This is a genomic window from Roseomonas sp. BN140053 (assembly GCF_047690175.1).
Classification (GTDB): domain Bacteria; phylum Pseudomonadota; class Alphaproteobacteria; order Acetobacterales; family Acetobacteraceae; genus Roseomonas.
Genome location: NZ_JBLLEB010000007.1, coordinates 1 through 57,198 on the forward strand (window position 1 = coordinate 1; position 57,198 = coordinate 57,198).

The 57,198-nt window shown below is 72.7% G+C and carries 46 protein-coding genes and 1 pseudogene; 28 read left to right on the forward strand and 19 right to left on the reverse strand.

All coding sequences use genetic code 11. From position 1 onward, the window contains the following. Positions 1–213: 213 nt before the first annotated feature. The 3 genes from ACLIBK_RS08960 to pdxH all read right to left on the reverse strand — a co-directional run bounded on the left by ACLIBK_RS08960 (position 214) and on the right by pdxH (position 3,343). On the reverse strand, positions 214–1,089 hold the full coding sequence (locus ACLIBK_RS08960; protein ID WP_415386904.1) for a universal stress protein: 876 nt from the start codon (positions 1,087–1,089) through the stop codon (positions 214–216). 38 nt (positions 1,090–1,127) lie between these two features. Beyond that, complete coding sequence (locus ACLIBK_RS08965) at positions 1,128–2,603, reverse strand: AAA family ATPase (RefSeq protein ID WP_415386905.1); 1,476 nt, start codon at positions 2,601–2,603, stop codon at positions 1,128–1,130. Between the two features lie 125 nt (positions 2,604–2,728). After that, positions 2,729–3,343 (reverse strand): pyridoxamine 5'-phosphate oxidase, encoded by a 615-nt coding sequence (gene pdxH / locus ACLIBK_RS08970; RefSeq protein WP_415386906.1) that lies wholly within the window; start codon positions 3,341–3,343, stop codon positions 2,729–2,731. 321 nt (positions 3,344–3,664) lie between these two features. Here pdxH and fabI point away from each other — a divergent pair, with 321 nt between their 5' ends. The 5 genes from fabI to ACLIBK_RS08995 all read left to right on the forward strand — a co-directional run bounded on the left by fabI (position 3,665) and on the right by ACLIBK_RS08995 (position 7,982). Beyond that, complete coding sequence (gene fabI, locus ACLIBK_RS08975) at positions 3,665–4,507, forward strand: enoyl-ACP reductase FabI (RefSeq protein WP_415386907.1); 843 nt, start codon at positions 3,665–3,667, stop codon at positions 4,505–4,507. A gap of 69 nt (positions 4,508–4,576) precedes the next feature. Beyond that, positions 4,577–5,260 (forward strand): hypothetical protein, encoded by a 684-nt coding sequence (locus tag ACLIBK_RS08980; RefSeq protein WP_415386908.1) that lies wholly within the window; start codon positions 4,577–4,579, stop codon positions 5,258–5,260. A 7-nt stretch (positions 5,261–5,267) separates the two neighbouring features. Then, positions 5,268–6,374 carry a chorismate synthase gene (gene aroC / locus ACLIBK_RS08985; protein ID WP_415386909.1) on the forward strand — a complete coding sequence of 369 codons (1,107 nt, stop codon included), beginning with the start codon at positions 5,268–5,270 and terminating at the stop codon, positions 6,372–6,374. Positions 6,375–6,473: 99 nt separating this feature from the next. Next, a complete protein-coding gene (locus tag ACLIBK_RS08990; protein ID WP_415386910.1) occupies positions 6,474–7,667 on the forward strand; it encodes a hypothetical protein in 1,194 nt (397 codons plus the stop codon). A gap of 117 nt (positions 7,668–7,784) precedes the next feature. Next, a complete protein-coding gene (locus ACLIBK_RS08995; protein ID WP_415386911.1) occupies positions 7,785–7,982 on the forward strand; it encodes a peptide chain release factor 1 in 198 nt (65 codons plus the stop codon). Positions 7,983–8,220: 238 nt separating this feature from the next. On the opposite strand, the pseudogene ACLIBK_RS09000 reads toward ACLIBK_RS08995, so the two are convergent. The 6 genes and pseudogenes from ACLIBK_RS09000 to ACLIBK_RS09025 all read right to left on the reverse strand — a co-directional run. Further along, a pseudogene (locus ACLIBK_RS09000) lies at positions 8,221–8,955 on the reverse strand (TlyA family RNA methyltransferase); the annotation flags it as partial. Positions 8,956–9,164: 209 nt separating this feature from the next. After that, the gene (gene dxs, locus ACLIBK_RS09005) at positions 9,165–11,084 is read right to left on the reverse strand and encodes a 1-deoxy-D-xylulose-5-phosphate synthase (RefSeq protein WP_415386912.1); all 1,920 of its coding nucleotides are present in this window, start codon (positions 11,082–11,084) and stop codon (positions 9,165–9,167) included. A 116-nt stretch (positions 11,085–11,200) separates the two neighbouring features. Next, positions 11,201–12,106 (reverse strand): polyprenyl synthetase family protein, encoded by a 906-nt coding sequence (locus ACLIBK_RS09010; protein ID WP_415386913.1) that lies wholly within the window; start codon positions 12,104–12,106, stop codon positions 11,201–11,203. After that, complete coding sequence (locus tag ACLIBK_RS09015; RefSeq protein ID WP_415386914.1) at positions 12,103–12,351, reverse strand: exodeoxyribonuclease VII small subunit; 249 nt, start codon at positions 12,349–12,351, stop codon at positions 12,103–12,105. The genes ACLIBK_RS09010 and ACLIBK_RS09015 overlap by 4 nt, the downstream gene beginning before the upstream one ends. A gap of 410 nt (positions 12,352–12,761) precedes the next feature. After that, on the reverse strand, positions 12,762–14,459 hold the full coding sequence (locus ACLIBK_RS09020; protein ID WP_415386915.1) for an MDR family MFS transporter: 1,698 nt from the start codon (positions 14,457–14,459) through the stop codon (positions 12,762–12,764). 266 nt (positions 14,460–14,725) lie between these two features. After that, positions 14,726–15,940: an NAD(P)/FAD-dependent oxidoreductase gene (locus ACLIBK_RS09025; RefSeq protein ID WP_415386916.1), complete on the reverse strand. Its 1,215-nt coding sequence runs from the start codon at positions 15,938–15,940 to the stop codon at positions 14,726–14,728. 223 nt (positions 15,941–16,163) lie between these two features. Here ACLIBK_RS09025 and ACLIBK_RS09030 point away from each other — a divergent pair, with 223 nt between their 5' ends. Continuing rightward, positions 16,164–18,653 carry a helicase-related protein gene (locus ACLIBK_RS09030; RefSeq protein WP_415386917.1) on the forward strand — a complete coding sequence of 830 codons (2,490 nt, stop codon included), beginning with the start codon at positions 16,164–16,166 and terminating at the stop codon, positions 18,651–18,653. Between the two features lie 38 nt (positions 18,654–18,691). Here the strand turns inward: ACLIBK_RS09030 and ACLIBK_RS09035 are convergent, their stop codons facing one another. From ACLIBK_RS09035 to ACLIBK_RS09055, 5 genes are all read right to left on the reverse strand, one after another. After that, positions 18,692–19,168: a BLUF domain-containing protein gene (locus tag ACLIBK_RS09035; protein ID WP_415386918.1), complete on the reverse strand. Its 477-nt coding sequence runs from the start codon at positions 19,166–19,168 to the stop codon at positions 18,692–18,694. Between the two features lie 209 nt (positions 19,169–19,377). Next, the gene (locus ACLIBK_RS09040) at positions 19,378–20,358 is read right to left on the reverse strand and encodes an esterase-like activity of phytase family protein (protein ID WP_415386919.1); all 981 of its coding nucleotides are present in this window, start codon (positions 20,356–20,358) and stop codon (positions 19,378–19,380) included. 222 nt (positions 20,359–20,580) lie between these two features. Then, positions 20,581–22,455, reverse strand: coding sequence for a cobaltochelatase subunit CobT (gene cobT / locus ACLIBK_RS09045; protein WP_415386920.1), 1,875 nt, complete (start codon positions 22,453–22,455; stop codon positions 20,581–20,583). An 89-nt stretch (positions 22,456–22,544) separates the two neighbouring features. After that, on the reverse strand, positions 22,545–23,531 hold the full coding sequence (gene cobS / locus ACLIBK_RS09050) for a cobaltochelatase subunit CobS (RefSeq protein ID WP_415386921.1): 987 nt from the start codon (positions 23,529–23,531) through the stop codon (positions 22,545–22,547). A gap of 49 nt (positions 23,532–23,580) precedes the next feature. Next, complete coding sequence (locus ACLIBK_RS09055) at positions 23,581–24,174, reverse strand: DnaJ domain-containing protein (protein ID WP_415386922.1); 594 nt, start codon at positions 24,172–24,174, stop codon at positions 23,581–23,583. 91 nt (positions 24,175–24,265) lie between these two features. Here ACLIBK_RS09055 and ACLIBK_RS09060 point away from each other — a divergent pair, with 91 nt between their 5' ends. Beyond that, positions 24,266–24,547 (forward strand): BolA family protein, encoded by a 282-nt coding sequence (locus ACLIBK_RS09060; RefSeq protein ID WP_415386923.1) that lies wholly within the window; start codon positions 24,266–24,268, stop codon positions 24,545–24,547. Positions 24,548–24,593: 46 nt separating this feature from the next. Here the strand turns inward: ACLIBK_RS09060 and ACLIBK_RS09065 are convergent, their stop codons facing one another. Together ACLIBK_RS09065 and aroB are read right to left on the reverse strand one after the other, a co-directional pair. Beyond that, entirely contained in the window at positions 24,594–25,142 is a 549-nt protein-coding gene (locus ACLIBK_RS09065; protein WP_415386924.1) for a DUF2889 domain-containing protein, read from the reverse strand. 277 nt (positions 25,143–25,419) lie between these two features. Continuing rightward, positions 25,420–27,342 carry a 3-dehydroquinate synthase gene (gene aroB, locus ACLIBK_RS09070; protein ID WP_415386925.1) on the reverse strand — a complete coding sequence of 641 codons (1,923 nt, stop codon included), beginning with the start codon at positions 27,340–27,342 and terminating at the stop codon, positions 25,420–25,422. 36 nt (positions 27,343–27,378) lie between these two features. Between aroB and ACLIBK_RS09075 the strand changes: the two genes are divergently transcribed. The 7 genes from ACLIBK_RS09075 (at position 27,379) to ACLIBK_RS09105 (ending at position 32,627) form a co-directional block, all read left to right on the forward strand. Further along, positions 27,379–27,525: a hypothetical protein gene (locus tag ACLIBK_RS09075; protein ID WP_415386926.1), complete on the forward strand. Its 147-nt coding sequence runs from the start codon at positions 27,379–27,381 to the stop codon at positions 27,523–27,525. 14 nt (positions 27,526–27,539) lie between these two features. Beyond that, the gene (locus ACLIBK_RS09080) at positions 27,540–28,451 is read left to right on the forward strand and encodes a tyrosine recombinase (protein WP_415386927.1); all 912 of its coding nucleotides are present in this window, start codon (positions 27,540–27,542) and stop codon (positions 28,449–28,451) included. A 67-nt stretch (positions 28,452–28,518) separates the two neighbouring features. Further along, positions 28,519–29,208 carry an SIS domain-containing protein gene (locus ACLIBK_RS09085; protein WP_415386928.1) on the forward strand — a complete coding sequence of 230 codons (690 nt, stop codon included), beginning with the start codon at positions 28,519–28,521 and terminating at the stop codon, positions 29,206–29,208. Between the two features lie 31 nt (positions 29,209–29,239). Beyond that, the gene (locus tag ACLIBK_RS09090; protein ID WP_415386929.1) at positions 29,240–29,698 is read left to right on the forward strand and encodes an SRPBCC domain-containing protein; all 459 of its coding nucleotides are present in this window, start codon (positions 29,240–29,242) and stop codon (positions 29,696–29,698) included. A gap of 123 nt (positions 29,699–29,821) precedes the next feature. Further along, the gene (locus ACLIBK_RS09095) at positions 29,822–30,892 is read left to right on the forward strand and encodes an alpha/beta hydrolase (RefSeq protein WP_415386930.1); all 1,071 of its coding nucleotides are present in this window, start codon (positions 29,822–29,824) and stop codon (positions 30,890–30,892) included. A gap of 149 nt (positions 30,893–31,041) precedes the next feature. Then, the gene (locus ACLIBK_RS09100) at positions 31,042–31,674 is read left to right on the forward strand and encodes a LysE family translocator (RefSeq protein WP_415386931.1); all 633 of its coding nucleotides are present in this window, start codon (positions 31,042–31,044) and stop codon (positions 31,672–31,674) included. A gap of 152 nt (positions 31,675–31,826) precedes the next feature. After that, positions 31,827–32,627 (forward strand): SDR family NAD(P)-dependent oxidoreductase, encoded by an 801-nt coding sequence (locus ACLIBK_RS09105; protein WP_415386932.1) that lies wholly within the window; start codon positions 31,827–31,829, stop codon positions 32,625–32,627. 219 nt (positions 32,628–32,846) lie between these two features. Here the strand turns inward: ACLIBK_RS09105 and ACLIBK_RS09110 are convergent, their stop codons facing one another. The 3 genes from ACLIBK_RS09110 to ACLIBK_RS09120 all read right to left on the reverse strand — a co-directional run bounded on the left by ACLIBK_RS09110 (position 32,847) and on the right by ACLIBK_RS09120 (position 35,878). Beyond that, positions 32,847–33,134 carry a hypothetical protein gene (locus ACLIBK_RS09110; protein WP_415386933.1) on the reverse strand — a complete coding sequence of 96 codons (288 nt, stop codon included), beginning with the start codon at positions 33,132–33,134 and terminating at the stop codon, positions 32,847–32,849. 98 nt (positions 33,135–33,232) lie between these two features. Then, positions 33,233–35,455 (reverse strand): catalase/peroxidase HPI, encoded by a 2,223-nt coding sequence (gene katG, locus ACLIBK_RS09115; protein ID WP_415386934.1) that lies wholly within the window; start codon positions 35,453–35,455, stop codon positions 33,233–33,235. 228 nt (positions 35,456–35,683) lie between these two features. Beyond that, entirely contained in the window at positions 35,684–35,878 is a 195-nt protein-coding gene (locus ACLIBK_RS09120) for a hypothetical protein (protein ID WP_415386935.1), read from the reverse strand. Positions 35,879–36,210: 332 nt separating this feature from the next. On the opposite strand from ACLIBK_RS09120, the gene ACLIBK_RS09125 reads away from it, so the two are divergent. The 14 genes from ACLIBK_RS09125 to ACLIBK_RS09190 all read left to right on the forward strand — a co-directional run bounded on the left by ACLIBK_RS09125 (position 36,211) and on the right by ACLIBK_RS09190 (position 57,122). Beyond that, entirely contained in the window at positions 36,211–37,167 is a 957-nt protein-coding gene (locus ACLIBK_RS09125) for an acetyl-CoA carboxylase carboxyltransferase subunit alpha (RefSeq protein WP_415386936.1), read from the forward strand. Positions 37,168–37,548: 381 nt separating this feature from the next. Further along, positions 37,549–39,780: a glycosyltransferase gene (locus tag ACLIBK_RS09130; RefSeq protein ID WP_415386937.1), complete on the forward strand. Its 2,232-nt coding sequence runs from the start codon at positions 37,549–37,551 to the stop codon at positions 39,778–39,780. Positions 39,781–39,796: 16 nt separating this feature from the next. Next, entirely contained in the window at positions 39,797–41,593 is a 1,797-nt protein-coding gene (locus ACLIBK_RS09135; RefSeq protein WP_415386938.1) for a DUF4214 domain-containing protein, read from the forward strand. Between the two features lie 139 nt (positions 41,594–41,732). After that, positions 41,733–42,560, forward strand: coding sequence for an alpha/beta fold hydrolase (locus ACLIBK_RS09140; protein WP_415386939.1), 828 nt, complete (start codon positions 41,733–41,735; stop codon positions 42,558–42,560). 29 nt (positions 42,561–42,589) lie between these two features. Continuing rightward, positions 42,590–44,083, forward strand: a complete 1,494-nt coding sequence (locus ACLIBK_RS09145; RefSeq protein WP_415386940.1) for an amidase — start codon at positions 42,590–42,592, stop codon at positions 44,081–44,083. Between the two features lie 260 nt (positions 44,084–44,343). Beyond that, positions 44,344–44,832 carry a formate dehydrogenase subunit gamma gene (locus ACLIBK_RS09150; RefSeq protein WP_415386941.1) on the forward strand — a complete coding sequence of 163 codons (489 nt, stop codon included), beginning with the start codon at positions 44,344–44,346 and terminating at the stop codon, positions 44,830–44,832. Next, complete coding sequence (locus ACLIBK_RS09155) at positions 44,829–46,388, forward strand: formate dehydrogenase beta subunit (RefSeq protein WP_415386942.1); 1,560 nt, start codon at positions 44,829–44,831, stop codon at positions 46,386–46,388. The genes ACLIBK_RS09150 and ACLIBK_RS09155 overlap by 4 nt, the downstream gene beginning before the upstream one ends. Before the next feature lie 13 nt (positions 46,389–46,401). After that, positions 46,402–49,245, forward strand: coding sequence for a formate dehydrogenase subunit alpha (gene fdhF, locus ACLIBK_RS09160; RefSeq protein WP_415386943.1), 2,844 nt, complete (start codon positions 46,402–46,404; stop codon positions 49,243–49,245). Next, a complete protein-coding gene (fdhD, locus tag ACLIBK_RS09165) occupies positions 49,232–50,053 on the forward strand; it encodes a formate dehydrogenase accessory sulfurtransferase FdhD (protein ID WP_415386944.1) in 822 nt (273 codons plus the stop codon). The genes fdhF and fdhD overlap by 14 nt, the downstream gene beginning before the upstream one ends. Further along, positions 50,050–50,358: a formate dehydrogenase subunit delta gene (locus ACLIBK_RS09170; RefSeq protein ID WP_415386945.1), complete on the forward strand. Its 309-nt coding sequence runs from the start codon at positions 50,050–50,052 to the stop codon at positions 50,356–50,358. The genes fdhD and ACLIBK_RS09170 overlap by 4 nt, the downstream gene beginning before the upstream one ends. A 5-nt stretch (positions 50,359–50,363) precedes the next feature. Further along, the gene (gene glp / locus ACLIBK_RS09175; RefSeq protein WP_415386946.1) at positions 50,364–51,683 is read left to right on the forward strand and encodes a gephyrin-like molybdotransferase Glp; all 1,320 of its coding nucleotides are present in this window, start codon (positions 50,364–50,366) and stop codon (positions 51,681–51,683) included. Between the two features lie 84 nt (positions 51,684–51,767). Next, the gene (locus ACLIBK_RS09180; protein WP_415386947.1) at positions 51,768–53,447 is read left to right on the forward strand and encodes a M3 family oligoendopeptidase; all 1,680 of its coding nucleotides are present in this window, start codon (positions 51,768–51,770) and stop codon (positions 53,445–53,447) included. 107 nt (positions 53,448–53,554) lie between these two features. Further along, entirely contained in the window at positions 53,555–55,444 is a 1,890-nt protein-coding gene (locus ACLIBK_RS09185) for a glycoside hydrolase family 15 protein (protein WP_415386948.1), read from the forward strand. A 64-nt stretch (positions 55,445–55,508) separates the two neighbouring features. Next, complete coding sequence (locus ACLIBK_RS09190) at positions 55,509–57,122, forward strand: ABC transporter substrate-binding protein (RefSeq protein WP_415386949.1); 1,614 nt, start codon at positions 55,509–55,511, stop codon at positions 57,120–57,122. Positions 57,123–57,198: the final 76 nt, after the last annotated feature.

Below are 57,198 nucleotides of genomic sequence, written 5' to 3' on the forward strand. Positions count from 1 at the left end.
CGCCGCCTCGTCCGTGACTACGAGCGCCTCCCCGAAACCCTCGCGGGCCTGCATCTCGTCGCCTTCGCCTGCCTCATGCTCAAGAACCTCCTCAACCTGGAGCAGGTCCACAACAGCCTCTAGAGCCAACCCGCGTCCATCACGACCCGAACCCGGTTCCGCACGAAGGAACCCGGGCGGTAACCGATCGCCGGGCCGGCGCGCGGCGGGGCGTCAGCGGCACATCAGGACGGGGATGTCGGCGTTCTCCAGCACGTGGCGGGTGACGCCGCCCAGGATCAGCTGGCGCAGGCGGGAATGGCTATACGCGCCCATGCACAGCAGGTCGGCGCTGAAATCGCGCGCAGCGCCCAGCAGCCCGGCGCCGACTTCCTTGGTTTGCGGCCGGAACTCCTTGGCCTCCGCCTCGATGCTGTGCCAGCGCAGGTAGGACAGGATGCCCGTCACCTCCGGCCCGCGCCGCTGGTAGTCGGGGGAATACAGCACCTGCACGGCGCTCGCCTGGTGCAGCCAGGGCAGGGCGGCGGCGATGGCGGCGGCACTCTCGGCCGAGCCGTTCCAGGCGCAGCACACGCGCGTGCCGATGCTGGCCGGCACGGCGCGCGGCGCGATCAGCACGGGGCGGCCGCTGTCGAACAGCACGGCGTGCAGCGCGTCGCTGCTGGACACGTCCTCGCCGCCCTCGGGGTGCGGCACGATGGCGAGGTCGTAGAGGCGCGAGCGCTGCGCCACCAGGTCCTCCTCGCGCCCGGCCACGCTCTCGAAGCTCAGCGTCGCGCCGTCGGCCTTGTTGGCCGTCTCGGCGGTTTCCGCGATGGTGACGTCCTTGCCTTCCACGAAGCGGTCGAACAGCTGGCGCACGCGGCCGGCGCGGTCGCCGCTCTCGCGCTCGGTGGCGGCCATCATCTCCTCGATCATGGCGCCCGACAGGCCTTCGCCCGCCAGCGGCGCCACGTCGCGCGCATCGACGCGGACATGCAGGCAGTGGACGTGGCTGTGCCAGATCCGCGCCACCATCAGCGCGGTGTTGAGCGCCGCTTCCCCGGCAGCGGTGCCGGTCAGCGGCAGGAGCAGGCGTCGGTAGGCCATGGCAGAATCCCCTCTGGGCCCGGCAAGTGCGTCCCAGTCTAGCACATGGGAGGGGGAAGGAGCGCAAGCGCCCCCGGAACGGGGTCGGAGGCGGCATCCAGCCGGTGCCAGCGCAGCGGCCCGGGGTCGCGCCGCAGCGTCGCCTCCAGCACCGCGGCATCGGCGTCGGAGGCGTCGCGCTGTCGCCCGGCGACCCGCGCGTGCAGCACCGCCGGCGGCGCTTCCAGCCAGAAGCCCTGGAACGGCACGCCCGCCTCCCGCGCCACCGCTGCCATCCCGTCGCGCAGCGCGGGGTCGAGAAACACCGCATCCGCCACCACCGAATGCCCGGCCCGCAGCGCCGCCCGTGCTTCCTCCAGGAAAGCGGCGTAAACGGCGGCACTGCGCTCGGGCGTGTAGCTGTCCGGCAACAGGCGCTGTTCCGGCGGCACGCCGGCCAGCCGCTTGCGGATCTCGTCGCTGCGCAGCACCAGCGCGCCCGGCGCGGCGCCGAGCCCCGGCGCCAGGGTGCGCGCCAGCCGCGTCTTGCCTGTGCCCTGCACCCCGCCGACCGCCACCAGCCGCGGCGGCACCGGCCGCAGGTAATCCTCCGCGGCGGTCAGGTAAGGCAGCCCGTCGCCGCCCAGCCGGGTGCGGATATGCGCCCGCACCAGCGCCCGCAGCGCCAGCCACAGCGGCAGCCCCGCCAACAGCCCGAGGTCGCCGCTGCGCGCCACGGTGCGGCCCAGCACGCGGTTGGCCGCGGCGCGCCCGACGCGCTGGTCCAGCTCCATCAGCAGAAAGGCGAGGTCGTAGCCCACGTCGATCGTGGCCATCGCCTCGTCGAATTCCAGCGCGTCGAAGGCCACCGGGGCGCCGCGCCACAGCACGATGTTGCCGGGATGCAGGTCGCCGTGGCAGCGCCGCACGAATCCTGCCTCGCCGCGCGCCTGCAGGGCGGGCGCCAGCCGCGCGATGGTGGTGTCCAGCGCCGCGCCCAGCTGCTCCAGCTGCGCCTCGGGCATCCGCACCGCGCGGGCCGAGCGCAGATCCGCCGCCACGCGCGCCCGCAGGCTGGCCGGCACGTCCGGCGCCGGCGCCACCGGCGCCGCGGCGTGCAGCGCGGCGGCGAGGTCGCCCAGCCCGTCCAGCAGCGCCGGCTCCGGCGCACCGCGCGCCAGCACCGCTTCCAGGAAGGCTTCCGGCGGCAGCGGCGCCATTTCCAGCACCCAGTCTTCCGCCGGGCCGTCGCCGCCCAGCACCAGCGCCCCGGCCGCGTCGCGCGCGATCGGGTGCACGGCGCGGTACAGTTCCGGTGCGGCGGGGGCGTTGATCTCCAGTTCCCGCCGGCAGAAGCGTTCGCGCGCCGCGACCGTGGAAAAGTCGAGGAAGCCGAGATCCACCGCCTTCTTCAGTTTCAGCGCCCGCTCGCGCCCGACGAACACGGCGGAGATATGCGTCTCGATCGGCGCGGCGCCGTCGCACAGCCGGGCGCACAGGGCCGCAGCCTCCCGCTGCCCGGCGGGAACGGTCATCGAACAGGGCTCATGCGGCAAGGCTCACGGAAAAGGGGCGCGCCGGCCGTCGGGAAACGGAGCAGCGCAGCCGACGAGGCAGGTAGTGGGGAAGGGGGCCGGGAACCGTCCCGGCACCGCCGGCTTCAGGGAAACAGCCGGTGCGTGGTCCAGGCCGCGTCCGTGCGGGTGAACACCAGACGGTCGTGCAGGCGGAACGGCATGTCGCGCCAGAACTCGATTGCCTCGGGCACCACGCGGAAGCCGCCCCAGTGCGGCGGGCGCGGCACCTCCTCCCCGGGAAAGCGGGCTTCCATCTCGGCCAGCCCGGTTTCCAGCTCGGACCGCTCGCCCAGCCGGCGCGACTGCCGCGACGCCCAGGCGCCCAGCTTCGAGATGCGCGGGCGCGACGCGAAGTAGCGGTCGGATTCCTCGGCCGAGACCGGCTGCACCGTGCCTTCCACCCGCACCTGGCGCTGCAGCGTCTTCCAATGGAAGCACAGCGCGGCATAGGGATGCGCCGCCAGTTCCGTGCCCTTGCGGCCGTCGTAATGCGAGTGGAACACGAAGCCCCGCTCGTCCAGGTCCTTGAGCAGCACGATGCGCGCCGCCGGCCGGCCCTCCGGCGTGACGGTGGCCAGGCACATGGCATTGGGATCATTGGGCTCGGACAGCTTCGCCTCGGCCATCCAGCTCGCGAACAGGGCGATGGGATCGGTGGCGTCGGCGGCGGGGGCGCCGTTGCCCGGGGAAATATCCATGCTGCTGATCCTCATCCTGCATCGCCGGCGGTGGCCGCACCGGGCGGCATCGGTCAAGGCTGCGTCAGGAAGCCCGGCCGTCGTTTCGCACAGTTCGGTGGTCCCGGCCCGCCCGCCAAGCCCCGCGGCCCGGCATTGCTCCACCGTCCCGGGCGCGCTTCGGGCCGGGCGCCGGGCAGCACGGCGCCGGGACCGGCGCCCAGACCGGCCCGGTTCCGCCGGCGGCCGCCCCCTTGCCGGGCGCGGGGGCATGTGCCACCCCTCCCAACCCGCCGCAACACGCGCCATTCGGCCCGTTCTCCCGTTTCCTGGGACTCCTGCATGACCGACGCCACGCCGACCCGCGACCCCGTTTCCGGCACGCTGATGGCCGGCAAGCGCGGGCTCATCATGGGTGTGGCCAATGACCGCTCCATCGCTTGGGCCATCGCCCGGGCCGTAGCGGCGCAGGGGGCGGAGCTGGCCTTCACCTATCAGGGGGAAGCGCTGGAACGCCGGGTCCGCCCGCTGGCCGCCAGCGTCGGCAGCGACCTCGTGATGCCCTGCGACGTGGCCGAGGATGCCACGGTGGACGCGGCCTTCGACACGCTGCGCGAGAAATGGGGCCGGCTGGACTTCCTGGTTCACGCCATCGGCTTCGCCGACAAGCAGTTCCTGCGCGGCCGCTACCTCGACACCCCGCGCGAAGCCTTCCTGCAGGCGCTGGACATCTCGGCCTATTCCTTCGTGTCCGTGTCGCGCCGGGCCGCGGCGATGATGGACAAGGGCGGCTCGCTCCTCACCCTCAGCTACCTGGGCGCCGAGCGGGTGATGCCGCACTACAACGTCATGGGCGTGGCCAAGGCGGCGCTGGAAGCCTCCGTCCGCTACATGGCCGCCGACCTCGGCACCGATGCGGTGCGGGTCAACGCCATTTCGGCGGGACCGATCAAGACGCTGGCCGCCTCCGGCATCGGCGACTTCCGCTACATCCTGCGCTGGAACCAGTACAACGCACCGATGCGCCGCAACGTCGGGCTGGAGGAGGTGGGCAATGCCGGCCTCTACCTGCTGTCCGACCTCAGCACCGGCGTGACGGGCGAGGTCCACCACGTCGATTGCGGCTACCACGTCGTCGGCATGAAGCACCCCGAGGCGCCGGACATCGGCGTCGACAAGGGGTGAATTTTTCGGCCCCCTTTTTAACACAGTGTGGTGACTTAGATCAAACTGCAGTAAAGGGGAGAAGAAAGCTTGCATCCGGAAATCGATACAATTTTTGTAGAAGCCGGTGAGAGGCTGGTCAGTGCTCAACATGGATTGCGCGATATGCGTGGGCCGCCGGATAAGAGAAGAATAGGCTACTATAATGCCATAGTTTTTGGTAGAATGATGACTCTGGCTCTTCAAAATCTTAGAGGAAAGATCAGTGGTTTTGATGCTTGGTATGAACCGATAAGGAAAGAGCTTGCCAGCGATAAATTATTTAAGTTCTTCTACGAAGAGCGGACAGTAATCGAGAAAACCGCGTTCTCAAACTTGGTGAGTGGTTTTCATGCAGGCGAGATCAGTAATTCTGAGATCCTGCGCATGGCTGAGAAGTTCCGACCCCGCGGAGCAAAATACTTCGTTATCGGTGATCGAACTGGTGGTTCTGGTTGGGTAGTTCCGAATTCTGATGGTACTGAAACAACGCATTACATTGATCTAGAAGTCGAGGGTGCTTACGACGGCCTTTATCTTCCGGCAAATTTGAACTGGAAAAATCGAGTAATTCCAGGATCAACCGAAGAATATGTGCCTGCAGAGCCTCTTGTAAAAGAATATATCGAGAAGATGCAGGAAATTTACGAGGGGGCGAAAAAGCAATTTGGCTGGAAGCCGTTTAGCTTATCGGACATAGAGATGAGGCTGCAAACTATCCGGACGCGAGAATAAGAATTCCGTGTCCCACAACACCTTCGGCCACCTGTTCCGCGTCACCACCTGGGGCGAGAGCCACGGCCCCGCCATCGGCTGCGTGGTGGATGGCTGCCCGCCCGGCCTGCGGCTGAGCGAAGCCGACATCCAGCCCTTCCTGGACCGCCGCCGCCCCGGGCAGTCGAAGCTGGTCACCCAGCGCCAGGAACCCGACGAGGTCCGCATCCTGTCGGGCGTCTTCGAGGGGCTGACCACCGGCACCCCCATCGCGCTGGAAATCACCAACCAGGACCAGCGCTCCCGCGACTACGGCGAGATCGCGGAAGCCTTCCGCCCCGGCCATGCCGACCTCGCCTATCACCTGAAATACGGTGTGCGCGATTACCGCGGCGGCGGCCGCTCCTCCGCGCGCGAGACCGCCATGCGGGTGGCCGCCGGCGCCGTGGCCCGGGTGGTGCTGGGGCCGGAGGTGCGGGTGCGCGGCGCCATGGTGGCGCTGGGCGCCGACCCCGTGGATCGCGCCAACTGGGACTGGGAGGAGGTGGCGCGCAACGACGCCTTCTGCCCCGACCCCGTGGCCGCCGCGCGCTGGACCGAATCCCTGCTGGCGGTGCGCAAGAACGGCTCCAGCCTGGGCGCGGTGATCGAGGTGGTGGCCGAGGGCCTCCCCCCCGGCCTCGGCGCCCCGATCTACGGCAAGCTGGATGCCGAGATCGCCGCCGCCCTGATGAGCATCAACGCCGTCAAGGGCGTGGAGATCGGGGACGGCTTCGCCGCCGCCGCCCTGTCGGGCGAGGCCAATGCCGACGAGATGCGGGTGGATCCCGACGGGACGCTCCGCTTCGAGAGCAACCATGCCGGCGGCGTTCTGGGCGGCATCTCCACCGGCCAGCCGGTGGTGGCCCGCTTCGCGGTGAAGCCGACCTCCTCCATCCTGACCCCGCGCCGCACCGTGGACCGCCACGGCCGCGAGGTGGAACTGGTCACCAAGGGCCGCCACGACCCCTGCGTCGGCCTGCGCGCCGTGCCCGTGGGGGAAGCCATGCTGGCCTGCGTGCTGGCCGACCACCTGCTGCGTCACCGCGCCCAGAACCCGCAGGCCCCGGACCGAGCACGCCTGCCGCGCAATTGAAACGTCACGCGGCCGAGAGGTCTCCTCACCGCGACGTGTAATGACCAACTACAGCAGTCGGGATTAACCAGGGGGCAACCTCCCACGGAAATCCCTCGCATGCCGTTCGCGGACCAACAGCCCGACCCGGCCACGCTCTCGGAGTTCGTCGCCCTGGCCGGCCGCGATGCCTGGGACCGCCGCCTGGCGGAACTGCTGGAAAGCAGCCGCACCCGCAGCCTGGGGGCCCGCGCAGTGCAGCAACGGCACATGCTGGAACTCACCCTGGGCCGGCTCTGCGACCCCGCCGCCCTGGCTGCTGCCGGCCGGATGGAGCGCCTGGCCCTGGGCTTCGCCGCCGAGGCCCTGCGCGTCGCCGCCGAACTGCCCACCCCGGCGCGCGAGAAGCTGCGCGACCGCCTCGCCGCCGGGCTGGCGGGCGAGAGCAGCCTGTGCTCCCTGTTCCACCTTCTCCGCGTCGCGGCCCTGCAGCGCTCCCGCGGCTTCGCGGTGCAGTTCGCTGGCCTGTGCGACGGCGCCGATTTCGACCTGCTGATCGAGCGCGAGGGCGTCAGCGCCGAGGTCGCCTGCGAAACCGTCTCGGCCGAGGAAGGCCGCCACGTCCACCGCCAGGGCTGGTGCGCCCTGGTGGACCGGGTGAACCCCGAGTTGCAAACCTGGCTGTCCGCCCATCCCGGCCGCTACGTGCTGAAGATGACCCTGCCGGAAGGGCTGCGCGAACCGGCCCAGGTGGCCGAGCTGCACCGCCGCATCGCCGCCCTGCTGGCCACCCGCGGCCGCCAGGATGCCGGGCCGGACGCCGTGCTGAAGCTGGACCCGCTGCTGCTGGCCGGTGCCCAGGCCACCCTGCCGGCCAGCCTGCGGGCGCAGTTCGGGCCGGACGCGCACCTCGCCGTGGCCGGCCAGCCCGGCGGCGGCAGCGTGTTCGTGATCGCGGCGCAGTCCGGGCGCGAGAACGACATCTCTGCCGCGGCGTGTCGTCGCCTGTCCCTGGCCGCGACGGCGCGGCTGAGCGGCAGCCGCCCCGGCCTGCTGGCGATGTTCCTGGACGACATCGACCGCGCGGAATGGCGCGGCCTGCGCGACCGGCTGGAGCTGGAAGGCACGGTGCGCCGCTTCCTGACCCGCCCCGAGGCCAAGCGCGTGGTGGCCGTGTCCTGCGCGTCCCGCATGGAGCTGTTCGACGTTCCCGCCCCGGACGGGGTGGCGGAGGGCGAGCTGCGCTTCCGCAACCCGTCGCACCCGCAGGCCAAGCTGGCCGCGCTGCTGCCGGCCGTCGCCTCCTCGATCTGAGGCCTGCCGGCCCCGCCTTCACGAATCGGTAACCATTGCCTGTTCGCTAGGCTGCCGCGCTTGGCAGCCTTCCGGCCGCTCACCAATTGTCTCGCGCTGTAACCAGGGGTGTCCATCGTGACGGAAGCGGAGCTCGACCGGATCACCGCGGAACTCGACCGCCTCATCAACGACCCCGAGGTCCGCATGGACCCGGAGCTGGTGTGGAGCCTGCTGGAAGACGTGTCCTCGCGCGGTGCGGACACCGCCTCCGTCGCGCTGATCGCGCAGTCCGCGTCACAGCGGCCGCCGTCGCCGACGGCTCCCCGCGCCTGACCGGATCCCAAAGGACCCCCGAGCAGCAGTCGCTTACCGGAAGCTTTTGACCGGTCGCCTGAACGGGCAAGGTCGGGGGAGTGAACTCCCCCGAACCCCCTCCTTTTCTCGGGAGTTAAGGAGCTTTCGGTGGCCACCGGCGCACCCCCAAAACGCCCGAAAATAGAAGGGGGTCCGGGGGGATACTTCCCCCCGGCTTGCTGTTTTCTCCGCTGATCCACGCAAAGCCCGCCGGCGTTCAGCCGTCCCGCCGCGCCCCGATCAGGAACTCCCGGTTGCCTTCCGGCCCGGTGATCGGGCTTTCCGTTACCCCCAGCACGCGCCAGCCCGGCAGGGCCGACCACCAGTCCCGGATCGTGTCGCAGACCTCCCGGTGCACTGCGGGGTCGCGCACCACGCCGCCCTTGCCGACCTGGGACGGCCCGGCCTCGAATTGCGGCTTGATCAGCGCCGCCGCCCAGGCCCTCGGCGCCGCCAGGGCCAGCGCCGCCGGCAGCACCGTCCGCAGCCCGATGAAGGAGGCGTCGCATACCACCGCCCCCGGCGCGTCCGGGATCAGCGCGGCGTCCAGCCGCCGGGCATTGGTGCGTTCCAGCACCACCACCCGCGGGTCCTGCCGCAGTTTCCAGGCCAGCTGCCCGTGGCCGACATCCACCGCGTAGACCCGCGCCGCGCCGCCTTGCAGGAGCACGTCGGTGAAGCCGCCGGTGGACGCGCCCACGTCCACGCAGACCCGCCCGGCCGGGTCCAGCCCGAACGCCGCGAGTGCATGCGCCAGCTTCAACCCGCCGCGCGACACCCAAGGGTGGTCCTGCCCGCGCACCTCCAGCGGCGTGCCGGGTTTCAGCGTTTCGCCGGGCTTGTTGATGCGGCTCTCGCTGGAAAACACCACCCCGGCCAGGATCAGCGCCTGGGCGCGGGTGCGGCTCTCGGCCAGGCCGCGGTCCACCAGCGCCTGGTCGGCCCGTTCCTTGCCGCCGCGCGGCGCGGTCCCCGCGGCGCCCGTCCCTGGCGTTCCACCGGCGGCATGTCCCTGCGGCGCTGCGCCAGGGGTATCGGACCGGGATGCCGCACCCGCGGCATCCGTCTCGGGCGTCGCAGCGTCCACCCGCGATGCCGCGGCCCCCGGCTCCCCGGCCGCCGTGCCGGACCCGTCCGGGCCGGACCGCCCGGCGCGGCGCTTCACGCCCGGGCGGGGGCCGTGGCCCGGTCGGTGCCCAGCGCTGCCAGCGCCGCGGCGACGATCTGGGCGCAGTTCAGCCCGGCCTCGTCGTACTGCTTGCGCGGTGCCTCGTGGTCGATGAAGCGGTCGGGCAGGCACATCGGCCGGAAGCGCAGCCCGCCGTCCAGCAGCCCCTTCCAGGCCAAGTGCTGCGCCACCAGCGACCCGAAGCCGCCCACAGAGCCTTCCTCCAGCGTGATCAGCACCGCGTGGTGCCGCGCCAGCTGCTCCACCATCGCGGTGTCCAGCGGCTTGGCGAAGCGGGCATCGGCCACGGTGCAGGAGAGACCGCGCGCGCCTAGCTCGTCGGCGGCGCGCATCGCCTCGCCCAGCCGGGTGCCGTAGCTGAGCAGCGCCACCGCCGTGCCCTCGCGCAGGATGCGCCCCTTGCCGATCGGCAGCACCCCGCCGCGGGACGGCAGCACCAGCCCGGTGCCCTCGCCGCGCGGGTAGCGGAAGGCGATCGGCCCGTCGTCGTAGGCCGCCGCCGTGGCGGTCATGTGCATCAGCTCCAGCTCATCGGCCGGGGCCATCAGCACCATGTTGGGCAGGCAGCCGAGATAGGCGATGTCGAAGGACCCGGCATGGGTGGCGCCGTCCGCCCCCACCAGACCGGCGCGGTCCATGGCGAAGCGCACCGGCAGGTTCTGCAGCGCCACGTCGTGCATCACCTGGTCGTAGGCGCGCTGCAGAAAGGTCGAGTAGATCGCGCAGAAGGGCTTCATCCCTTCCGTCGCCATGCCGGCGGCAAAAGTCACCGCGTGCTGCTCGGCGATGCCCACGTCGAACAGCCGGTTGGGGAAGCGCTTCTGGAACCCGTCCAGCCCGGTGCCCGAAGGCATGGCGGCGGTGATCGCCACGATGCGGTCATCGGCCTCGGCCTCGGCGATCAGCGCCTGGGAGAAGACCTTGGTGTAGGCCGGCGGCCCCGGCGGCGCCTTCACCTGCTCGCCGGTGACGACGTTGAATTTCACCACGCCGTGGTACTTGTCGGCCGAAGCTTCGGCGGGCGCGTAGCCCTTGCCCTTCTGCGTCACCACGTGCAGCAGCACGGGGTGCGGCTCCTCCGCGTCGCGCAGGTTGCGCAGCACGGGCAGCAGGTGGTCCAACTCGTGCCCGTCGATCGGGCCGACATAGTAGAAGCCCAGCTCCTCGAACAGCGTGCCGCCGGTCAGCAGCCCGCGGGCATATTCGTCCGCCCGCTCCGCCGCCTTGGCCAGGGGGGCAGGAAAGCGCCGCGCCAGCTTGGCCATCACCTCCCGCACGCTCAGGAAGGGCCGCGAGGAAATGGTGCGCGACAGGTAGGCCGAGAGCGCGCCCACGGGGGGCGCGATGGACATGTCGTTGTCGTTCAGCACCACGATCAGCCGCGACTTCAGCGACCCCGCGTTGTTCATGGCCTCGTAGGCCATGCCCGCGCTCATGGCGCCGTCGCCGATCACCGCGATCACCTGGCGGTCGTCGCCCTTCAGATCGCGCGCCACCGCCATGCCCAAGCCGGCCGAGATGGAGGTGGAGGAATGCGCCGCCCCGAAGGGGTCGTACTCGCTCTCGCTGCGCCGGGTGAAGCCCGACAACCCGCCGGGCTGCCGCAGGGTACGGATGCGGTCGCGCCGCCCGGTCAGGATCTTGTGCGGATAGGCCTGGTGGCCGACGTCCCAGATCAGCCGGTCCTTCGGCGTGTCGAACACGGCGTGGATGGCCACCGTCAGCTCCACCACGCCCAGGCTGGCGCCGAGATGCCCGCCCGTGGTGGACACGGCGTCGATGGTTTCTGCGCGCAGTTCGGCGGCCAGCTGCTTCAGCTGCTCGGCCGACAGGTTGCGCAGGTCGGCCGGGATCCGGACGCGGTCGAGCAGGGGTGTCTGGGGGCGCGACATGGTGTTCCTCCGGCCGCCTTCAATCTCGGTGCACCGCGGGGCCGCGTTGGGGCACCCGCGGGTGGTCGCATCGCCCGCCAGGGCGCGGGCTCACGGGTCCCGGGGGGCGCGGCAGTTCAGGCCCGGCGGGCAATGGTGAAATCTGCCATCTCCCGCAGAAGATCGGCGCTGCCGTCGAAGCTGTCGAGATGCACCCGTGCCTGGGCCACCAGCCGCTCGGCCTGCGCCCGCGCCCGCTCGGCGCCCAGCAGCCCCACCAGCGTGGCCTTGCCGGCCTCGGCATCCTTGCCGGCGCGCTTGCCGATCTGTTCCACCGTGGCGGTGGCGTCCAGCAGGTCGTCGGCGATCTGGAAGGCGGCGCCCAGGTCGTGGCCGTAGCCGATCAGCGCCAGGCGCTGCGGGTGCGGCGCCCGGCCCAGGATCGCCCCGGCCTCGGCGGAGAACTCGATCAGCTTGCCGGTCTTGAGCAGCTGCAGCCGCCCCACCTGCACCTCGCTCAGCGGCGCCTCCGCTTCCTCGGCCAGGATGTCCAGCATCTGCCCGCCCACCATGCCCCGCGCGCCCGAGGCCAGGGCGAGCCGCAGGCACAGCTCGGCCCGCACGGCGCCGTCGGAATGGGTGTCCTCGGCCGCCAGCACGGCGAAGGCTTGGGCTTGCAGCGCGTCGCCGGCCAGGATGGCGGTGGCCTCGTCCCAGGCCTTGTGCACGGTGGGCTTGCCGCGACGCAGGTCGTCGTCGTCCATCGCCGGCAGGTCGTCATGCACCAGCGAATAGGCGTGCAGCATTTCCACCGCCGCCGCCACCCGCAGCGCCGAGGCACGGGACACCGCGAATTGCCGCGCCCCTTCCAGCACCAGGAAGCCGCGCATCCGCTTGCCCCCGCCCATGGCGGCGTAGCGCATGGCGGCGAAGAGCGGCGCCTCGTCGCCCTCGGCGGGCGGCAGCAGCGTGTCCAGCGCCACCTCGATCTCCGCCTGGGCTTCGGCCAGGGCCTGGGCGAGGCTGGGAGAGGCGCCGCTCAAGCGTCGGCCTCGCGTAGCGTCGGGCCGCCGGGGCCGGGCACGATGGCCTGCACGCGCTGCTCGGCCTCGGCCAGCTTGCGCTCGCAATGGCCGCGCAGGGCATTGCCGCGGGTGTAGGAGGTGATCGCCGCTTCCAGCGAGGCATCGCCCTTTTCCAGCCGGCGGACGATCTCCTCCAGCTCGCGCAGGGCTTCCTCGAAGCTCAGGGTTTCCACGGCGGGTTGGGATGGATCATCGGGCGCCATGGCCCGGACCATACAGCCGCCCGCCACACGGTCCAGGGGCTGCCCGCCGAATGCCCGCCCGCCGCGTCCCTGCCGCCGCGCCGTGGTCCGGTTTCCGGGTCCGGGTGGGTTCGGTTGGTCCTGGAGTGTTCGGGCGTTGGCCAGGGGCGCTGCCCCTGGACCCCGCCGGGGAGGCACGGCCTCCCCGGACCCCGCGTTGAGTGCCTCCGGCGGGGGCGGGATGGCCGCCGGCGGTCATCGGGGACAGCGCGTGCCAACCCGCCCCCGCCGGAGGCACTCATGAGGTCGAGGAGCTTAAGCTCCTCGCGGGGGTTCCGAGGGGGCAGAGCCCCCTTGGCCTCGGCCAGTTAACCCAGGCGCAACCGCTTCACCCAGCCCCGAGGAGCCCAGGCCAGCAACACGCCGGGCGGTCAGCGCTGCGGGGCGGAAACGGGGCTGGGGGCGGGGGTACTGGCGGCGTGGGGCAGGGGGGTGGTGGCCGGGGTGCCCTCGGGGATGGCGCCCACGTCGGCGGACTCTGCGGCCAGCATGGCGTTGCCGCCGGTGACCACGCCCGAACCGTCCGGCGGCGAGACGGCCGTGGTGCGCCGCCGCGGCCCGCCGCGCAGCGGCACCGCTGGCAGGGTCGCGGCCAGCAGGAAGGCCAGGGTCATCACGATCCCGCTCATGGTGAAGCTCACGCTGATCGCCTGGCTGTAGGCGCCCACCACCGCCGCGTGCTCGGGTCCCGACAGGCGCTCGACCTCCTGGATGCCGTGTTCCAGCAGGGCGGGCACGTTCACCCCGACATTCTGCGCCGCCAGGATGGAATTCAGCCAGGCCGCCATCAGCGCGCCGGAAATGGTCACCCCCAGCGCCCCGCCCAGCGAGCGGATAAACGCCATGGAGGAGGTCGCCACCCCCAGCTCGCGCGGGTTGGTGGCGTTCTGCACGGCGGTGGTGACGTTGGGCATGCCCACCCCCATGCCCAGCCCCAGGGCCAGCATGGCGATCTCGATCACCACCACGTCGGGATGCCAGCGGGCCAGCACCGCCAGTGCCACCAGCGCCGCCGCTTCCAGCCCCAGCCCGGCCAGCAGGATCGCCTTGTAGCGCCCGGTGGACGACACCAGCCGTCCCCCCACCACGGAGGAGAACAGCATCCCCGCCACCTGCGGCAGCATCATCATGCCCGCCCGCGCTGGCGACATGCCCAGCACCAGCTGGAAATACAGCGGCAGGAACACCGTGGTGCCCATCATCGCGTAGGCCATCATGCCGGAGGTCACGACGCCCGAGCTGTAGATGCGGTTGCGGAACAGGTGCAGCCCGATCAGCGGCTCCGGCGCCACGCGTTCCCAGAACAGGAACAGCGCGAACAGCACCGCCACCGCCGCCCCCAGGCCGCCGATCACGACGGAGGCCCAGGCATAGGTCGTCCCGCCCCAGCTCAGCAGCAGCATCAGCGCCGTGGTGCCGCCGGTCAGCAGCACGGCGCCGAGGTAGTCGATGCGCCGGCTCTGGGTCATCGGCGCCTGCCGCAGCCCGGCCCAGATCAGCGCCAGCGCCAGCGCGCCCACCGGCAGGTTCACGTAGAACACCCAGCGCCAGCTCAGCGCCGAGGTCAGCACCCCGCCGATCAGCGGCCCGGCCACGCTGGACAGGGCGAAGACCCCGGTGAACAGCCCCTGGTACTTCCCGCGGTCGCGCGGCGACACCACGTCGCCCACCGCCGTTTGCGCCAGGGTCAGCAAACCGCCGGCGCCCAGCCCCTGGATCGCCCGGAAGGCGATCAGTTGCCCCATGGTCTGCGCCACCCCGCACAGCGCCGAGCCCAGCAGGAACACCACGATCGCCACGGTGAACAGCGGCCGCCGCCCGTACATGTCGCTGAGCTTGCCGTAGAGCGGCGTGGTGGAGGTGGAGGTCAGCAGAAAGGCCGTCACCACCCAGGAGATGTGCGCCATGCCGCCGAGGTCGGCGACGATCCGGGGCAGGGCGGTGTTGACGATGTTCTGGTCCAGCGCCGCCAGCACCATGGCCAGCATCAGCCCGGCGAACACGGTCCGCAGCTGCCGCGGCGGCAGCGGGGCGCGCTCCGGCGCGGCCGGTTGGATGCTGTCGGGCATGGCGGTTTTCCTCCCAGTTTCGGCCGGCGCGGAAACGGCGGTGCTCCTCCGGGCGCTGCAACTGTGCTTCCCGGTTCCGCCCCGCGACCGCCCCCGTCAAGCCCCGGCCCGCACAAAGCCGCGGGAGTTCCCGGCCAGCCATGCCGCGCCGGCATCGCCGGGCAGGGCCGTGCCGCCCCGGCCACGGCGTGAAGGCCCCTGGAAGCGCCGGAGCATCTGGGCCTGGAAAACTCCTGGCGCTCTCCGCGGGCCGAGTCCGCGCGGTGTCAGCCCGCCTCGTCCAGCCAGTCCAGGACACCGCCGGCGGCGGCCCAGCCGGTGCTGAAGCAGGCCTGCAGCAGGTAGCCGCCGGTGGGTGCTTCCCAGTCCAGCATCTCGCCCGCCAGGAACAGGCCGGGGCGGCGGCGCAGCATGAAACCCGGACACAGCTCCGCCAGCGCCACCCCGCCGGCCGAGGAGATCGCCCGCTCGATCCCCTCCAGCCCCGTCACCCGCAGCGGCAGCGCCTTGACCAGCCCGGCCAGCGCGGCGGCATCTTCCAGCGCGCCGGGCGGCGCGGCCTCCCGCAGCAGCCCCACCGCCACGGGCGGCAGCGCCGCCGCCTTGCGCAGGAAGTTGGACAGCGACTGCCCGCGCCGCGGTTCCGCCAGGCGCCGGCGCAGCGCCGCCGCGTCCAGGTCCGGCCGCAGGTCCAGGGTGGCCACGGCGTCCCCCCGCGCGGCGACGGCCTCGCGCAGCGGCCCGGACAGGGCGTAGACCGGCCCGCCTTCCAGCCCCGTGCGCGTCACCACGCACTCGCCGCGCACGACCGCCTCCTCGAAGCCCAGCGCGATCCGCTTCAGCGGCGTGCCGGCGAAGCGGTCGCGGAACACCGGCGACCAGTCCAGCGTGATCCCGGCATTGGAAGGCCGCAGCGGCGCCACCTCCGCCCCGATCCCGCGCAGCAGCTCCACCCAGCCACCATCCGAGCCCAGCCGCGGCCAGGACGCCCCGCCCAGCGCCAGCAGCGTGGCGTCGGGGCGGACCAGCACCTCGCCCTCCGGCGCCGCGAAGCGCAGCGCGCCGCCATCCTCCCAGCCGCACCAGCGGTGCCGCGCCCGCAGCTGCACGCCCAGTTTCTCCAGCCGCAGGAGCCAGGCCCGCAGCAGCGGCGCCGCCTTGAAGGCGGTGGGAAACACCCGCCCGCTGCTGCCCACGAAGAGCGGCTGGCCCAACCCCTCGCACCAGCGCCGCAGCGCCTCCGGCGGGAACGCCTCCACCGCCGGCGCCAGCGCCGCTTCCGCCGCGCCGTAGCGGCCGAGGAAGCGCGGCAGCGGCTCCGTATGCGTCAGGTTCAAACCGCCCCGCCCGGCGATCAGCAGCTTGCGTGCCGGCGAGGGCATGCGGTCGAACACGGTCACCGCGCAGCCCGCCCCGGCCAGCCGCTCCGCCGCGACCAGCCCGGCGGGGCCGTCGCCGATCACCGCGACGCGGCGGGGCATGGAGCGGAACAGGGTGGACGGGGCTGCATGGCCGCGGCGTGATAGCAGAAGGGGAATTTAACCGCAGGCACCCCTATATAGTCCCCAGGCGGCGTCCACGGGACGGCCGCAACCCCCCGGCACGAGAACTGCAACGCCGATCCTGGCCGCGCATGACCACCGGACCAGGGCCTCCCCCTTCGCGGGAGGCGACCGGGGGAGGTGACCGGGAACCCGAATGGACATGAATTCCGAAACACGCCCCGCCAGCCCGGCGGAGGCCGCGATCGCCGCAGCCGGCCTGCGGGTCGAAACGCGCGAGATGCCGCAGCTGGAGCGCCTCGTCGCCCGCCGCATGCCGGCCGACCGCGACGCGGTGGCCGCCGCCCTGACCGAACTGCGCCGCCGCGGCTGGATCGCCCGGCTGAACGACCTGGCCAACCGCGCCGGCCAGCTCTGGGTCCGCCGCGCCGATGCCGAGGCCGCCGTGGCCACGGTCACCGACCCCGAGGCGAGCGAGGCCGACCTCCTCGACGCGCTGGACCGCGCCATGGCGTCCCGCCTGCGCGGCGCCGGGAACACGCCGCAGGCGGCGCTGGACGCCGTGGCGGCCGACGTGGCGGACAACAAGGGCGGCGGCCTGTCAGCCGAGCGCCACTATGACCTCGCCCGCGCGGTCGCCGCCGCGCACGGGCTGGCCGGCGACGCCGCCACCCGCTTCCTGGACGCCGCGGTGGAGGCCGAGGACCGCCGCCGCCGCGAACAGCGCGCCGCTGAGAAGGCCGCCCGCGAGGTCCGGCGCGAGGAAGTGTCGCGCCTGCGCGCCTGGGAAAAGAGCTTGGTCGGCATCGAGGCCATCCCCGCCCTGCTGCAATGCTCGGAGAAGGAGGCGCTGCGCTGGGCCGGCGCCGGCATCCTGCCGGTGGCCCGCCGCATCCCCGGCCGCGGTGGCCGCGAGCTGTGGCAGTTCGACCCCGCCGAGATCGCCCCGCTGCGCGCCGAAACCGCCGCCTGGCGCGAGGCCGAACGGGCCGAGCGGCCGGAGCGCGAGCGGCGGCCCGGCAACCGCGGCAACGATGCCGGCCCCGGCCAGCGCGCCGGCGACGGCAGCCCGGGCCACCGCGCCGGCGACGCTGGCCAGAGCCAGCGCACCGGCGACGCTGGCCAGAGCCACCGCGCCGAACTGCCCGCCCCCGTCACCCTGCGCGGCGCCGAACGCCGCGGCGCCGGCACCAAGCAGGCCAATGCCGCCGTGGCGCGCGTCGCCGCGCTGGACCGCTACGCCGCCCACTTCAAGACCGCGCGCGCCCTGAACCGCCGCATCACCCTGGTCACCGGCCCGACCAATTCCGGCAAGAGCCACACCGCCCTGGACCGCCTGTCGCAGTCCGAGAGCGGCCTGGCCCTGGCCCCGCTGCGGCTGCTGGCGCACGAGTTCCGCGACGCCCTGGCCTCGCGCGGCGTCCCCGCCGGCCTTTCCACCGGCGAGGAGCGCATCCCCGCCCCAGGCAGCCGCCACCTCGCCGCCACGGTGGAGATGTGTCCCTTCCACAACCCCGTGGACGTGGCCCTGGTGGACGAGGCCCAGCTGCTGACCGACCGCGACCGCGGCGCCGCCTGGACCGCCGCCATCATGGGCGTCCCGGCGCGCGAGGTCTTCGTGCTCGGCGCCCCGGAATGCGTCCCCCTGGTGAAGCGCATCGCCTCGCTCTGCGGCGACCCGGTCGAGGAAGTCTCGCTCCAGCGCAAGGGCCCGCTGCGCGCCGCCGAGGCCCCCGTGGGCCTGGGCGACCTGCGCGAGGGCGACGCGCTGGTGGCCTTCTCGCGCCGCGACGTGCTGGACCTGCGGGCCGAGCTGGTGCGCCGCGGCCGCCGCGTCGCCGTGGTCTACGGCGCGCTTTCCCCCGAGGTCCGCCGCGCCGAGGCCGCCCGCTTCCGCTCCGGCGAGGCCGACATCCTGGTGGCCACCGACGCCATCGGCATGGGGCTGAACCTGCCGATCCGGCGCATCATCCTCTCCGCCCTGAAGAAGTTCGACGGCGAGGAGCGCCGCGACCTCAACGCCCAGGAGGTCAAGCAGATCGGCGGCCGCGCCGGCCGCTACGGCCAGTTCGAGGCCGGGGTGGTGTCGGTGCTGGCCGGCGCCGGCTCCCCCGACTTCGTGCGCCGCATGCTGGAAGCCCCGCCCACCATGCCGGAGGACCTGCGCCCGCAGGTGCAGCCCGACGCCGACATCGTGGCCGCGGTGGCCGCCGAGATCGGCTCCGAAAGCCTGTTCGGCGTGCTGGCCCGCATCAAGCGCGCCGTGCTGCGCAAGGACGACCCGAACTACCGCCTGGCCGACATGACGCAGCAGCTCGACATCGCCTCCGCCGTGGACGGCGTGCAGGGGCTGGGGCTGCTGGACCGCTGGGTCTACGCCATGTGCCCGGTGGACGAGCGCGACAACGGCACCCAGCGCCTCGCGCGCTGGGCGGTGGAGCACGGCGCCGGCCGCGCCGTCCCGCCGCCCTCCACCGGCCGCCTGCCGGCGCCCGAGCGTGCCTCGCGCGAGGAGCTGGAACGGGCGGAGAAGACCCACAAGCGCCTGGTCGCCTGGCGCTGGCTGTCCCTGCGCTTCCCCGATGCCTACCCGGACCGCGAGGAGGCGGAAATCGAGACCAACCGCCTGGACCGCTGGATCGAGGAAGTGCTGCGCACCCAGCGCCGCGGCAAGGCGACGCTGGCGGCTTGACCCGCACCGGCGCGGCACGCCCGCGCCGGGCAGCGCCCTCAGGGCCGGACGAGTTCCTCCGCGGCCGTCGCTTCCCCGTCCGGGAGGCGGGACCCGGCGCCCTTGGGCGTGCGCAGCAGCAGGGCTCGCAGCAGCGCGATGATCGCGTCGCCCGCCGCCTCACCCCCGCTGCCGGCCGGCGGCGACAGCGCGGGATGCACGGCGATGCCCGGCGGCGCGGCCGCCGAGGCCATGGACCACCCGTCAAAGGCGGCCGCGCCCGGGGTGCCCCGGTGCAGCACCACGATGTCGGAATGGCGGGGATCGCGCTGGATGCGGTTGAAGGCGGCCTCCGCGGCCGCAAAGGGACCTTCCAGTACCTGGGCGAAGAGCTCGCCGGTGAACAGCAGGGCGCCGGTCACGCCCGCCTGGGCGTTGTTGCGGCGGGACGCTTCCAGGATGCTTCCCAGTTCGGCCGCGGCCGCCGTCTTGTCCGGCGGCAAATGACTGCGGCTGAGGTAGACGACGCGCAGCATCGAAGAAGGCTGATCAAGCATGCCACCCTGCCCGGCATTGGCGAGACGCCAGTGTTGCAGCGGCTGGTTGCTCCGGAGTTAACCCGGTTCCGTGCCGCGCGGGTGGTGCGGCCGCCCTCCGGCGGGACCCGCGGCGGCGGCGCGGCCCGGCGGAGGACGCTTCGCTGGAACGGCGCGCACCCGCCGCAGGTCGGCAGGAGCACGCCTCGTCACGCCGGCAGCGCCACCACCATCAGTAGCGTCCGCTGGATCGGGATCTCGTTGCTGTCCGACACGATCACCGCCAACAGCCGCCCGCCGTGCCGCACCACGCTGACGCCTTCCCAGTTATCCGTGGGCAAGGGCGGTTCCAGCCGCAACAGCAGCTCCCCTTCCAGCAGGCTGCCCTCGGCGGCCGATGCCAGCGCCGCGCGAGACAGGCGGGACAGCCGGCCGCTCAGCCCGCCGAACAGGCTGAAGCGCCGTTCCAGCACCAGCGCGCCGCCATCGGGCAGGGGGCAAAGGTCGCTGGGGTCGAAGCCCCAGCCCGGGTGATAGGCCAGCCGGTCCCAGCGCACCCGCCCGTCCCGGAACTGCCCGATCCAGCCGGTGCGCATCCCCTCGTCGCGCCGGGCGGAAAGCTGCTCCGCCAGCGCCAGCCAGCGCCCGTCCGCCAGCACCGCCAGGGCTTCCAGCCCGCCGTTAAACGGCGCGTCCTCGATGCCCGGCGGCGGGTCCATCGGTTCCGGCAGCCCGTCGAGGTCGCGGTAGCGCCAGATCCGGTGCCAGCGCTCGAACCCCACCAGCCAAGACCCGTCCGACAGCCGCGCCAGGCTCTCGGCATCCGAGTCGATCTTGGCCACCAGGCTGCGCCCGTGCGGGTCGTGCAGCGCGCCCCGGCGCGGCGCCTCGATCCGCAGCGGCGCCCCGGCCTCGTCCAGCACCAGCCGAGCCGTGGCCCAGGTGCCGCCGTCGCCGATCGCCGTCAGCGCCAGTTCCCCCGCCGCGTCGCGCCCGACATGCAGCCCCGACAGCCCGCCGCGCCCCAGCGCCGTGCCGTCCAGCTCCAGCACGCCCAGCACCTGCTCGCCGCCCAGCGGCAGCGCTTCCGCGTCCGGCAGCCGACGCGACAAGGGCCGTGGCCCGCCGATCGTGCAGCCGCCGAGCGCGGCCGCCGCGGCGAGGAGGATGCGTCGGCGCGGGTGGTTCACGAGGGGGCGCCGCCCCCTCGCGCGCCCCCGCCGGGGACCCCGTAGGTTCCCGGACCCCGCCGTGAGTTGGCGCTCGTGGACAGGGGGTGCCCCGCGCCGATGCGCGGGGCACCCCCTGTCCACGAGCGCCATACTTTTGCGAACGGAAGGTCCAGGAAACCCAGTTTCCTGGCGGGGGTGCAGGGGGCAGAGCCCCCTGCGGGCCACATGCGCGACGCAGCCTCAGGCGATGGCCGGCGCGCGTTCCGCCGCCGCGCGCTGATAGGCCGCCGCCGCGTCCTCGTCGAACATGTCGGCCAGCTTCTTCATCATGGTACCGCCCAGTTCCTCGGCATCCACGATGGTCACGGCGCGGCGGTAGTAGCGCGTCACGTCGTGGCCGATGCCGATGGCGATCAGCTCCACGATGTCGCGCCCCTCGATGTCGGCGATCACCTTGCGCAGGTGGCGTTCTAGGTAGTTGCCGGGGTTCACGCTCAGCGTGCTGTCGTCCACCGGCGCGCCGTCCGAGATCACCATCAGGATGCGACGATGCTCGCTGCGGCCGAGCATCCGGCGATACGCCCAGTCCAGCGCCTCGCCGTCGATGTTCTCCTTGAGCAGCCCTTCGCGCAGCATCAGCCCGAGATTCTTGCGCGCCCGCCGCCAGGGCGTGTCGGCCGACTTGTAGACCACGTGCCGCAGATCGTTCAGCCGGCCGGGGTTGCGCGGCTTGCCGTCCTGCACCCAGCGCTCGCGGCTCTGGCCGCCCTTCCAGGCGCGGGTGGTGAAGCCCAGGATCTCCGTCTTCACGGCGCAGCGTTCCAGCGTGCGCGCCAGGATGTCGCAGCACATCGCCGCCACGGTGATCGGCCGCCCGCGCATGGAGCCGGAATTGTCGATCAGCAGCGTCACCACCGTGTCGCGGAAATCCGTGTCCCGCTCGCGCTTGTAGCTCAGCGAGTGGTTCGGGTTGGCCACGATGCGCGCCAGCCGCGCGACGTCGAGCTGCCCTTCTTCCAGGTCGAATTCCCAGGCGCGGGTCTGCTGCGCCATTAGCCGCCGCTGCAGCCGGTTGGCCAGCTTGCTCACCACACCTTGCAGATGGCTCAACTGCTGGTCCAGCTGCTGCCGCAGCCGCGCCAGTTCGTCCGGGTCGCAGAGGTCCTCGGCGCCGACTTCCTCGTCGAAGCGCTTGGTGTAGGCGCGGTACAGCGAGGCGTCGTCGGTCTGCGGCACCTCCTTGCGCTGCTGCGGCCCGCCCGGGCGATCCTCGCCCTCCGCGGCAGCGCCCTCTTCCTCCTCGCCTTCGCCCTCTTCCTCGGCCGCCTCGCCCTGCATCTGCTCGGGCTGCGCGCCCATGATGCTCTCGGCTTCCTGCGACTGGGATTCGCCCTCGCCGGAATTGTCCTGCGGCACGGAGGAGTCGCCGCCCTCGTCGCCCTCCTCCTGCTCGTCGGAAGGCTCCGCCTCGACCTCGGCCTCCGCCAAGTCCAGCGCGGTCAGCAGCTTGCGCGCGGCGCGGCCGAAACTGTCCTGATTCTCCGTGGCCGCGGCCATCTCGTCCAGCGCCGCGTCGGCCTTGGGGCCCAGCGCGTCGCGCCAGAGTTCCAGCACCCGCTGCGCCGCGGCCGGCGCCGGCTCGCCCGAAAGGCGCTCGCGCGCCAGCAGGCTCAGCGCCACCGGCAGCGGCAACTGGTCCTTGCGGGTCATGCGGTCGTAGCCTTCGCTCTCCGCCTGTTCCCGTAGCCGGGCGCGCAGGTTGGCCGCGACCCCGGCCATCACCTTGCCGCCCACGGCCTCGACCCGCGCCTGTTCCAGCGCGTCGAACACCTCGCGCGCGTCGCGCCGCGAGGGAGTGCGGGCGGTGTGCGTCGCTTCGTCATGGTGCCGCAGCTTCAGCGCCACCGCGTCGGCTGCACCGCGCAGCCGTGCCATCTCCGCCGGCGGCAGGGCGCGCGTCGGCAGCGGCAGTCGCGCCCGCTTGCCGGAAATGCCGGACGGGCCGGGCTGGAAGGCGACCTGCACGTCCTCGGTGCGGGCGATGGCGCGCACCGCGCCGGCGGTGGCGCGCTTGAACTCTTCCTGCCGGGACAGGTCCTTGGAGTTGCCGCTCATGCGCTCTCGCCTTTCGCGCGGGAGGGCCGCGCGCTGCGGCGCACCGCTCCCGATGCGCGCCGCGAAAACTGCGGCGCGCGTTCCGTTCCTTACGCCTTGACGTAGAGACCCGTCGGGATCTCCTCGTTGAAGCAGCGCTGGTAGTATTCCGCCACCGTGCCGCGCTCCGCCTCGTCGCACTTGTTGAGGAAGGTGAGGCGGAAGGCGAAGCCGACATCGCCGAAGATCTTGGCGTTCTCGGCCCAGGTGATCACGGTGCGCGGGCTCATCACGGTGGAAATGTCGCCGGCGATGAAGCCCGCCCGCGTCAGGTCGGCCAGCGCCACCATGGCGTCGATCTGCTTGCGCCCGGCGGCGTCCGACACGGCCATCTTGGCGGCCACGATGTCGGCTTCCTGCTTGTGCGGCAGGTAGTTCAGCGTGGCCACGATGTTCCAGCGGTCCATCTGGCCCTGATTGATCTGCTGGGTGCCGTGGTACAGGCCGGTGGTGTCGCCCAGGCCCACGGTGTTGGCCGTGGCGAACAGCCGGAAATACGGGTTCGGCCGGATCACGCGGTTCTGGTCCAGCAGGGTCAGCCGGCCCTCGACTTCCAGCACGCGCTGGATCACGAACATCACGTCCGGGCGGCCGGCGTCGTACTCGTCGAACACCATGGCGCAGGGGTGCTGCAGCGCCCAGGGCAGGATGCCCTCGCGGAACTCCGTGACCTGCTTGCCGTCCTTCAGGACGATGGCGTCCTTGCCGATCAGGTCGATGCGGCTGATGTGGCTGTCCAGGTTCACGCGCAGGCAGGGCCAGTTCAGCCGCGCCGCCACCTGCTCGATATGGGTGGACTTGCCGGTGCCGTGGTAGCCCTGGATCATCACGCGGCGGTTGTGCGCGAAGCCCGCCAGGATCGCCATCGTGGTGTCGCGGTCGAAGCGGTAGGTGCTGTCGGCTTCCGGCACGTGCTCGGTGGGGACGCTGAAGCCCATCACCTCCATGTCGGTGTCGATCCCGAAAACCTCGCGCACCTTGATCCGCAGGTCAGGCTTCTCGGGACGGCTCTCGGCCAGGGCTGCGATGTTGCTCATCGGGGTGGGTTTCCCGTTCGGGTTTGTGTCGCGGGGCCGCGCGTGGCGTTCAGGCAGCCACGCCGGCGGAAAGCGGCGCCATGGAAGCGAGGCGCTTGCGCAGCAGCGAATAGGCGCGGTTGATGTCCTTCAACCGTTCCTCGCAGGACTTGTCGCCGCCATTGGCATCGGGGTGGTAGCGCTTGGCCAATTCCTTCCAGCGGTCGCGCAACGCGTCGTCCTCCAGAGGCCAGCCCAGCCCCAGCACGTCCAGTGCCGCGCGCAACTCGGCAGGGGCCTTGGTGGCGGTCTTGTTGGGCGTCGGCTTGGTGTCGGTGAACAGACCCAGCGGGTCCTTCAGCTGCGACGGGTCGAACTTGCCGTTCTGCCCCAACCGGCCGAGCGGCCAGGTCGGGCGCTGCCAGCCATTGTCTTCCTTCAGGTGCTGCTCGATCTCATCGGGGCTCATGCCCTTGTAGAAATCCCAGGCTTGGTTGTAGGCGCGGACATGCGTCAGGCAGAAATGGTAATAGTCGCGCAGCCGCGACCGGTCACGAGGGGCGCGAAATTCGCCGGCCGCGTCGCAGCCGGGGGCTTCGCAGGAACGGAAGCTGCTGCTTCCAGGTGAGGGCGGGGAAGGGCTTGTTGCGCCGCGGCGGGCCATGATGAGTCCACTTATGGGCCCCAGGTGCCGGGGCGGCAAGGCGCGAATCTGCGCTTCACAAGTGATTGCGGCGCATGGGAAAACCGCTTGCATGACCGTTCCCGATACCCGCGCCGGCCGCCTCGGCGACGCCCTGTCCCAGGCCTTTCCCGGCGCCGCCGTCACCGTGCGCGACGACAGCCACCTCCATGCCGGCCACAGCGGTGCCCGGCCGGGAGGCGAGACTCACTACGCCGTGCGCGTCGTCTGGGAGGGCTTCGGCGGCATGTCGCGGGTGAACCGCCAACGGGCGGTAAATGCGGCCGCGGCGCCGGAGTTCAACAGCGGCCTGCACGCCCTGGCGATCGAGGCCAAGGCGCCGGGAGAGGGCTGAGCCAGCGGGACAAGCGCGCGCGCAACGCGGGGGAGGGCTGGCGCGCCTAGGCCGGCTCCGGAAACCGCGCCCGCGTCACCGGGCTGTCCGGCGCATAGGCCAAGCAGGTCCCCAGCAGCCGGCTCGCCGCGGCCTGCTTGGCCTCGCCGCTCTCGCGCTCCCGCCGCATCCGCAGCGCCGCCACGGTCTGGAAGGCTACGGTGGCCATCTGCCCCAGCAACTCGCGCAGGTGGGTGCAGCCTTCCACCCCGCCCACCCGCTCCTTCACCGCCTGGGTGAACCCCTTGCCGATCCGCAAACCGGCGAGCCGCCCGAAATTCGGCGCTGCCCGCGGGCAGATGGAATAGGGCGAGAAGTCCGTCGCTGCCTCGCAGTTCACGATCAGCAGCGTCTCGTCCACCGTCAGCCGCAGCCCCATGCCGTGCAATGGCTCGCCGGGGGCGATGCTGCCGCGGTCGCGGTTCTCCATGGCGTAGCTCTTGGTGTCGGTCAGCCAGGCCTCGATGTCGAACAGCCCGTCCTCGCGCTGAAAGCCCTGCAGCTCGATCTGCCGGCGATGCAGCGGCGCGCGCGGAACGGGGGCGGACAAGGGCATTGGGGCGAACTCCGGCAAGGGCACGGCGGAACCTGCGCTGCACCGCAATATGGGGCGCCGTTGCCAGGCTGGCGACCCCGCCCGCGCCTGTCCGGGGCGGAGCAGGAAAGGCCGGGGGAGTGAACCCCCCCGGACCCCCCCCTTCCTTTTTTCAGGAGTTCAGAGCGGGCCGCCAGCCACGGGCGCTCCCCAAAACTCCCGAAAACAGAAGGGGGGCGGGGGATACTTCCCCCCGGCTTGCTTTCTTCACCGGGCCAGAACAAAGCCCCGGCCGTTCTCAGTCCACCCCGCCGGCCTCGCGCAGCACGGCGGCCACCACGTCGGGCGGCACCTCGCCGGTCGTGAACACGTCTCCCGGCGAGCGGATCAGCACGAAGCGCATCGCGCCATCGCGCGCCTTCTTGTCCTTGCGCATCCGCCCCATCAGCGCCTCCAGCGAGAAGCGCCGGTTCAGCGAGGCCGGCCGCGCCGGCAGTCCCACCGCTTCCAGGTGCGCCTCCACCCGGCCGGGCAGCACGGGGTCGCAATGGCCGAGCCGGGCGGAAAGCTGCGCCGCCAGCACCAGCCCGATCGCCACCGCCTCGCCATGCAGCAGCGACCCGTCATAGCCGCATTCCGCTTCCAGGGCGTGGCCGAAGGTATGGCCGAGGTTGAGCAGCGCCCGGCCGCCTTCCGCTTCCTCCTCGCGCTCGTCGGCGGCCACCACCGCGGCTTTCAGGCGGCAGGATTCCAGCACGGCGTGGCGCAGCAGCGCCGGGTCGCCCGCCACCGCGGCCGGGCCGTTGGCCTCGCACCAGGCCCAGAGCGGGCCGCCCAGCAGCCCGTGCTTGGCCACCTCCGCCCAGCCCGCCCGCAACTCGCGCGGCGGCAGGGTGGCCAACGTGCCGGTATCGGCCAGCACGATCCGCGGCTGGTGAAAGGCCCCCGCGAGGTTCTTTCCCGCCGCGAGGTTGATGCCCGTCTTGCCGCCCACGGAACTGTCCACCTGCGCCAGCAGCGTGGTGGGCACCTGCACGAAGGGCAGGCCGCGCAGCGCCACCGCGGCGGCAAAGCCGGCCAGGTCGCCCACCACGCCCCCGCCCAGCGCCACCACGGCGGTGCGCCGGTCCGTGCCCGCCGCCAGCAGGCCGTCCAGCACCGTTTCCAGCAAGGCCAGGCTCTTGGATCCTTCGCCGGGTTTCACCGCGATCTCCGTGCGGATCTCGAACCCCGCCTCTTCCAGCCCGGCGCGCAGGGTGGGGCCGTGGATCGCCGCCACCGCGGCGTCCGACACCACCGCCACCTTGCGCGACGGCAGCACGGGGGCCAGCAGCCCGCCGGCCCGGGCCAGCAGGTTCTCGCCGCACAGCACCTCGTAGGCGCGCTCGCCCAGCGACACCCGCAGCCGCGCGGGCGGGCGGTGCGCCAGCAGGATCTCCTCCACGCGGTTGGTCGTGTCCTCCGGGTTGTGGTCGGTGCAGTCCACCACCAGGTCGGCCTCGGCGTAGAAAGGGTTGCGGGCGGTGCTCATGCCTTCCAGCACCGTCATCACGTCCCGCCCGACAAACAGCGGCCGGTGGTCCCGCGCGCTGATCCGCCGCGCCAGCACCGGCAGGGAACAGCGCATCCACACCGCCGTGGCGCCCAGGGTCCGCACCGCCTGCCGGGTCAGCGGGTTGACGTAGGCGCCGCCGCCGGTGGCCAGCACCACCGGCGGGCCGCTCAGGATGCGGGCGATCACCCGGCGCTCGCCGTCGCGGAAATGCGCCTCGCCGTAGCGGGCGAAGATGTCGAACACCGGCAGCCCGGCGGCCGCCTCGATCTCGGCATCGGCGTCCAGGAAGGGCAGGCCCAGCCGCGCCGCCAGGCGCCGTCCGATGGAGGACTTGCCCACCCCCGGCAGCCCCACCAGCACCACCGAGCCGCGCGGCGGCTGGGGCAGGGACCCCGCCCCGCCCGGGATCGCCCCGCTCGGCACGGCCCCGCCCGGCATCGCCCCACCCTGGGCCACCTCACCCTGGGTCACCTCACCCTGGGCCGCACCGCCCGCAGCCGTCCCACCCGCAGCTGTCTCGCCGGGCGCCATTCCCGGCCCACCGCCGGGCGTGCCGCCGGGGATCCCGCCCGGGTCGCCATGGGGCGCGCTGCCGGGGGAGGGTGGTTGCGAGTGGGGATCGAGGAGGAGGCCGAGGTTGCGCGACACGATGCGCAAGGCTAGCACGGCTCCGCCCGTACGCGAGGGACCCCGCGCAACTCCATGTTCCGTCGTCCGCTGCTGCTCATCCTCGTCATCGTCTTCGGGCTCCTGGTCCTCGGCCTGCTGGCGATCGGCGCCTTCCCGCCCGGCATCGAGCCGCGCACGGTGGAGCGCACCATCCCCGCCGAGCGCTTCGGCACGCGCTAGGGCGGCCCGCGCCGGTGGACGCCCGCATCGAGGCGTTCCTGGAAATGCTGGCGGCCGAGCGCGGCGCCGCCCGCAACACGCTGTCCGCCTACGAAACCGACCTGGAGGACGCCGCGGCCCATCTGCGTCGCCGCGGCGAAACCCTGGTGTCGGCCACCGAGGGCGGGCTGCGCGGCTACCTGGCCAGCCTGGGCGATGCCGGCCTGGCGCCGCGTACCGTGGCCCGCCGCCTGTCCGCCCTGCGCCAGTTCTTCCGCTTCCTGGCGCGCGAGGGCGTCCGCCCCGATGACCCCACGGAGCTGCTCGACGCCCCGCGCCTGCCGAAAACCCTGCCCCGTGCCCTGCGCGAGGCGGAGGTGGAAGCGCTGATCGCCGCCGCCGCCCACCTGCATGGCGGCCGCGGCACCCTGGCCGCCGCGATGTGCGAGCTGCTCTACACCTCCGGCCTGCGCGCCTCGGAACTGGTGTCGCTGCCCGCCGCGATCCTGAACGACGCCTCCCCCCTGGTGACGGTGCGCGGCAAGGGCGGCAAGGAACGGCTGGTGCCGCTCAGCCCCCGCGCGCGGGCGGCGCTGCGTTCCACCCAGGACCCGAAGAAGCCCTCCCGCTGGCTGTTTCCCTCGCGTGGGGCGTCCGGCCACCTGACGCGCCAGTCCCTCAACGCCCTGCTGCGCGACGCCGCGCTGCAGGCCGGGCTGGACCCCGCCCGCGTCACCCCGCACGCGCTGCGCCATTCCTTCGCCTCGCACCTGCTGGCCCGCGGCGCCGACCTGCGCTCCCTCCAGGTGCTGCTGGGCCATGCCGACATCGCCACCACCCAGATCTACACCCACGTCCTGGAAGAACGCCTCCGCGCCGCGGTGGAAACCCATCACCCGCTGGCCCGCCCCGACCCCGTGGACGCCGACGACCCTCCGCCCGCGTGAGGCCGCCGCTGTCGGGCACGCCGGCCCGGGTGGCTGCCTGGGGTGGCCTGGACATGCGGCCAGGGGCGTGCCCCGGCACCCCGCCGGGAACCGGCTTTCCCAGCCCCGCTGTTCCGCGCCCCCCGGAACGGGCAGAACCCACCCGCAGCCCGAGGAGGTTCCCCTGGACATCGCCGGTTCCATCCGCGCCGCGCTGGTTGAAGCCCAGGCCGCCCTGCAGGCCCTGTGCGAGGACGCCGACACCCTGGCCGCGCTGGAGCGCGCCGGCCTCGCCCTGGCCGACACCTTTCGCCGCGGCGGCCGCGTGTTCAGCTGCGGCAATGGCGGCTCCATGTGCGACGCCATGCACTTCGCCGAGGAGCTCTCGGGCCGCTTCCGCGACGACCGCGACCCCCTGCCGGCCGCGGCCATCAGCGACCCCGGGCACCTCAGCTGCGTCGGCAACGACTACGGCTACGCGCAGGTCTTCAGCCGCTACATCGCCGCCCATGCCCGGGCCGGCGACGCGCTGCTGGCCATCAGCACCAGCGGCCGCAGCGAGAACGTGCTCCAGGCTGCCCGCACCGCGCGCGAGCGGGGCGTGCTGGTGATCGCGATGACCGGCCAGCGCAACAGCCCGCTGTCGGAACTGGCCGGGATCGAGCTGGCCACCCCGGCGGGCCGCTACGCCGACCGCGTGCAGGAGCTGCACATCAAGATGATCCACATCCTGATCGAACTGACGGAGCGGCAGCTTTTCCCGGCCAGCTACCGCTAGCCTTCGGCAGCGCTGTGCCAGGGAGGACGGAATGGCTGACGAGAAGCTCGAACTCAGCGTCGAGCGCCACATCGACGCGCCGGTGGAACAGGTCTGGCGCACCATGACCGAACGCTTCGCCGAATGGTTCTGCCCCAGGCCCTGGCGCGCCGAGGCGCGAGAGCTGGACTGGCGCCCGGGCGGCCGCAGCCTGGTGGTGATGCACGGCCCGAACGGTGAGGAACTGCCCAACGAGGGCGTGGTGCTCGCCTTCGAGCCGAACCGGCCCTTCATCCTCACCGATGCCTTCACCGCCGGCTGGCACCCCGCCGGCCCCTTCATGGTCGGCGTCTTCGCGGTGGAGCCGGACGGCACGGGCACGCGCTACCGCGCCAGCGCCCGCCACTGGACGCGCGAGGCCATGGAGCGGCACCGCGAGATGGGCTTCGAGGCCGGCTGGGCCGCCGCCGCGGACCAGCTCAAGGCGCTGGCGGAACGCCCCGCCGCCTGAGCGGCCACGGGGCGCGGCCCGCACGCACCCGTGCGGCATCCCGTACCCGCCACGCCCTTGCGCCGCGTCCTGGCGCCTGCTGGGCTTCCGTCCGGGGGCACCCACCCCCGGAAGGAAACCCCCATGCCGACCCCGTTCCGCCGCGGTGCCTCGACCGCCGCCGCGCTGCTCGCCATCGTCGCGCCGCTCGCCGCCGCGCGGGCGCAGCAGCCCGCCGGGCTCGCCCCGCGCGAGGTGCCCGCCCATTCCCTGCCGGTGCCCACCACCGTCAGCCCCGAGATGCAGCGCATCATCGCCATGCCGCTGCGCCCGGGCTGGAACACCCCGCCCACCACGGCGGAGGGCTGGCGCGCCGCGCAGGAGGCCGGCGCCGCCGCCGCCCGCCAGGCGCTGCCCGCCCTGGCCCAGCGCCTGCGCGTCCGCGTGGAGCCCACGGTTATCGCCGGCGTGAAGGCCTACACGATCACCCCCGAAACCATCCCGCCCGAGAACCGAGAGCGCCTGCTGGTCCACGTCCACGGCGGCTGCTACGTGCTCAACCCCGCCGAGGCCGCGCTGGGCGAGGCGATCTTCATGGCGGGGCTGGGCGGCTTCCGGGTGATCTCGGTGGACTACCGCATGCCGCCCGAAGCCTATTTCCCTGCCGCCCTGGACGACGTGGTGGCGGTGTGGAAGGCCACCGCCGCCAACACCGACCCGCGCAACATGGCGATCTTCGGCTCCTCCGCCGGCGGCGCCCTGACGCTGGAAGCGGTGCTGCGCGCCAAGGCCGAGGGCCTGCCCCTGCCGGCCGCCATCGCCCCCGGCACGCCGATGGCCGACGTGTCCGGCCCCGGCGACAGCTTCCGCACCAACGCCCTGGTGGACAACGTGCTGGTGTCGCCCGACGGCTTCTGCGACGCCGCCACGCGCTTCTACGCGGACGGCCACGACCTGAGCGACCCGCTGCTCTCGCCGGTCTACGGCGACCTGCGCAACTTCCCGCCCACCATCCTGACCACCGGCACGCGCGACCTGCTGCTGAGCAACACCGTGCGCATGCACCGCGGGCTGCGGCAGGCCGGGGTGGAAGCGGTGCTGCAGGTCTACGAGGGCCAGTCGCACGCCCAGTTCTACCGCGACGACACCGCCCCCGAAACGCGCGAAGCCTTCGCGGAGATCGCGGGCTTCTTCAACAAGCACCTCGGGCGCTGAGGGCGGCTGCGGGGATGGGGGGGCGGCCGGGCAGGGCGGCCCGCCCGGCCCGCCATCCCCCGCCGCGGCGGGGCACGGTTCGGCGCCGCACCGGTGGCGCCCGCACGGCCGCCATGCCATGCCTCGCCGCCACGGAACCACGAAGGCGCATGATGAGCCTGCAGCTCTGGCTGGTGTACCTCGTCGCGGCGCTCGGCCTGTCGCTCACGCCGGGGCCGAACGGGCTGCTCGCCCTGACCCACGGCGCCCGCTTCGGCCTGCGGCCGGCCGCCTGGACGGTGCTCGGCGGCGCGCTCGGCTTCCTGCTGCTGATCGCGGCCTCGCTCGCCGGCATGGGGGCGCTGCTCGCGGCGTCGCACACGGCCTTCACCGCGGCAAAATGGGCCGGGGCCGCCTACCTCGTTTTTCTCGGCATCCGGCTCTGGCGCTCGCCGGCCCCGGTGGTGTCCGCCCCGGCCCTCGCCGCCCCCGGCGGACGGGACGCGGCGCAACCGCTGCGGCTGTTCGGGGACGGGCTGCTGGTGGCGGTGTCCAACCCCAAGGCGATGCTGTTCTTCGCAGCCTTCCTGCCGCAGTTCATGGTGCCCGGCGCCTCCTTCGCCGCCCAGCTGCTGCTGCTCGGCGGCACCTTCGTGGTGGTGGAGGTCGCCTATGAGCTGCTGCTGGCCAGCCTCGCCGGCCGCATCGCGCCCTGGCTCGGCCGCCACGGCCGGGCGTTCAACCGCGCGGCGGGCGGCACCTTCGTCGGCATCGGGGCGGTGCTGGCCAGCTCCGGCCGCTAACAACCCGGTCCTCACCGGCCGGAAACGGCCACGGCGGCAAACCGGGCCCGCGATCGAATCGCCCAACCTGCCCCCGGCCGATATGCCGGCCCGGAACAGGTCCGGCACCGGCAGCGGCCACGCCCTGCCGGCCACACCAGGGAGTGCTGCGCATGGATCTCGGACTCGACGGCAAGGTGGCGGTGGTCACCGGCGGCACGCGGGGCATCGGGCTGGCCACCGCCCGGCTGCTGTCGGCCGAGGGCGCTGCCGTGGTGCTGGTGTCCCGCCACGCCGAGGAAGCCGCCCGGGCCGCGGCGGAACTGGCCCGCAGCACGGGCCGCCGCGCCCTGGGCCTGGCCGCGGACACCACGGACGATGCCGCCGTGGCCGCCATGGCCGCCGCCGTGGAACGTGAGCTGGGCGGCGCCCAGATCCTGGTGAACTGCGCCGCCGAGCCCGCCGGGCAGAAGGCCGTGCCCGCGCCGTCCGAGGCGGAATGGGCGTCCCTGGCCGCGCACATGGACACCAAGGTGATGGGCTACCTGCGCTGCGCCCGCGCCCTGCTACCGGCCATGCGCCGCGCCGGCTGGGGCCGCATCGTCAACGTCAGCGGCCTGGGCGCGCGGCGCACCGGCGACGTGGTGGGCACCATCCGCAATGTCGCCGTGGTCGCCCTGGCCAAGAACCTGGCCGACGAGCTGGGGGGCACCGGCATCGCGGTCACCACCGTGCACCCCGGCATGACCCGCACGGAAAAGGTGGAGGCCATGATCGAGGCGCGCGCCCAGGCGGAAGGCCGCCCCGCGGCCGAGGTGGCGGCCTCCCTGGCGGCCAACGGGCTGCTGGGCCGGCTGGTCACCCCGGAGGAGGTGGCCGAGGTCATCGCCTTCCTGGCCTCGCCGCGGTCCGTGGCGGTCAACGGCGTCGCGATCGACGTGGGCGGCGGCGTGCGCGGGTCGATCAACTACTGAGGCCGGTCCGGCGTGCTCATGCCGTCGAGCCTTTGCTGGCTGGCGAGAGCAGCAAGCCGGGGGGAAGTATCCCCCCGGACCCCCTTCTATTTTCGGGAGTCTGCGGGGGCACCCGTGGCTGTCGGGGCCCTTGAACTCCCGGAAAAAGGAGGGGGACCGGGGGAGTTCACTCCCCCGGCCTTCTCCGCCCGGGCAGGTCAGCACATTGGCTCGGCCGTATCACTCCAGCCCGAGCAGCCAGCGGTCCAGCGGCACGGCGCGGACCTGCGCGCCCGGCAGCGTGCGGCTGAGATGGACCTTGTTCAGCATGATCCAGCGCAGGCAGCTGAACTCGCAGTCGAAGGGTTCGAACTCGTCGCGGCTGACGCGCAGCGTGTCGCGGTGAACCATGTACCGCGCGCCCCGCCGGCAGCCTGGCGCCCCCGCCCAGTCGCGTTGGGGCGACACCACCGCCGGCACCCACCAGGTGCGGGCGGAATCCAGTTGATCGACCTCGCAGCGCCGCATCGGCCGCCTCCCTCCCCAGCTCATCCGGTGCCGCGGCGCCGAGAAGCGCCGCAGCGGGACAGCGCACGGCCCGCCGGGCGGCGGGCCGTCCCAGGCGGTCAGGCCCGGGCGAGGTCGAAGCGGTCGGCGTTCATCACCTTGGTCCAGGCGGCCACGAAGTCCTCCACGAACTTCCCGCCCGCATCGGCCGAGGCATAGACCTCCGACAGCGCCCGCAGCTGCGAGTTGGAGCCGAAGACGAGGTCGGTGCGCGTCGCCGTCCATTTCGGCTCGTCGGTGGCGCGAAGGGTGCCGCGGAAGACCTCGTCCGCGTGCCCGTCCACCATCTTCCACGCCGTGCCCATGTCCAGCAGGTTCACGAAGAAGTCGTTGGTCAGCTGGCCCGGACGGTCGGTCAGCACGCCCTCCTTCTGGCCGCGGTGGTTGGCGCCCAGCACGCGCAAGCCCCCCACCAGCACGGTCATCTCCGGCGCTGAAAGGCCCAGCAGCTGGGCGCGGTCCACCAGCAGCTCCTCGGTGGGCACGTTGAAGGCCACCTGCAGGTAGTTGCGGAACCCGTCGGCCTTGGGCTCCAGCACCGCGATGTTCTCGGGATCGGTCTGCTCGGCCGAGGCATCGGTGCGGCCGGGCGAGAAGGGCACCGCCACCGCGTGGCCGCCCTCCCGCGCCGCCTGTTCCACCGCCGTCGTGCCGCCCAGCACGATCAGGTCGGCGAGCGAGACCTTCTTGCCGCCGGACGCCGCGCCGTCGAACTCCGCCTTGATGCCTTCCAGCACGCCCAGCACGCGGCTCAGCCGCTCGGGCTCGTTCACGTCCCAGTCCTTTTGCGGCGCCAGCCGGATGCGCGCGCCGTTGGCGCCGCCCCGATGGTCGGAATCCCGGTAGGTCGAGGCCGAGGCCCAGGCCGTCGCCACCAGCTCCGCCACGCTCAACCCGGAGCCCAGGATCTTCTCCTTCAGCGCCGTCACGTCGGCCGCGTCGATCGGCGCGTAGTCCGCCGCCGGGATCGGGTCCTGCCAGATCAGGTCCTCATCCGGCACGTCCGTGCCGAGATAGCGGACCTTGGGCCCCATGTCGCGGTGGCACAGCTTGAACCAGGCGCGGGCGAAGGCGTCCGCGAACTCCTCCGGATTGGCGCGGAACCGCTCGGAGATCGCGCGATAGGCCGGGTCCACCTTCATCGCCATGTCGGCGGTGGTCATCATGGTGGGCAGGCGGCGATGCGGGCTGTGCGCGCCTGGCGCCAGATCCTCGGGCGCCTGGTTCACCGGCTGCCACTGCTTGGCGCCGGCGGGGCTTTCCACCAGCTCGTACTCGTAGTCCAGCAGCATGTGGAAGTAGCTGTTGTCCCACTGGGTCGGGGTGGGGGTCCAGGCGCCTTCCAGCCCGCTGGTAATGGTGTGGTCGCCCATGCCGCTCTCGTGGCCGCTCTGCCAGCCCAGCCCCATCTGCGCGATGTCGGAACCCTCCGGCTCCGCGCCGACCTTCTTGGCATCACCCGCGCCGTGGCACTTGCCGAAGGTGTGGCCGCCGGCGACCAGCGCCACCGTCTCCACGTCGTTCATGCCCATGCGGCCGAAGGTTTCGCGGATGTCGCGGCCGGATTGCGCGGCGTCCGGCACGCCGCCGGGGCCTTCGGGGTTGACGTAGATCAGCCCCATCTGGATGGCGGCCAGCGGGCTTTCCAGCACCTTCTCCTTGGCCGGGTCGATGCGGGTGTCGCCCAGCCACTCCTCCTCCGTGCCCCAGTAGATGTCCTTCTCGGGCTCGAACACGTCCTCCCGCCCGCCGCCGAAGCCGAAGACCGGCCCGCCCATGGATTCGATGGCGACGTTGCCGGCCAGGATCATCAGGTCGGCCCAGCTCAGCTTGCGGCCGTATTTCTGCTTCACCGGCCACAGCAGCCGCCGCGCCTTGTCCAGGTTGGCGTTGTCCGGCCAGGAGTTCAGCGGCGCGAAGCGCTGCGCGCCCGAGGAGGAGCCGCCCCGCCCGTCGCCGGTGCGATAGGTCCCGGCACTGTGCCAGGCCATGCGGATCAGGAAGGGACCGTAATGCCCGTAATCGGCCGGCCACCAGGGCTGGCTGTCCGTCATCAGCGCGGTCAGGTCGCGCTTCACGGCGGCGAGGTCGAGCGAGCGGAATTCCTTGGCGTAGTCGAAATCGTCGCCCATCGGATTCCCCGACAGGCCGTTCTGGTGGAGCATGTCCAGCGACAGGTGGTTCGGCCACCAGTCCCGGTTGGTCCGCCCCAGCAGCGACCGCAGCGCGGCCGGCTTCTTCATCGGGCAGCTCAGCGGGCCGTCCGGTTGATTCGTGTCCATGGTCGCCTCTCCCTGACGCTGATTTGAGGCGAGGCTAGGCGGGGCGGATCAGTGGTGGAAGTGAGAATTTTTGATCGTGACAATCGAGCAGAACGATCAGGAAGGCCCCCGACCATGTGCCGACCCGGCAACGCCAAAGGCTGCGGGGGAGCTTCTGCGGAGGCGATCCGTGCGTCGAGCCTGACACCGGCAGGCCCGAACCCCTGACCTACAGCCCGCGGCGCCGGATCAGCGGCCCACGTCGGCCGGCAGGAGACTGGCCGGCACGCTGATCCAGGTCCAGCGATTGCCGTCCTGCCACAGCGCCGAAACCGTTGCCACCCGCGCGGCGTAGCGGCGCAACTCGCGGGTGCCGCCGGGGCGGGGAGCCACCCGGAAGGCGCTTTCCCACCCATCCGGCGCCGCGTCGGTCGGCAGCGACACGCCCGAGCTCGGCAGGCGCCGGCCCGGCAACCTGCCCCCGGCACCTCCGCTCTGGCCTCCCGCCCCCACCTGCGCTAGGGCACCCCCTCGCCGGTGGCCCGGCGGGGCATCCACCCCGCCGGCGCCGCCCGGCAGGATGCCGGCCACCCCGCGCCGCCCCGCCGCCGCCCCCGTCCCCGGGCGCGTCCCCACATCCGGGGCCGCGCGCCCGCCCCGCGGGTTTCGCGGCACCCCGGGCCGTTTCGCGGCGCCAACCGCGCCATCCCGCCGGGCGCGCGCCGAAAGGACCCCCGGCAACAGCGCGCCCGCGACGGCCCCAGCGTGGAACCGAGATGCGTCATTTCCTGGACTTCGAGAAGCCGATCGCCGAGCTGGAAGGGCAGATCGAGGAGCTCCGCCGCACCACCGATGCCGGCGGCATCGACGTGGCCGACGAGGTCGGCAAGCTCCGCGACAAAGCCGAGAAGCTGCTGGCCGCGACCTATGCCAAGCTGACGCCCTGGCAGAAGACCCAGGTCGCCCGCCACCCCGAACGCCCCAAGGCGCTCTCCTACGTGTCCGGCCTGATCGAGGACTTCACTCCGCTGGCCGGCGACCGCGCCTTTGCCGATGACGCGGCGGTGGTCGGTGGGCTGGGCCGCTTTCGCGGCCGCGCCGTGATGGTGCTGGGCACGGAGAAGGGCACCGACACCGACAGCCGGGTGAAGCACAATTTCGGCATGGCCCGGCCGGAAGGCTACCGCAAGGCGCGCCGCCTGATCGAGCTGGCCAGCCGCTTCGGCCTGCCCATCCTTTCCTTCGTCGACACCGCCGGCGCCTTTCCGGGGATCGAGGCCGAGGCCCGCGGCCAGGCCGAGGCCATCGCCCGCTCCATCGAGGCCGGGCTGGATGCTCCCGTACCCTTCGTGGCCACGGTGATCGGGGAAGGGGGATCCGGCGGTGCCATCGCCCTGGCCGCGGCCGACCGCATCCTGATGCTGGAACATTCCATCTACAGCGTCATCTCGCCCGAGGGCGGCGCCTCCATCCTGTGGCGCGACGCCGCCCAGGCCCCCCAGGCCGCGGAAGCCTTCAAGCTGACGGCCGAGGACCTGCAGCGCCTCAACCTCGTGGACGCCGTGGTACCGGAGCCCCTGGGCGGCGCCCATCGCGCGCCCGAGCAGACCGTGGCCGCCGTGGGCGACCAGGTCTGGGCCGCGCTGGAGCCGCTGCTCGCCCTGGATGGCGCCACGCTGCGCGCCCGTCGCCGCGAGAAGTTCCTGGAAATGGGCCGCAACGGCGTCGCCTGATCCGCGACGGCCCGGGCGTCCCGCGCCCGACCCACCCGGACACCCGGACGGACCCGTCCGGGACACCCCGCGCCCGGCCTGAACCCTCCAGGGTACCCGAAAACCCCTACCCGGGGTGCCGCCGAGCGGCCCGCAGGGGCCCGGACGCGGCCCCAGCATGTCCACACACATCATGCCTGCGAGCACGGCCGCTCCGGACACGGGCGCTGAACCAGCGCAAAACCCCGCAGCCGTGTCTTTTTCGAAGCAGATACAACCATTCCGAAGTATTGCGGGATTTTTCCAATCATCTTGGATTGTTTCACGAAGAAGAATCCTTAACGATCCTCTCAGTGCCGTGAGGCCGGGCGCTGAGCGCGTCCCCATTGGGAGGATCCCCGCTTGCTGGAACGCGTCCACCGCCTGCCGGATCCGGTTCCGGACATTTCCGAGGACGACCTGCTGTCGCAGCGCCGCGCCGGCGACGCCGCGCGCGACCGCCGCGACTGGGCCGAGGCCGCCCGCGCCTACCGCGCCCACCTCGCGCTGCAGCCCGGCGATGCCGCCATCTGGGTACAGTTCGGCCACGCGCTGAAGGAGGAGAACCGTATCTCCGAGGCCGAGGGCGCCTATCGCCGCGCGGTCGCCCTGCAGCCGGACGACGCCGACGCCCATGTCCAGCTCGGCCGCGCCCTGCGGCGCGCCGGCGCCGACGGGCCGGCGCGCCGGGAATTCCGCACCGCCCTGGAACTGGCCGCCTCCGACGACGCCCGCCGCGAGCTGGTGGGCATGGGCGAGGCGGAACTGGCCGAGGAGCTCGCCGGCCGCTGGCTGGGCAGCGACGCCGCCGACGTCACCTATTTCGAACTCGCCGACCTGTTCGGCTTCCTGAACGCCCACCCGACGCTGAGCGGCATCCAGCGCGTGATGGTCAACGTCATCGAGCAGATCCTTTCCCTGCCGGCCAGCGAGGCCGCCGCCTACCGCTTCGTGATCGGCTCGGCGGAACAGCCGCTGCGCGTGGTGGACCCCGCGGCGCTGCTGCGCGTGATCCGCTATGCCACCGCGCCCGCCATGGTGCATGCGCGCCTGCGCGAGCTGGTGGCCGAGGCCGAGGCCGAGGCCGGCGCCTGCGCGGTGCAGCCGGCGGCGGGGCAGACCTATTTCGCCCTCGGCGCCTTCTGGGTGACCCCCGACTTCTTTCCCCGCTACGTCGCCATGAAGACGGCGGGCGTGCGGATCGGCGCCTATCTCTACGACCTGATCCCGGTGAACCACCGGGAATTCTGCGACACCCTGCTGTCGCGTCGCTTCGGGCTGGCGCTCGGCGAAACCCTGCTCTGCCTGGATTTCGTGCTCACCATCAGCGAGCACACCGCCAGGGAAATGCGGGTCCTGCTGGACCAGTCCGGCCTTCCCGACCTGCCCGTGCGCGCCGTGCCGCTGGCACATGCCCTTCAGCTGCCGCGCCCCGGTGCCCCGCGCTGGACCCCGGCCATCGAGGCGCTGCGCAACACCCGCTTCGTGCTGACGGTGTCCACGATCGAGGTGCGCAAGAACCACACCTACCTGTTCCGCGCCTGGCGCGAGATGCTGCGCAACGGGGAAGAAGTGCCGGAACTGGTGATCGTCGGCCGGCCGGGCTGGCGCGTGGACGACCTGATGGCGCAGCTGCGGGACACCGACTTCCTCGACGGCCACATCCACCTGCTGCACGACCTGACCGACGACGAGCTGGCGACGCTGTACCGCTCCTGCCTGTTCACCGTGTTTCCCTCCTTCACCGAAGGCTGGGGCCTGCCGGTGGGTGAGAGCCTGAGCTACGGCACCCCCTGCGTGGCCTCCCGCGCTGCCTCCATCCCCGAAGTGGGCGGCGAGCTGGTGGACTACGTGGACCCGCACGACCTGGGCGACGGGCTGCGCGTGATCCGCGCCCTGCTGCACGACAAGGACGCGTTGCAGGCCCGCCGCGACGCCATCGCATCGGCCTTCCGGCCGCGTGACTGGAAGGCGGTAACCCGCGACCTGTGCGACGCGCTCGCCGCCGCGGCCCAGGGCACGCCGGAAGCCGCTCCGCTGCGCCGGCCGGCCCTCGCTGCCGGCCAGGTGTTTGAGCCCGCCGCCCTGCGGCCCGAGCGGCCACTGCCGCGCGACTACCTGCGCCGCCCGCTGCGCGCGATGCTGCCGGCCCATTGGCACGAGAGCGAGAACTTCGGCGCATGGATGCGTGGCGAGGAAGGCAGCATCGTGTTCCGCGCCGGCAGCGCCATGCCCGGTGAGACGCTGATCGTCTACCTGCATCTCCTGGCCGCACCGCAGGTGGACGGGCACGTGCTCACGGTTTCGCCGCCCGATGCGCGGATGCGCCGCAGCCCTGGCCGCGATGAGGACCGCCGCGTGCGCAGCATCACCTTGCAGCCCAATACCAGTGCCGTGCTGCGCGTGCTGACCCGCGCCGGCGAGGATGGGGTAGTGGATCTGCGCCTGAGCGTGGACCGCCCGACAGGCAACCACGGGGACGACCCGCGCCGCATCGCGCTGGGCCTGGTGCGCCTGGCCTGGGCGCCAGCGGACGACCTGGCGACGCGGCAGGAAATCACGGAGCGTTTCCTGCTCGACCCGCTTCCGGCCTGAGCGGGCGGTTCGCGCCATGCTGGACCTCGCTTCACCCGCGGGCGGCGCCCATTCCGGAACCGCGCCTGCCGTCCTCGACGGAAGCGGCCTCCTCGCGCCGCCGATCGCGATCCTGTCCTTCAACCGCCCGGCGCTGCTGCAGCAGGTATTGGACAGCCTGCTGGCGCAACAGCCGGCGATCGACCCGGCGCGGCTGCACCTGTTCCAGGACGGCACGTTGCGGCACGACGGCAGCGATCCGCCCGCCGACCGGGAGGCGGCGGCGGCCTGCGTGGCGCGGTTCCGCGCCGCCGCACCGGCCGGGACGGTGCATCTGGCGCCGCGCAACCTCGGCATCGCCTGGAACTTCGACCGTGCCGAACGCCATCTGTTCGACATCCTGGACAGCGAAATCGGCTTCTTCTTCGAGGACGACATGCTGCTATCGCCGCACTACCTCGCGGCGCTGGAACACCTGTCCCGCTTCGCCCTGGCCGAGGAGCGGGTGGGCTACGTTGCCGCCTATGGCGACCACCGCGCCTCACCGGAGGCGCAGGCGACGGGCCACCGGCAGCTGGTGCGCATGCACCACAACTGGGGCTTCGCGCTGACGCGCCGGCACTGGCGCCGGCAGCGCCCGATCGTCGAAGGCTATCTGCGGCTGCTGGGCGACGCGCCCTATGCCCAGCGTCCGGCGGCGGCGATCCACGACTACTACGCCAGCCTCGGTCTGCCCTACCACGTCACGTCGCAGGACGGCGCCAAGCAGGTGGCCGGGCTGGCGCTGGGTACGGTGCGGCTGACCTGCCTGCCGTCCTACGGCCATTACCTCGGCGAGCACGGTACCCACTACACGCCAGACCTCTACGCGCGCGAGGACTTCGGCAACACCCGACTCTTTCCCGAGGCGCCGATGGGCTTCGACCTTCCCGACGACGCGGCGCTGGACGTGCTGGTGGCCGAGGAGCAGCGCGATCAGCTCGCCACCGCGGCCGCCTTTCTGGCTGCCGCGGCGCCGGACGCCCTGGAAGCCGAGCCGCTGCCGCCCCGCCGCTTCGTGGCGGCCTTGTACCGCGGGCTGCTGGGACGCGACCCCGACCCGTCCGGGCTGGACGCCCATGCCGGCGCGCTGAACAGCGGCACCCGCACGCCCGAGCAGCTGGTCGCCTCCCTGCTCAACAGCGGCGAGTTCCGCACCCGCCACGGCCTCGCCCCCCAGGCGCCGCCCCCGCCCGCCCTGGTGCCGCGCATGGACCCGGAGGAGCTGGCCCTGTTCCGCCGCGTCCTGGCTGAACCCTGGCGCTGCTACCTGGAATACGGCACCGGCGGTTCCACCGCGGAAGCCGCCCGCCTCGGCACCGGCCGCATGGTCTCGGTGGAATCCGACCCGCGCTGGCTGGGCAAGGTCGCGGCCGACCCCGCCGTGGCGGCCGCCCTGGCGGCCGGTCGGGCGGAGCTGCTGCCGGTGGAACTCGGCCCCCTGGGCGAATGGGGCACCCCCGCCGATCCCGGCAGCCGCGCCCTGTGGCCGCGCTACGCCGAAACCGGCTGGGCCGCGCTGGAACGAGCCGGCCTGCGGCCCGACCTGGTGCTGGTGGACGGCCGCTTCCGCGTCGCCTGCTGCTTGTCCGTAGCCCTGGCCTGGGACGGGGAGGCGCCGCCGCCGCGCGTGCTGGTGCACGACATGGGCGCGGTGCGGCCGCACTACGCCGCCATCCTGGACCACTTCACCCCCGTGGAGGTCGCCGGGACGCTGTTCCTGCTGGAACCCAAGAAGCAGCGCGGCCAGGCCCTGCTGACCAGCTTCCTGCGGCACCAGTTCGACCCGCGCTGACGCCGCACCGGCCGGGGCAGGGGAGGCGCCGTTCCCGCCGGGAGCGCGCGCCTTCGGACCCGCCCGTGTCCCCGCGGCCCGGAACGTGGTCTGCTGACCCCGCAGCCGCCATGCAGGGGAGGGAAGAACCGGGATGCCCATGACACGCCGCCGATCCGTGGCCGGGGCGCTGGCCGGCGCCACCGGCGCGGCGCTCGCCGCCGGCCTGCCGCAGCCGGCGGCCGCCCAGCCGGCCGTCCCGCGGCCGGACCCCGAACGCCGCACTTTCGTGCTGGTGCACGGCTCCTGGCACGGCGGCTGGTGCTGGCGCCGCGTGGCCGACCGGCTGGAAGCCCGCGGCCACAAGGTTTTCGCGCCTACGCTCACGGGCTTGGCCGACCGCTCGCACCTGCTCAGCCGCGACGTGAACCAGGCGACGCATGTGGCGGACCTCGTGAACCTGTTCCGCTGGGAAAGGCTGCAGGACGTGGTGCTGGTGGGGCATTCCTTCGGCGGCTGGGCCATCTCGGCCGCGGCCGAGCAGGTGCTGCCGCAGCTGCGCGCCCTCGTGTTCCTGGACGCCTTCTTTCCCGAGAACGGCCAGCGCGCCGTGGAATTCCAGCCCGAGGCGTCGCGCAAGGCGATGGAGGAAGCCTGGGCGCGCGGCGACGTGTCCCGCCCGCCCTTCGCCGTGGGCGCCTTCATGATCGCCGACCCTGCCGACGCCGCCTGGGTGGCGGAACTGATGACGCCGCAGCCGCTGGGCACCTATTTCGACCCGATCACCCTGACCGGCGCGCGCGAGAAGGTGGCGCGCAAGACCTATATCCGCGCCACCCGCTTCCCCAACCCGTTCTTCGACCGCGCCCTGGAATCCCGCAAGGCCGACGGGTCCTGGCGCACCTTCGAGCTTCCCACGGGCCACGACGTGATGGTGGACCAGCCCGAGCAGCTCACGGAAATGCTGGTCGCGGCCGCCGCCGACTGACCCGCGCCACCCCCGACGAGGCCCACACCATGACCGAACCCTGCGACCTCGGGGCCGTGCAGGCCCGCGCCTTGATCGGTGCCAAGAAGCTCTCGGCGGCCGAACTGCTGGAAAGCTGCCTCCGCCGCACGGACGCGCTGGACCATGCCGTGAACGCGATGGTGGTGCGCGACGACGCCGGCGCCCGGGCCGCCGCCCGCGCCGCCGACGACGCGGCCGCCCGCGGTGCAGCGCTGGGACCGCTGCACGGCCTGCCGGTGGGCATCAAGGACCTGGAAGACGTGGGCGGGATGCGCACCACCTACGGCAGCCCGCTCTTTCGCGACCACGTCCCTGCGGAAGACCAGGCCCTGGTGCGCGCCATCCGCGCCGCCGGCGCCGTGATCCCTGGCAAAACCAACACGCCGGAATGGGGGGCAGGGGCCAACACCCGCAATTCCGTGTTCGGCGCCACCGGCAACCCCTTCGACCCGCAGCGCTCGGCGGCAGGCTCCTCCGGCGGTTCGGCCGTGGCGCTGGCCACGGGCATGGTGCCGCTGGCCACCGGCTCGGACAATGGCGGCTCGCTGCGCAACCCGGCAGCCTTTTGCGGCATCGTGGGCTTCCGCCCCACCCCCGGCTTGGTGCCCAACGAGAAACGCGGCCTGGGTTGGTCCGCCCTGCCCGTGCTGGGCCCGATGGCGCGCAGCGTGCCCGACCTTTGCCTGCTCCTTTCCACCATCGTGGGCGACGACCCCGCCGACCCGCTGGCCACCACCGTGCACGGCCGCCGCATCCAGCGCCCCGAACACTACGCCACCCCCGCGCCCGTCGACCTCGCTTCCCTGCGCGTGGCGATCACCCCCGATTTCGGCTTCGCCCCCACCGCGCGCGAGATCCGCGAGGAGTTCGCGAGCAAGACCGACCTGTTCCGCCACCTCTTCGCGGCCGCCGAGAACACCACCCCCGACTGTTCCGGCACCGACGAGGCCTTCGAGGTCCTCCGCGCCGTGGGCTTCCTGGCCGGCTTCCTCGACCGCTACCGCAGCGACCCCGGCCAGCTCGGCCCCAATGTCCGCGCCAACGTGGAGGAAGGGCTGCGCTACGGCGCCGCCGACGTGGCCCGGGCGGAGCTGGCGCAAACCGCCATCTACCGCCGCTGGCAGGCGTTCTTCACGCGCCACGACGTGATCCTGACCCCCTCCATCACGATCAGCCCGCGCCCCTGGACCGAGCTCTTCCCCGCCGAGATCGACGGCACGCCGACCCGGACCTATTTCCACTGGCTCGCCCTGGCCTACGCGGTGTCGCTGGTGGGGCATCCCGCCCTGTCCTTGCCGCTGGGGCTGGACCGCCACGGCATGCCCTTCGGGCTGCAGATCGTCGGCCCGCGCGGCGGCGACGCGAAGGTCCTGGCGGTGGCCGCGGCGCTGGAGCGGGAACTGGCGGGCGATCCCCGCACCGCGCGGCCGGTGCCCGACCTCGCCCGCCTGGCCGCCGCGCCGCCGCTGCGGAACAGCCCGAACTTCCTGGGCTTCGGCTGAACGCCCCGCCGCGGATGTGTCAGATCGGCCGGAATCTGTCACATCCGCACGCCGGACTTGACGTGTAAGTGACTGAAATGGTAAGAAAATCCCCGTCCGCCGGGGCGTTTCGCGGCCCGGCCCGGTAAGGAAGTAAGGCGAAAGCCCGCCCTGCTGCCCCGGCAGCGCACCCCCGGTCCGGCGGCGCTTGCGCCCGGCGCCGCCAGGGCCGACATCTCGGCCAGAAGCAGGCGCCGACCTGCCGCGTTCCCGGGAGAACCATGTCCGCAGTCCCCGCCACCGCGTCCCGCTGGGACCCCGCCCTGGCCGGCGAGATCATCGCGGCGCATCTCGGCCTGGAAGGGCCGGGGCTGCCCATCCTGCACGCCCTGCAGCACGCCTTCGGCCACGTCCCCGCCGAGGCCGTGCCCCTGGTGGCCGAGGCGCTGAACATTTCCCGCGCCGAGGTGCACGGCGTGCTCACCTTCTACCACGATTTCCGCCGCGAGCCGGCCGGTCGCCACGTCCTCAAGCTGTGCCGCGCGGAAGCCTGCCAGGCCACCGGCGCCGTGCCGCTGGCCGAGGATCTGCTGCGCCGGCTGGGCCTGCAATGGGGCGGCACCACCCCGGACGGGCGGCTGACGGTGGAGCCCACCTTCTGCCTCGGCCTCTGCGCCTGCGGCCCGGCGGCGATGCTGGACGGCGAGCCGGTGGCGCGGGTGAACGCCGCCGCCTTGGACGTGCTGGTGGCGGAGGCCCGCGCCCGATGACCCGCATCTTCCTGCCCGCCGATGCCGCCGCGGTCGCCCTGGGCGCCGAGCGCGTGCTGCGCGACGTCCAGGCGGAAGCCGCCCGCCGCGGCGAGGCGGTCGAGGTGGTGCGCACCGGCACCCGCGGCATGGTCTGGCTGGAACCGCTGATCGAGGTGGAAACGCCCGAAGGCCGCATCGCCTACGGCCCCGTGCAGCACGGCGACGTGGCGTCCCTCTTCGAAAGCGGCTTCCTCCGGGGCGCCGCGCACCCGCTGCGCATCGGCCGGCCGGAACAGCACCCCTGGATGGCCGGGCAGACACGCCTGACCTTTGCCCGCTGCGGCGTGGTGGACCCGCTCTCGGTGGAGGATTACCGCGCCCATAGCGGCTACCGCGGCCTCGAACGCGCGCTGAGCCTGACCGGCGAAGCCATCGTGGACGAGATCAAGCTGTCCGGCCTGCGCGGCCGCGGCGGCGCTGGCTTCCCCACCGGCATCAAGTGGAACACTGTCCGCTTGGCCGAGGCCGACCGCAAATACGTCGTGTGCAACGCCGACGAGGGCGACAGCGGCACCTTCGCCGACCGCATGCTGATGGAAGGCGACCCGCTCTCCCTGATCGAGGGCATGACCATCGCCGCCTTCGCCGTCGGGGCCAGCAAGGGCTTCGTCTACACCCGCTCCGAGTACCCGCACGCCATCCGCACGATGACGGCGGCCATCGCCGCCGCCCGCCGCGCGGGATACCTGGGCGACGACATCCAGGGCTCCGGCTTCGGCTTCGACCTGGAAGTCCGCACCGGCGCCGGCGCCTATATCTGCGGCGAGGAAACCTCCCTGCTGGAAAGCCTGGAAGGCAAGCGCGGCATGGTGCGCGCCAAGCCGCCGCTGCCGGCCATCCAGGGCCTCTTCGGCCGCCCCACCGTGGTCAACAACGTCCTCTCGCTCGCCAGCGTCCCCTTCATCCTGGCCGAGGGCGCCGCGGCCTATGCCGCGCTGGGCAGCGGCCGCTCGCTGGGCACGCTGCCGGTGCAACTGGCCGGCAACGTCGCCCGCGGCGGGCTGATCGAGGTTCCCTTCGGCACGCCCCTGCGCGCCGTGATCGAGCAATGGGGCGGCGGCACCGCCAGCGGTCGTCCGCTGCGCGCGGTGCAAGTGGGCGGCCCGCTCGGCGCCTACTTCCCCGAACACCTGCTGGACACGCCGCTGGACTACGAGGCTTTCGCCGCCGCCGGCGGTTTGCTCGGCCATGGCGGCGTGGTGGTGTTCGACGACACCGTGGACCTGCTGGACCAGGCGCGCTTCGCCTTCGAGTTCTGCTCCATCGAGAGCTGCGGCAAATGCACCCCCTGCCGCATCGGCGCCGTGCGCGGCGCCGAGGTGCTGGACCGCATCCGCGCCGGCATCGAGCCCGCGAAGAACTTCGCCGTGCTCGATGACCTTTGCCAGCTGATGACCGACGCCTCGCTCTGCGCCATGGGCGGGCTAACGCCCGTGCCGGTCACCAGTGCGCTGACCCATTTCCCCGAGGATTTCGACCCGGCGCAGCGGCTCCCCGCCGTCGCCGCCGAGTGAGGAGGCCGCCGCCATGCCCCTGATCCCCGAGATCGACTACGGCACGCCGATCCGCGTCGCCGACCACACCGTGACGCTCACGGTCGACGGCCAGAGCGTGGCCGTGCCGAAAGGCACCTCCGTGATGGCGGCGGCGATGAGCATGGGCACCAAGATCCCCAAGCTCTGCGCCACCGACACGCTGGAACCCTTCGGCTCCTGCCGCCTCTGCCTGGTGCAGATCGAGGGCCGCCGCGGCTTCCCGGCCTCCTGCACCACCCCGGCCGAGGACGGCATGGTGGTGCACACCCAGAGCGAGGCCATCGCCAAGCGCCGCCGCGGGGTGATGGAGCTCACCATCTCCGACCACCCGCTGGACTGCCTGACCTGCTCCGCCAACGGCGACTGCGAATTGCAGGACATGGCCGGCACCGTCGGCCTGCGCGAGGTCCGCTACGGCACCGCCGGCGCCAACCACCTCGACGCGCCCAAGGACGAGAGCAACCCCTACTTCACCTTCGAAGCGTCCAAGTGCATCGCCTGCTCGCGCTGCATCCGCGCCTGCGAGGAAACTCAGGGCACCTTCGCCCTGACCATGGAAGGCCGCGGCTTCGACTCCAAGGTGTCCGCCGGCGGCACGGACTTCCTCCACTCCGAATGCGTGTCCTGCGGCGCCTGCGTGCAGGCCTGCCCCACCGCCACGCTGAACGAGAAGAGCGTGATCGCCCTGGGCAAGCCCGAGCACGCGCTGGTCACCACCTGCGCCTATTGCGGCGTCGGCTGCTCCTTCAAGGCAGAGATGCAGGGCGAAACCGTGGTCCGCATGGTCCCCTTCAAGGACGGCGGCGCCAACGAGGGCCATTCCTGCGTCAAGGGCCGCTTCGCCTTCGGCTACGCCACGCACAAGGACCGCAAGACCCGCCCGATGATCCGCGCCCGGATCACCGACCCCTGGCGCGAAGTGTCCTGGAGCGAGGCAATCGCCCACGCCGCCTCCGAATTCAAGCGCATCCAGGCGCAGTACGGCCGGGATTCCGTCGGCGGCATCACCTCCTCGCGCTGCACCAACGAGGAAACTTTCCTGGTGCAGAAGCTGATCCGCGGCGCCTTCGGCAACAACAACGTGGATACCTGCGCCCGCGTCTGCCATTCCCCCACGGGCTACGGCCTCAAGGCCACGCTGGGCACCTCGGCCGGCACGCAGGACTTCGCCTCGGTGTCGGAGGCCGACGTGATCCTGGTGATCGGCGCCAACCCCACCGACGGCCACCCGGTCTTCGCCTCGCGCATGAAGAAGCGGCTGCGCGAGGGTGCGAGGCTGATCGTGGCCGACCCGCGCCGCATCGACCTCGTGCGCTCGCCGCATGTGCGCGCCGAGCACCACTTGCAACTGCTGCCCGGCACCAACGTCGCGCTGCTCAACGCCCTGGCGCACGTCGTGGTGACGGAAGGCCTCGTCGCCGAGGACTACGTGCGCGAGCGCTGCGACCTCGCGGAGTTCTCCCGCTGGGCCGCCTTCGTCGCCGAACCGCGCCACGCCCCCGAACAGGCGGAAGCCATCACCGGCGTGCCCGCGGCGGAGATCCGCGCTGCCGCGCGGCTCTACGCCACTGGCGGCAATGCCGCGATCTACTACGGCCTGGGCGTCACGGAGCATTCGCAGGGCTCCACCACCGTGATGGCCATGGCCAACCTCGCCATGGCTACCGGCAATATCGGCCGCCCCGGCGTGGGGGTGAACCCGCTGCGCGGCCAGAACAACGTGCAGGGCGCCTGCGACATGGGCTCCTTCCCGCACGAGTTCTCCGGCTACCGCCACGTCGCTGACGACGACACGCGCGAACTCTTCCAGCACGCCTGGGGCGTGCCGCTCTCGGGCGAGCCCGGACTGCGCATCCCCAACATGCTGGACGAGGCGGTGGGCGGCCGCTTCAAGGCGCTCTACATCCAGGGCGAGGACATCGCCCAGTCCGACCCCGACACGCAGCACGTCACCGCCGGGCTGCGCGCCATGGAATGCGTGGTGGTGCAGGACCTGTTCCTGAACGAGACGGCGAAATACGCCCACGTTTTCCTGCCCGGCTCCTCCTTTCTGGAAAAGGACGGCACCTTCACCAATGCCGAGCGCCGCATCAGCCGCGTCCGCCGGGTGATGTCGCCGCTGGGTGGCCTGGCGGACTGGGAAGCCACGGTGGCGCTGAGCAACGCGCTGGGCTTCCCCATGCACTACCGCCACCCCTCCGAGATCATGGACGAGATCGCGGCGCTCACCCCCTCCTTCGCCGGGGTGTCCTACGCAAAGCTGGAGGAGCTGGGCTCCATCCAGTGGCCCTGCAACGACGCCGCGCCCCACGGCACGCCCACCATGCACGTGGAACGCTTCGTGCGCGGCAAGGGCCAGTTCATGATCACGGAATACCTGGCGACGGAGGAGCGCACCGGCGTCCATTTCCCGCTGATCCTGACCACCGGCCGCATCCTGTCGCAGTACAATGTCGGCGCGCAGACCCGCCGCACCGCCAACAGCGTCTGGCACGCCGAGGACGTGCTGGAGATCCATCCCTTCGACGCCGAGCACCGCGGCATCCGCGACGGCGAGCTGGTGGCGCTGGAAAGCCGCTCCGGCGAGATCGCGCTGCCCGCCCGCATCAGCGAACGCATGCAGCCCGGCGTGGTCTACACCACCTTCCACCACGCCTCGACCGGCGCCAACGTGGTGACCACGGACTATTCCGACTGGGCCACCAACTGCCCGGAATACAAGGTCACCGCCGTGCAGGTGCGGCGCACCAACCGCCTGTCCTCCTGGCAGGAACGCTTCGCCGAGGAGGACCGCAGCCTGACCCGGATGCAGCTGCCGCTCGATGCCGCCGAGTGAGGGCGCGCGCCCCGTCGCCGCCACGCTGATGCCCTTCGACGGCGCGCCCGGCCCGGCCGAGCGCGCCGTGGCGGTGGAAGCGCCGGTGAGCCTGGTCTTCTCCTCCGTGCCCTTCGCCGTGATGATGGCGACGCCGACGGAGCTGGAAGACTTCGCCTTCGGCTTCAGCCTGACGGAAGGCGTGATCGGGCGCGCCGACGACATCCGTGGCGTGAGCGTCGAGCAGGAGGAGCGCGGCTGGCGGCTGGAGATCAACCTCGCGCCGCAACGGCTGCACGTGCATCTCGCCCGCCGCCGCGTGCTGTCGGGCCGCACCGGCTGCGGCATCTGCGGCATCGAGGACCTGGACGCGCTGCCCGCGGCGGCGGCCCCCGCCGGACCGGCGCCCGAAGTGGAGGTCACGGCGATCCGCCGCGCCTTGCTGGCGCTGGAGGAGGGGCAGGAACTGAACCGCGCCACCCGCGCCGTGCACGCCGCCGCCTTCGCTGCCCCGGACGGCACGATCCTGCACCTGCGCGAGGATGTCGGCCGCCACAACGCGCTGGACAAGCTGGTGGGCGCCCTGCTGCGCCGCGCCACCCCGCCGGCGGCGGGCTTCGTCCTCGTCACCAGCCGCTGCTCCTTCGAGATGGTGGAGAAGGCCGCGGCGATCGGCGCACGCACGATCGTGGCCATCTCCGCCCCCACCTCCCTGGCGCTGGACCGCGCGCGGGCCCTGGACATGACGCTGGTGGCGGTGGCACGGCGGGACTCCATCACCGTGTTCCACGGCGCCGAGCGCGTCCGGGGCGAGGTTCTTCCCGCATGAGCGCCGACCCCAACCACCCCGCCAACGAAGCCGCCAAGCTGGTCCGCATGGCCAACCAGATCGCCGGCTTCTTCCGCTCCTACCCTGAGGATGCCGCCCGCGCCGGCATCGCCGAGCACGTCGCCGCCTACTGGACGCCGCGGATGCGCGCGGGGATGGCGGCGCACCTCGCCGCCGGCGGGGAAGGGCTGGACCCGCTGGCCCTCCGCGCGCTGCGCGGCGCCGCCAGCCCGGCGGAAAGCCCGGTCGCACGCGAAACCAGCGGGCCGGAGGAGCTGGGCCAGCTCGCCAGCGACGCCGGCTGACGCGCATGTTCCCCGGCGCCCCGCCGCCCGGGGCCGGCGCGGCGGCTATCCCCGCGTCCGGCCCCCAGCAGCCCGACCCCTGCGCGGCCGACGCTCCGCTGAGCATCGAGGCCGCCTTCGCCGCGGTGGTGGAAACGGCCGCGCCGCTGGCCGGCACGGAACGCCTGCCTCTCGCCCAGGCTACCGGCCGCGTGCTGGCGGCGGAGCTCGCCACCCCCATCCCGCTGCCCCCTTTCGACAATGCCGCCATGGACGGCTTCGGCGTGGCGGAGGAAGCGGTCGGCCTCGCGCCGCCCTTTGCCCGCCGCCTCGTGGCCCGCTACCCCGCCGGCGGCGAACCCGGCCCGCCCCTGGCGCCCGGGGACACCGTGCGGGTGCTGACCGGCGCCGCCCTGCCGCCGGGCGTGGCGGCCGTGCTGTACGGGGAGCGCTGCGAGGTGGCGGGCGACGCCGTCCGCTTCACCCTGCCGCTGCGCCCCGGCCAGAACATCCGCCGCGCCGGCGAGGACGCCCCGGCCGGCGCGCCGATCCTGCTGGCCGGCACGCTGCTCGACGCGCGCCACATCGCCCTGGCCGCGGCCGCCGGCCTCGCTGCCCTGCCGCTGCGCCGTCGTCCCCGCATCGGGCTGCTTTCCACCGGCAACGAGCTGCTGCCGCCCGGCGAGCCCCTGCGCCCCGGCACTATCCACGACAGCAACCGCCCGATGCTGGCGGCGGTCCTGGCCGCGCCCTGGGCGGAGCTGCACGACCTCGGCATCCTGCCGGACGACCGCGCCGCCATCGCGGAGCGGCTGCGCGCGCAGGCCGGGCTGGACCTCATCGTGTCCTCCGGCGCCGTGTCGGGCAGCGAGGCCGACCAACTCGCCGCCGCCCTGCGCGACGCGGGCGGCGAGGCCACCCCGCTGCGGGTGGCGCAGAAGCCCGGCAAGCCGCTGCTGCACGGCCGTCTCGGGGCGACGCGGGTGCTGGGCCTGCCGGGCAATCCCGTGGCCGCCTTTCTGGGCGCGATCCTCTTCGCCCGGCCGCTGGTCCGGCGCCTCGCCGGGCTGCCCGCCGCCCGGCCGCGCGGCATCCCCGCCCGGCTGCGCCGCCCCGCGTCGCGCGGCCCGGTCCGGGTGGAATTCGCCCCCGCCCGCCTGCTGGAGGACGACGCCGAGGGCCGGCCGGTGCTGGAACTCCTGGGCCCCGCCAGCTCAGCCCGGCTGGTGCCGCTTGCCGCGGCGGATGGCCTGGCCGAACTGGTGCCGGGGGAGGGGGAGGACAGGGCGCGCTTCCACGCCTTTCCGCCCCTGCTCGCGGCTCACGCGCCGCCGGCGGGCGGGTGAGGGGCGGCATCGTCGCGGACGTGAAGTCCCGCGGCCCCTCGCGATGCTTCCCGGAACGCCGCGACCGGGCCTAGCCTGCGCATCATGCTCCGCTTCGACGACATCTCCGTAGAAACCCCCACGCGGGAAAGCCTCGCCGCCCGCTACGCCGATATTCACACCCTGCTGGACCGCGGCGGCACCGCTGCCCGGGCCGAGGCGCTGGAGGAATGGGACAAGCTGCGCCGGGAAACCGACAGCTGGAGCGCCCTGGTGCACCTGCGCTTCTCGCAGGATACCGCGGATGCGGATGCCAAGGCCGCCCGCGAATACGCCGATGCCCTGGCCCCCGTCGCCACCGACCACGACGTGGCGCTGAAGCGCCGGCTGCTGGCGGACCCCGATCGCCGCGACCTCGAACGCCTCGCCGGCGCACACGCGCTGCGACTGTGGGAAACCGACGTCACCACCTTCGAGCCGGCCATCGCCGCTGACCTGGAGGAGGAATCCCGCCTCGGCGCCCGCTACACGGAGCTGCTGGCCTCCGCCCGCTTCGAGATCGGCGGCGGCAAGGTGAACCTGTCCGGCCTGGCGCCCTTCGCGGAAAGCCCCGACCGCGCCGTGCGCCACCGCGCCGAGGCCCTGCGCTGGAGCTTCTTCGCCGCCAATGGCGCCGAGCTGGACACGATCTTCGATGGTCTGGTGAAGCTGCGCCACGGCATGGCGCGCAAGCTGGGCTTCGAGAGCTACACGCCGCTCGCCTACCGCAACATGCGCCGCGTCGACTACGGCCCGGACGAGGTCGCGCGCTACCGCGACCAGGTGGCCGAGCACGTGGTGCCGCTGGTGGCCCGACTGATGGAGCAGCAACGGCGCGACAATGGCTGGGACACCCTGCGCTACTGGGACGAGAGCCTGGTGGACCCGCGCGGCAACCCCAAGCCGGCCGGCGGGCACGACCTGCTGGTGACCCGCGCCCAGGCGATGTTCGATGCCATGGACCCCGGCCTCGGCCGCTTCTACCGGCTGATGCACGGTGGCGGCTTCCTGGACCTCAAGAACCGGCCGGGCAAGGCGGGCGGCGGCTTCTGCACCTCCTTTCCCTGCTACGGCGTGCCCTTCATCTTCGCCAACTTCAACGGCACCAACCACGACATCGGCGTCTTCACGCACGAGATGGGCCACGCCTTCCAGAACTGGGAAAGCCGCGACCAGCCCGGCATCGACTACCTCTGGCCCACCATGGAAGCGGCCGAGATCAACTCCATGGGGCTGGAATTCCTCTGCCACCCGCAGATGGAACTGATGGTGGAGGAGGGCGCGGCCGACCGCTTCCGCCGCCTGCACCTCCTCACCAGCCTGTATTTCCTGCCCTACGGCGTTTGCGTCGACCACTTCCAGCACGAGGTCTACGCCCATCCCGAGGCCACGCCCGCCGAACGCCACGCGATCTGGCAGCGGCTGGAGCGGCACTACATGCCCTGGACCGACTACGGCGACCTCGCCTACCCCGCCAAGGGCGGGCGCTGGCAGGCCAAGCCGCACATCTACCGCTCGCCCTTCTACTACATCGACTACACCCTGGCCCTGTGCTGCGCGATGCAGTTCTGGGTGCAGTCCCGGCGCGACTACGCCGACGCCATGGCCCGCTACGTGGCGCTGTGCGGCCGCGGCGGCTCCGCCCCCTTCGGTGATCTCGTGCGCTCGGCCGGGCTGATCTCCCCCTTCGCGCCCGGTGCCCTGGCCGAGGTGGTGCGCGAGGCGGAGGCGGCGCTGGCGGCCTGAACCGTTCCGCGTCCCCGGCCGCAACGCCGGGGGCCGCGCGCCGTTCCGGGAAGCGTCGTGGCCGCCGGGCCATGCCCGCCACACGTGCCCGCCCCGAGGCCCGCCCCATGTCCCTTCCCATCAGCGATTACGGCCTGATCGGCGATACCCACACCACCGCCCTGATCAGCCGTGGCGGCTCGGTGGACTGGCTGTGCTGGCCGCGGCACGACAGCCCGGCGCTGTTTCTGCGCCTGCTGGACGATGAGAAGGGCGGCAGCTGCTCGGTGGAGTTCGAGGCGCTGGAAGGCAGCACCCGGCGTTACCTGCCCGGCACCAACATCCTGGAAACCACCTTCCGCACGGCGGGCGGGTGCGCCGTGCTGCTGGACTTCATGCCGGTGCGGCCGCCGCCCACGGATCGCTGCGAAGGCCCCGACGGCGACACGGAAAGCCGCCTGATCCGCCTCCTGCGCTGCGAGGCCGGCGAGCTGCGCGGCCGCTTCCGACTGCGTCCCAGCTTCGACTACGCCCGCCGTTCCTGCGCGCCGTGGCGGGAGCCGGACGGCACCGTCCTGTTCGAGGCCGGCGAGCACCGGCTGCGCGCGGGCTGCTCGCACCCCCTGGCCCTGGCGGGGGAGGGGGCGGAGGCCCGCTTCGCGCTGCGGGCGGGGGAGCAGGTTTTCCTGGTGCTCACCCAGGGCCGTGACGGCGCGGTGGAGGCGGTGTCGGACCTGGAAGGGGCCGAGCGGCGCTTGGCGGAAACCCGCCGCTACTGGGAAGAATGGAGCGGCCGCTGCCGCTACGACGGTCCGTACCGGGAAGCGGTGCTGCGCTCCGTGCTCTGCCTGAAGCTGCTGACCTATGCCCCCACCGGCGCCATCATCGCCGCCCCCACCCTGGGCCTGCCCGAGGCCGTGCCGGGCAACCGCAACTACGACTACCGCTACGCCTGGCTGCGCGACGCCAGCTTCACCGTCACCTCCTTCGTGCAACTCGGCTACGTGCGCGAGGCGGCGGAATACCTGCGCTTCCTGCGCCACGCCGACCCCAGCCACGGGCGCGAGCTGCGGCTGATGTACGGCATCGACGGCCCCGTGCCGCCGGAGGAGGATCTGCCCCACCTGCGCGGCTGGTGCGGGGTCGGGCCGGTGCGGATCGGCAACGGCGCTGCGGATCAGACCCAGCACGACATCTACGGCGAGCACCTCCTGGCGCTGCACGCCTTTCTGGACGCGGTGGATTACGACCCGCCGGAGAAAACCGACGACCGCCTGCCGGAAGCCCTGACCAACCTGGCCAACCGCGCCCTGGCGGCGCGAAACGAGCCGGACCAGGGCATCTGGGAACCGCGCACCCCGCCGCAGCACATGTTCCACACCAAGGCGCTGATCTGGGTGGCGCTGGACCGCGCCGCCCGAATCGCCCGCCGCATCGGCCGCCTGCCGGAAGAGCGCATCCGCGGCTGGGAAGAGGCCGCCGCCGCCATGCGGGCGGAATACCTCGAACGCGGCTGGAACCCCCGCCGCGATGCCTTCACGCAGTTCTACGGCTCGGATGATCTGGACGCGGCGGTGCTGCGCACGGCGCTGTTCGACGCGGTGGAGGCCGACGACCCCCGGCTGCTTTCCACCCTGGAGGCCATCGAGCGCGAACTGGGTGCGGGCGACCTGCTCTACCGCTACCGCACGGCGGACGGCATGAAGGGGCAGGAAGGCACCTTCACCGCCTGCGCCTTCTGGCGGGTGGGCTGCCTCGCCCTGGGCGGACGGCTGGGGGAGGCGGAAGCGCTGATGGAGCGCCTGCTCACTAGGGGCAACGACCTCGGCCTGTTTGCCGAGGAGATCGACGCCGCCACGGGCGAGCAGCGCGGCAACTTCCCGCAGGGCTTCACCCACATGGCGCTGATCAACCACGCCCTGCGGCTGCAGGCGGTGGCCGCCGGCAAGGCGGGCGGCGGCAGCGCCCACCCCGCCACCGCGGCCCCGCCGCAGGCCGAGGCGGCCGCCCGGCCGTGAGGCGCCGCCGCTGGACAGCACCGTCGGTAGGGTGAATCTGTGCGGCGATTCGGGGAGAAGCGCCGTGACCACCACCGGAACATCCGCCTTGCCGCCCGCGCGGCCGCGACGCCGCGCCGCCGCCCTGGCGCTGGGCGCGGCCGTCCTGCTGGGCGCGCCCGCGGCGCTTCGCGCGCAGGACCTGCGCATCGGCCTGGGCGCCGCCATCACCTCGCTCGACCCGCAGTTCTACGTGATCGGCTCCAACAGCGCTCTGGCCCGCAACATCTTCGATGGGCTGGTGAACCAGGACGACCACCAGCGCGTGGAGCCGGGCCTGGCGCGCGAATGGCGCGCGGTGGACGACCGCACCTGGGAATTCACTCTGCGCGACGGCGCCCGCTTCCACGACGGCTCCCCGGTCGAGGCGGAGGATGTGGCGGCCAGCCTGCGCCGCGTCGCCGCCATCCGGAACAGCCCTTCCTCCTTTCTGCCCTATGTCCGCTTCATCGCCTCGGTGGAGGTGCTGGACCCCAAGCGGCTGCGCATCTACACGCGCGAGCCGACGCCGCTGATCCTGAACTCCCTCAGCCGCATCGCCATCCTGCCGCGCGCGGCGGAGAACACCGACACCGCCGAGCTGAACGCCGGCCGCGGCGTGATCGGCAGCGGCCCGTACCGCTTCGCTTCCTACCTGCCCGGCGACCGCGTGGAGCTGGTGGCGGCCGATCCGCAGCCCGGCGCCCCGGCACCGGCCTGGAAGCGCGTCAGCCTGCGCTTCATCCCCAACGACGCCGCCCGCATCTCCGCCCTTCTGGCGGGCGACGTGGACGTGATCGAGAACGTCCCGCCCTCCGACATCGAGCGGCTGCGGCGCGGCGACCGCGTTTCCGTGTCCTCCGTGCCGTCCAACCGCGTCATGTACCTCCACCTCGACCACGAGCGGGAGCGCACGCCCTTCGCCACCGCGCGCGACGGCAGCCCCATCCCCAACCCCTTCCGCGACGAGCGCGTGCGCCGCGCCCTGTCGCTGTCGGTGGACCGGCAGGCGCTGGTGACGCGGATCATGGACGGGCAGGGAACGCCCACCGGGCAGCTCGTGCCGGAAGGCTATTTCGGCTACGTCCCCGGCCTCGCGGCACCGCGCACCGACCTCGCCGCGGCGCGCCGGCTGCTGGCGGAAGCCGGGCTGCCGCAGGGCTTCAAGCTGGTCCTCCACGCCTCCAACGACCGCTACCCCAACGACGACAAGGTGGCGCAGGCGCTGGCGCAGATGTGGACGCGCGCGGGCATCCCGACCGAGGTGGTGACGCAGCCCGGCTCGGTGTTCTTCACCCGCGCCAGCAACCGCGAGTACAGCCTGATCATGGGCGGCGCCGCGGCGGAAACGGGCGAGGCTTCCTCCGTGCTGCGGCCGCTGCTGGCGACCTATGACCCCGAGCGCGGCGACGGTTCCGGCAATCGCGGCCGCTATTCCAACCCGCGCTTCGACGCGCTGCTGCGACAGGCCCTGGCCACGGTGGACGACAATGCCCGCGAGGCGCTGCTACGGCAGGCCACGGAACTGGCCATGGGCGAGGAAGGCGTGATCCCGCTCTTCCTGCTCTCCTACAGCTGGGCCACGCGAGCGGGCTTCACCTACGCGCCGCGCTCCGATGGCTGGACGCTGGCGGTCAACGCCAGGCCCGCCACGCCCTGACGTGTTGCGCGACGCCCGGAACCGCCGCACCCCGACCCGCGGGGACCCGGCCGTCGCGCCCCGGCCCGGCGGGGCC

What these genes read in the sequence shown, in the direction of transcription:
- ACLIBK_RS09065 (WP_415386924.1), bottom strand. Translation starts at nt 25,142, where the DNA reads ATGCCCTTGTCCGCCCCCGTTCCGCGCGCGCCGCTGCATCGCCGGCAG.
- ACLIBK_RS09020 (WP_415386915.1), bottom strand. Translation starts at nt 14,459, where the DNA reads ATGCCCGACAGCATCCAACCGGCCGCGCCGGAGCGCGCCCCGCTGCCG.
- ACLIBK_RS08960 (WP_415386904.1), bottom strand. Translation starts at nt 1,089, where the DNA reads ATGGCCTACCGACGCCTGCTCCTGCCGCTGACCGGCACCGCTGCCGGG.
- ACLIBK_RS09125 (WP_415386936.1), top strand. Translation starts at nt 36,211, where the DNA reads ATGCGTCATTTCCTGGACTTCGAGAAGCCGATCGCCGAGCTGGAAGGG.
- ACLIBK_RS09185 (WP_415386948.1), top strand. Translation starts at nt 53,555, where the DNA reads ATGTCCCTTCCCATCAGCGATTACGGCCTGATCGGCGATACCCACACC.
- ACLIBK_RS08990 (WP_415386910.1), top strand. Translation starts at nt 6,474, where the DNA reads ATGCCGTTCGCGGACCAACAGCCCGACCCGGCCACGCTCTCGGAGTTC.
- ACLIBK_RS09075 (WP_415386926.1), top strand. Translation starts at nt 27,379, where the DNA reads ATGTTCCGTCGTCCGCTGCTGCTCATCCTCGTCATCGTCTTCGGGCTC.
- ACLIBK_RS09105 (WP_415386932.1), top strand. Translation starts at nt 31,827, where the DNA reads ATGGATCTCGGACTCGACGGCAAGGTGGCGGTGGTCACCGGCGGCACG.
- ACLIBK_RS09060 (WP_415386923.1), top strand. Translation starts at nt 24,266, where the DNA reads ATGACCGTTCCCGATACCCGCGCCGGCCGCCTCGGCGACGCCCTGTCC.
- ACLIBK_RS09015 (WP_415386914.1), bottom strand. Translation starts at nt 12,351, where the DNA reads ATGGCGCCCGATGATCCATCCCAACCCGCCGTGGAAACCCTGAGCTTC.
- ACLIBK_RS09145 (WP_415386940.1), top strand. Translation starts at nt 42,590, where the DNA reads ATGACCGAACCCTGCGACCTCGGGGCCGTGCAGGCCCGCGCCTTGATC.
- ACLIBK_RS09135 (WP_415386938.1), top strand. Translation starts at nt 39,797, where the DNA reads ATGCTGGACCTCGCTTCACCCGCGGGCGGCGCCCATTCCGGAACCGCG.
- pdxH (WP_415386906.1), bottom strand. Translation starts at nt 3,343, where the DNA reads ATGGATATTTCCCCGGGCAACGGCGCCCCCGCCGCCGACGCCACCGAT.
- cobT (WP_415386920.1), bottom strand. Translation starts at nt 22,455, where the DNA reads ATGAGCGGCAACTCCAAGGACCTGTCCCGGCAGGAAGAGTTCAAGCGC.
- ACLIBK_RS09035 (WP_415386918.1), bottom strand. Translation starts at nt 19,168, where the DNA reads ATGCTGCGCGTCGTCTACCTCAGCCGCAGTCATTTGCCGCCGGACAAG.
- ACLIBK_RS09140 (WP_415386939.1), top strand. Translation starts at nt 41,733, where the DNA reads ATGACACGCCGCCGATCCGTGGCCGGGGCGCTGGCCGGCGCCACCGGC.
- ACLIBK_RS08965 (WP_415386905.1), bottom strand. Translation starts at nt 2,603, where the DNA reads ATGACCGTTCCCGCCGGGCAGCGGGAGGCTGCGGCCCTGTGCGCCCGG.
- ACLIBK_RS09090 (WP_415386929.1), top strand. Translation starts at nt 29,240, where the DNA reads ATGGCTGACGAGAAGCTCGAACTCAGCGTCGAGCGCCACATCGACGCG.
- fdhF (WP_415386943.1), top strand. Translation starts at nt 46,402, where the DNA reads ATGCCCCTGATCCCCGAGATCGACTACGGCACGCCGATCCGCGTCGCC.
- glp (WP_415386946.1), top strand. Translation starts at nt 50,364, where the DNA reads ATGTTCCCCGGCGCCCCGCCGCCCGGGGCCGGCGCGGCGGCTATCCCC.
- ACLIBK_RS09055 (WP_415386922.1), bottom strand. Translation starts at nt 24,174, where the DNA reads ATGGCCCGCCGCGGCGCAACAAGCCCTTCCCCGCCCTCACCTGGAAGC.
- katG (WP_415386934.1), bottom strand. Translation starts at nt 35,455, where the DNA reads ATGGACACGAATCAACCGGACGGCCCGCTGAGCTGCCCGATGAAGAAG.
- ACLIBK_RS09170 (WP_415386945.1), top strand. Translation starts at nt 50,050, where the DNA reads ATGAGCGCCGACCCCAACCACCCCGCCAACGAAGCCGCCAAGCTGGTC.
- ACLIBK_RS09155 (WP_415386942.1), top strand. Translation starts at nt 44,829, where the DNA reads ATGACCCGCATCTTCCTGCCCGCCGATGCCGCCGCGGTCGCCCTGGGC.
- ACLIBK_RS09100 (WP_415386931.1), top strand. Translation starts at nt 31,042, where the DNA reads ATGATGAGCCTGCAGCTCTGGCTGGTGTACCTCGTCGCGGCGCTCGGC.
- ACLIBK_RS09095 (WP_415386930.1), top strand. Translation starts at nt 29,822, where the DNA reads ATGCCGACCCCGTTCCGCCGCGGTGCCTCGACCGCCGCCGCGCTGCTC.
- ACLIBK_RS09180 (WP_415386947.1), top strand. Translation starts at nt 51,768, where the DNA reads ATGCTCCGCTTCGACGACATCTCCGTAGAAACCCCCACGCGGGAAAGC.
- ACLIBK_RS09150 (WP_415386941.1), top strand. Translation starts at nt 44,344, where the DNA reads ATGTCCGCAGTCCCCGCCACCGCGTCCCGCTGGGACCCCGCCCTGGCC.
- fdhD (WP_415386944.1), top strand. Translation starts at nt 49,232, where the DNA reads ATGCCGCCGAGTGAGGGCGCGCGCCCCGTCGCCGCCACGCTGATGCCC.
- dxs (WP_415386912.1), bottom strand. Translation starts at nt 11,084, where the DNA reads ATGTCGCGCCCCCAGACACCCCTGCTCGACCGCGTCCGGATCCCGGCC.
- ACLIBK_RS09030 (WP_415386917.1), top strand. Translation starts at nt 16,164, where the DNA reads ATGAATTCCGAAACACGCCCCGCCAGCCCGGCGGAGGCCGCGATCGCC.
- cobS (WP_415386921.1), bottom strand. Translation starts at nt 23,531, where the DNA reads ATGAGCAACATCGCAGCCCTGGCCGAGAGCCGTCCCGAGAAGCCTGAC.
- ACLIBK_RS09025 (WP_415386916.1), bottom strand. Translation starts at nt 15,940, where the DNA reads ATGCCCCGCCGCGTCGCGGTGATCGGCGACGGCCCCGCCGGGCTGGTC.
- ACLIBK_RS09110 (WP_415386933.1), bottom strand. Translation starts at nt 33,134, where the DNA reads ATGCGGCGCTGCGAGGTCGATCAACTGGATTCCGCCCGCACCTGGTGG.
- fabI (WP_415386907.1), top strand. Translation starts at nt 3,665, where the DNA reads ATGACCGACGCCACGCCGACCCGCGACCCCGTTTCCGGCACGCTGATG.